Annotated in this window: 50 protein-coding genes and 23 tRNA genes; 20 read left to right on the forward strand and 53 right to left on the reverse strand. The window is 43.0% G+C overall.

The genetic code is table 11. The annotated features are described in order from the left end of the window. Positions 1–107: 107 nt before the first annotated feature. Positions 108–554: a Fur family transcriptional regulator gene (locus tag RMY63_RS09845; protein ID WP_322728541.1), complete on the reverse strand. Its 447-nt coding sequence runs from the start codon at positions 552–554 to the stop codon at positions 108–110. A gap of 684 nt (positions 555–1,238) precedes the next feature. Here RMY63_RS09845 and RMY63_RS09850 point away from each other — a divergent pair. Together RMY63_RS09850 and RMY63_RS09855 are read left to right on the forward strand one after the other, a co-directional pair. Then, the gene (locus RMY63_RS09850) at positions 1,239–1,709 is read left to right on the forward strand and encodes a CRR6 family NdhI maturation factor (protein ID WP_322728636.1); all 471 of its coding nucleotides are present in this window, start codon (positions 1,239–1,241) and stop codon (positions 1,707–1,709) included. Positions 1,710–2,529: 820 nt separating this feature from the next. Further along, on the forward strand, positions 2,530–3,258 hold the full coding sequence (locus RMY63_RS09855) for a class I SAM-dependent methyltransferase (protein ID WP_322728542.1): 729 nt from the start codon (positions 2,530–2,532) through the stop codon (positions 3,256–3,258). 190 nt (positions 3,259–3,448) lie between these two features. On the opposite strand, the gene RMY63_RS09860 is transcribed toward RMY63_RS09855, so the two are convergent. Further along, positions 3,449–4,408 carry a glycosyltransferase family 9 protein gene (locus tag RMY63_RS09860; protein WP_322728543.1) on the reverse strand — a complete coding sequence of 320 codons (960 nt, stop codon included), beginning with the start codon at positions 4,406–4,408 and terminating at the stop codon, positions 3,449–3,451. Between the two features lie 69 nt (positions 4,409–4,477). On the opposite strand from RMY63_RS09860, the gene ispD reads away from it, so the two are divergent. The 3 genes from ispD (at position 4,478) to RMY63_RS09875 (ending at position 6,458) form a co-directional block, all read left to right on the forward strand. After that, positions 4,478–5,161, forward strand: a complete 684-nt coding sequence (gene ispD / locus RMY63_RS09865) for a 2-C-methyl-D-erythritol 4-phosphate cytidylyltransferase (RefSeq protein WP_322728544.1) — start codon at positions 4,478–4,480, stop codon at positions 5,159–5,161. A 188-nt stretch (positions 5,162–5,349) separates the two neighbouring features. Beyond that, the gene (gene scpB, locus RMY63_RS09870; protein WP_322728545.1) at positions 5,350–5,892 is read left to right on the forward strand and encodes an SMC-Scp complex subunit ScpB; all 543 of its coding nucleotides are present in this window, start codon (positions 5,350–5,352) and stop codon (positions 5,890–5,892) included. Between the two features lie 218 nt (positions 5,893–6,110). Continuing rightward, positions 6,111–6,458, forward strand: a complete 348-nt coding sequence (locus tag RMY63_RS09875; protein WP_094347414.1) for a DUF760 domain-containing protein — start codon at positions 6,111–6,113, stop codon at positions 6,456–6,458. Between the two features lie 256 nt (positions 6,459–6,714). Here the strand turns inward: RMY63_RS09875 and RMY63_RS09880 are convergent, their stop codons facing one another. Further along, the gene (locus RMY63_RS09880; protein WP_322728546.1) at positions 6,715–7,923 is read right to left on the reverse strand and encodes an HhoA/HhoB/HtrA family serine endopeptidase; all 1,209 of its coding nucleotides are present in this window, start codon (positions 7,921–7,923) and stop codon (positions 6,715–6,717) included. Positions 7,924–8,221: 298 nt separating this feature from the next. On the opposite strand from RMY63_RS09880, the gene RMY63_RS09885 reads away from it, so the two are divergent. Continuing rightward, the gene (locus tag RMY63_RS09885; RefSeq protein WP_322728547.1) at positions 8,222–9,115 is read left to right on the forward strand and encodes a M23 family metallopeptidase; all 894 of its coding nucleotides are present in this window, start codon (positions 8,222–8,224) and stop codon (positions 9,113–9,115) included. Positions 9,116–9,202: 87 nt separating this feature from the next. Here RMY63_RS09885 and RMY63_RS09890 read toward each other — a convergent pair whose 3' ends face one another. The 3 genes from RMY63_RS09890 to RMY63_RS09900 form a co-directional block, all read right to left on the reverse strand. Next, positions 9,203–10,237: an isochorismatase gene (locus tag RMY63_RS09890; RefSeq protein ID WP_322728548.1), complete on the reverse strand. Its 1,035-nt coding sequence runs from the start codon at positions 10,235–10,237 to the stop codon at positions 9,203–9,205. 215 nt (positions 10,238–10,452) lie between these two features. After that, on the reverse strand, positions 10,453–10,614 hold the full coding sequence (locus RMY63_RS09895; protein ID WP_322728549.1) for a plasmid stabilization system protein: 162 nt from the start codon (positions 10,612–10,614) through the stop codon (positions 10,453–10,455). Continuing rightward, positions 10,614–10,832 (reverse strand): hypothetical protein, encoded by a 219-nt coding sequence (locus tag RMY63_RS09900; RefSeq protein ID WP_322728550.1) that lies wholly within the window; start codon positions 10,830–10,832, stop codon positions 10,614–10,616. Before RMY63_RS09900 ends, RMY63_RS09895 begins: the two co-directional genes overlap by 1 nt. On the opposite strand from RMY63_RS09900, the gene RMY63_RS09905 reads away from it, so the two are divergent. The 3 genes from RMY63_RS09905 (at position 10,831) to ctpC (ending at position 14,001) form a co-directional block, all read left to right on the forward strand. Continuing rightward, positions 10,831–11,001, forward strand: coding sequence for a hypothetical protein (locus RMY63_RS09905; protein ID WP_322728551.1), 171 nt, complete (start codon positions 10,831–10,833; stop codon positions 10,999–11,001). The two genes, RMY63_RS09900 and RMY63_RS09905, sit on opposite strands and share 2 nt — an antisense overlap. Positions 11,002–11,187: 186 nt before the next feature. Continuing rightward, positions 11,188–12,414, forward strand: a complete 1,227-nt coding sequence (gene ispG, locus RMY63_RS09910) for a (E)-4-hydroxy-3-methylbut-2-enyl-diphosphate synthase (RefSeq protein ID WP_322728552.1) — start codon at positions 11,188–11,190, stop codon at positions 12,412–12,414. A gap of 303 nt (positions 12,415–12,717) precedes the next feature. Further along, the gene (ctpC, locus tag RMY63_RS09915) at positions 12,718–14,001 is read left to right on the forward strand and encodes a carboxyl-terminal processing protease CtpC (RefSeq protein ID WP_322728553.1); all 1,284 of its coding nucleotides are present in this window, start codon (positions 12,718–12,720) and stop codon (positions 13,999–14,001) included. Between the two features lie 219 nt (positions 14,002–14,220). Here ctpC and RMY63_RS09920 read toward each other — a convergent pair whose 3' ends face one another. From RMY63_RS09920 to RMY63_RS09930, 3 genes are all read right to left on the reverse strand, one after another. Continuing rightward, positions 14,221–14,406 carry a DDE transposase family protein gene (locus RMY63_RS09920; protein WP_322728554.1) on the reverse strand — a complete coding sequence of 62 codons (186 nt, stop codon included), beginning with the start codon at positions 14,404–14,406 and terminating at the stop codon, positions 14,221–14,223. Between the two features lie 261 nt (positions 14,407–14,667). Beyond that, positions 14,668–14,877: a DUF6887 family protein gene (locus tag RMY63_RS09925; RefSeq protein WP_292698651.1), complete on the reverse strand. Its 210-nt coding sequence runs from the start codon at positions 14,875–14,877 to the stop codon at positions 14,668–14,670. Continuing rightward, a complete protein-coding gene (locus tag RMY63_RS09930; RefSeq protein ID WP_322728555.1) occupies positions 14,874–15,056 on the reverse strand; it encodes a DUF6888 family protein in 183 nt (60 codons plus the stop codon). The genes RMY63_RS09925 and RMY63_RS09930 overlap by 4 nt, the downstream gene beginning before the upstream one ends. Before the next feature lie 81 nt (positions 15,057–15,137). Between RMY63_RS09930 and RMY63_RS09935 the strand changes: the two genes are divergently transcribed. Then, entirely contained in the window at positions 15,138–15,749 is a 612-nt protein-coding gene (locus tag RMY63_RS09935) for a T4SS efffector SepA family protein (RefSeq protein ID WP_322728556.1), read from the forward strand. On the opposite strand, the gene RMY63_RS09940 is transcribed toward RMY63_RS09935, so the two are convergent. Beyond that, complete coding sequence (locus tag RMY63_RS09940) at positions 15,718–17,445, reverse strand: succinate dehydrogenase/fumarate reductase flavoprotein subunit (protein ID WP_322728557.1); 1,728 nt, start codon at positions 17,443–17,445, stop codon at positions 15,718–15,720. The two genes, RMY63_RS09935 and RMY63_RS09940, sit on opposite strands and share 32 nt — an antisense overlap. A gap of 334 nt (positions 17,446–17,779) precedes the next feature. Then, the gene (locus tag RMY63_RS09945; protein ID WP_322728558.1) at positions 17,780–18,097 is read right to left on the reverse strand and encodes a hypothetical protein; all 318 of its coding nucleotides are present in this window, start codon (positions 18,095–18,097) and stop codon (positions 17,780–17,782) included. A 545-nt stretch (positions 18,098–18,642) separates the two neighbouring features. Here RMY63_RS09945 and RMY63_RS09950 point away from each other — a divergent pair. Further along, positions 18,643–19,485 (forward strand): hypothetical protein, encoded by an 843-nt coding sequence (locus tag RMY63_RS09950; RefSeq protein WP_322728559.1) that lies wholly within the window; start codon positions 18,643–18,645, stop codon positions 19,483–19,485. Positions 19,486–19,717: 232 nt separating this feature from the next. On the opposite strand, the gene RMY63_RS09955 is transcribed toward RMY63_RS09950, so the two are convergent. From RMY63_RS09955 to pds, 4 genes are all read right to left on the reverse strand, one after another. Next, the gene (locus RMY63_RS09955; RefSeq protein WP_322728560.1) at positions 19,718–21,040 is read right to left on the reverse strand and encodes an ABC transporter substrate-binding protein; all 1,323 of its coding nucleotides are present in this window, start codon (positions 21,038–21,040) and stop codon (positions 19,718–19,720) included. Between the two features lie 192 nt (positions 21,041–21,232). Next, positions 21,233–21,324 (reverse strand) — tRNA-Ser (locus RMY63_RS09960). Positions 21,325–21,471: 147 nt separating this feature from the next. After that, positions 21,472–22,404: a 15-cis-phytoene synthase CrtB gene (crtB, locus tag RMY63_RS09965; protein WP_322728561.1), complete on the reverse strand. Its 933-nt coding sequence runs from the start codon at positions 22,402–22,404 to the stop codon at positions 21,472–21,474. Then, entirely contained in the window at positions 22,388–23,827 is a 1,440-nt protein-coding gene (gene pds / locus RMY63_RS09970) for a 15-cis-phytoene desaturase (protein WP_322728562.1), read from the reverse strand. Before pds ends, crtB begins: the two co-directional genes overlap by 17 nt. Positions 23,828–24,270: 443 nt before the next feature. On the opposite strand from pds, the gene RMY63_RS09975 reads away from it, so the two are divergent. Both RMY63_RS09975 and RMY63_RS09980 read left to right on the forward strand, forming a co-directional pair. Continuing rightward, a complete protein-coding gene (locus RMY63_RS09975; protein ID WP_322728563.1) occupies positions 24,271–25,359 on the forward strand; it encodes a glycoside hydrolase family 3 protein in 1,089 nt (362 codons plus the stop codon). 524 nt (positions 25,360–25,883) lie between these two features. Continuing rightward, complete coding sequence (locus RMY63_RS09980; RefSeq protein WP_322728564.1) at positions 25,884–27,200, forward strand: M64 family metallopeptidase; 1,317 nt, start codon at positions 25,884–25,886, stop codon at positions 27,198–27,200. 180 nt (positions 27,201–27,380) lie between these two features. On the opposite strand, the gene RMY63_RS09985 is transcribed toward RMY63_RS09980, so the two are convergent. The 23 genes from RMY63_RS09985 to RMY63_RS10095 all read right to left on the reverse strand — a co-directional run bounded on the left by RMY63_RS09985 (position 27,381) and on the right by RMY63_RS10095 (position 30,197). After that, on the reverse strand, positions 27,381–27,536 hold the full coding sequence (locus tag RMY63_RS09985; protein ID WP_322728565.1) for a hypothetical protein: 156 nt from the start codon (positions 27,534–27,536) through the stop codon (positions 27,381–27,383). Between the two features lie 132 nt (positions 27,537–27,668). Then, positions 27,669–27,742, reverse strand: a tRNA-His gene (locus RMY63_RS09990). 6 nt (positions 27,743–27,748) lie between these two features. Beyond that, positions 27,749–27,822 (reverse strand) — tRNA-Ala (locus RMY63_RS09995). Positions 27,823–27,906: 84 nt separating this feature from the next. Further along, positions 27,907–27,980 (reverse strand) — tRNA-Arg (locus RMY63_RS10000). A 190-nt stretch (positions 27,981–28,170) separates the two neighbouring features. Then, positions 28,171–28,241: transfer RNA gene (locus RMY63_RS10005), tRNA-Gly, on the reverse strand. Positions 28,242–28,245: 4 nt separating this feature from the next. Then, positions 28,246–28,318 (reverse strand) — tRNA-Thr (locus RMY63_RS10010). 96 nt (positions 28,319–28,414) lie between these two features. Further along, positions 28,415–28,487: transfer RNA gene (locus RMY63_RS10015), tRNA-Leu, on the reverse strand. A 3-nt stretch (positions 28,488–28,490) separates the two neighbouring features. Continuing rightward, positions 28,491–28,563 (reverse strand) — tRNA-Pro (locus RMY63_RS10020). A gap of 1 nt (position 28,564) precedes the next feature. Next, positions 28,565–28,642 (reverse strand) — tRNA-Leu (locus tag RMY63_RS10025). A 6-nt stretch (positions 28,643–28,648) separates the two neighbouring features. Next, positions 28,649–28,724: transfer RNA gene (locus RMY63_RS10030), tRNA-Leu, on the reverse strand. A gap of 6 nt (positions 28,725–28,730) precedes the next feature. After that, positions 28,731–28,806, reverse strand: a tRNA-Gln gene (locus tag RMY63_RS10035). Between the two features lie 3 nt (positions 28,807–28,809). Then, positions 28,810–28,882, reverse strand: a tRNA-Gln gene (locus tag RMY63_RS10040). Between the two features lie 36 nt (positions 28,883–28,918). Further along, positions 28,919–28,993 (reverse strand) — tRNA-Asn (locus RMY63_RS10045). Between the two features lie 6 nt (positions 28,994–28,999). Next, positions 29,000–29,074 (reverse strand) — tRNA-Phe (locus RMY63_RS10050). Between the two features lie 21 nt (positions 29,075–29,095). Further along, a tRNA-Arg gene (locus RMY63_RS10055) sits at positions 29,096–29,170 on the reverse strand. Positions 29,171–29,174: 4 nt separating this feature from the next. Further along, positions 29,175–29,264: transfer RNA gene (locus RMY63_RS10060), tRNA-Ser, on the reverse strand. A gap of 4 nt (positions 29,265–29,268) precedes the next feature. Next, a tRNA-Tyr gene (locus RMY63_RS10065) sits at positions 29,269–29,370 on the reverse strand. Positions 29,371–29,377: 7 nt separating this feature from the next. Then, a tRNA-Glu gene (locus tag RMY63_RS10070) sits at positions 29,378–29,448 on the reverse strand. 56 nt (positions 29,449–29,504) lie between these two features. Continuing rightward, positions 29,505–29,576 (reverse strand) — tRNA-Trp (locus tag RMY63_RS10075). A 6-nt stretch (positions 29,577–29,582) separates the two neighbouring features. Continuing rightward, a tRNA-Met gene (locus tag RMY63_RS10080) sits at positions 29,583–29,655 on the reverse strand. 10 nt (positions 29,656–29,665) lie between these two features. Next, positions 29,666–29,738 (reverse strand) — tRNA-Cys (locus RMY63_RS10085). A 72-nt stretch (positions 29,739–29,810) separates the two neighbouring features. Next, positions 29,811–29,884, reverse strand: a tRNA-Asp gene (locus tag RMY63_RS10090). 118 nt (positions 29,885–30,002) lie between these two features. Next, on the reverse strand, positions 30,003–30,197 hold the full coding sequence (locus RMY63_RS10095) for a hypothetical protein (RefSeq protein ID WP_322728566.1): 195 nt from the start codon (positions 30,195–30,197) through the stop codon (positions 30,003–30,005). A 194-nt stretch (positions 30,198–30,391) separates the two neighbouring features. On the opposite strand from RMY63_RS10095, the gene RMY63_RS10100 reads away from it, so the two are divergent. Continuing rightward, positions 30,392–31,237, forward strand: a complete 846-nt coding sequence (locus RMY63_RS10100) for a polysaccharide deacetylase family protein (RefSeq protein WP_322728567.1) — start codon at positions 30,392–30,394, stop codon at positions 31,235–31,237. A 168-nt stretch (positions 31,238–31,405) separates the two neighbouring features. Here RMY63_RS10100 and RMY63_RS10105 read toward each other — a convergent pair whose 3' ends face one another. The 3 genes from RMY63_RS10105 to RMY63_RS10115 all read right to left on the reverse strand — a co-directional run bounded on the left by RMY63_RS10105 (position 31,406) and on the right by RMY63_RS10115 (position 32,675). Continuing rightward, positions 31,406–31,798, reverse strand: a complete 393-nt coding sequence (locus tag RMY63_RS10105; RefSeq protein WP_322728568.1) for an alr0857 family protein — start codon at positions 31,796–31,798, stop codon at positions 31,406–31,408. Positions 31,799–31,814: 16 nt separating this feature from the next. Then, complete coding sequence (locus RMY63_RS10110) at positions 31,815–32,321, reverse strand: HNH endonuclease (RefSeq protein WP_322728637.1); 507 nt, start codon at positions 32,319–32,321, stop codon at positions 31,815–31,817. A gap of 114 nt (positions 32,322–32,435) precedes the next feature. Beyond that, entirely contained in the window at positions 32,436–32,675 is a 240-nt protein-coding gene (locus RMY63_RS10115) for a hypothetical protein (protein WP_416212501.1), read from the reverse strand. An 83-nt stretch (positions 32,676–32,758) separates the two neighbouring features. Here RMY63_RS10115 and RMY63_RS10120 point away from each other — a divergent pair, with 83 nt between their 5' ends. From RMY63_RS10120 to RMY63_RS10130, 3 genes are all read left to right on the forward strand, one after another. After that, the gene (locus RMY63_RS10120) at positions 32,759–33,094 is read left to right on the forward strand and encodes a hypothetical protein (RefSeq protein WP_094347436.1); all 336 of its coding nucleotides are present in this window, start codon (positions 32,759–32,761) and stop codon (positions 33,092–33,094) included. A gap of 960 nt (positions 33,095–34,054) precedes the next feature. Next, a complete protein-coding gene (locus tag RMY63_RS10125; protein WP_322728570.1) occupies positions 34,055–36,073 on the forward strand; it encodes a GAF domain-containing sensor histidine kinase in 2,019 nt (672 codons plus the stop codon). A 44-nt stretch (positions 36,074–36,117) separates the two neighbouring features. Continuing rightward, positions 36,118–36,669 carry an SRPBCC family protein gene (locus RMY63_RS10130; RefSeq protein ID WP_416212503.1) on the forward strand — a complete coding sequence of 184 codons (552 nt, stop codon included), beginning with the start codon at positions 36,118–36,120 and terminating at the stop codon, positions 36,667–36,669. 95 nt (positions 36,670–36,764) lie between these two features. Here RMY63_RS10130 and RMY63_RS10135 read toward each other — a convergent pair. Beyond that, positions 36,765–36,837: transfer RNA gene (locus RMY63_RS10135), tRNA-Glu, on the reverse strand. 326 nt (positions 36,838–37,163) lie between these two features. On the opposite strand from RMY63_RS10135, the gene RMY63_RS10140 reads away from it, so the two are divergent. Continuing rightward, on the forward strand, positions 37,164–39,068 hold the full coding sequence (locus RMY63_RS10140; protein WP_322728572.1) for a cation:proton antiporter: 1,905 nt from the start codon (positions 37,164–37,166) through the stop codon (positions 39,066–39,068). 87 nt (positions 39,069–39,155) lie between these two features. On the opposite strand, the gene RMY63_RS10145 is transcribed toward RMY63_RS10140, so the two are convergent. Continuing rightward, positions 39,156–39,773 carry a cytochrome b N-terminal domain-containing protein gene (locus RMY63_RS10145; RefSeq protein ID WP_322728573.1) on the reverse strand — a complete coding sequence of 206 codons (618 nt, stop codon included), beginning with the start codon at positions 39,771–39,773 and terminating at the stop codon, positions 39,156–39,158. Positions 39,774–39,863: 90 nt separating this feature from the next. Further along, positions 39,864–40,559, reverse strand: a complete 696-nt coding sequence (locus RMY63_RS10150; RefSeq protein WP_322728638.1) for a lipase — start codon at positions 40,557–40,559, stop codon at positions 39,864–39,866. Between the two features lie 620 nt (positions 40,560–41,179). On the opposite strand from RMY63_RS10150, the gene RMY63_RS10155 reads away from it, so the two are divergent. Further along, on the forward strand, positions 41,180–42,697 hold the full coding sequence (locus RMY63_RS10155) for a hypothetical protein (RefSeq protein WP_322728574.1): 1,518 nt from the start codon (positions 41,180–41,182) through the stop codon (positions 42,695–42,697). 455 nt (positions 42,698–43,152) lie between these two features. Here the strand turns inward: RMY63_RS10155 and petJ are convergent, their stop codons facing one another. The 4 genes from petJ to RMY63_RS10175 all read right to left on the reverse strand — a co-directional run bounded on the left by petJ (position 43,153) and on the right by RMY63_RS10175 (position 45,259). Beyond that, complete coding sequence (gene petJ, locus RMY63_RS10160; RefSeq protein ID WP_292873459.1) at positions 43,153–43,497, reverse strand: cytochrome c6 PetJ; 345 nt, start codon at positions 43,495–43,497, stop codon at positions 43,153–43,155. A 247-nt stretch (positions 43,498–43,744) separates the two neighbouring features. Next, on the reverse strand, positions 43,745–44,161 hold the full coding sequence (gene petE, locus RMY63_RS10165; RefSeq protein WP_322728575.1) for a plastocyanin: 417 nt from the start codon (positions 44,159–44,161) through the stop codon (positions 43,745–43,747). Between the two features lie 257 nt (positions 44,162–44,418). Next, entirely contained in the window at positions 44,419–44,910 is a 492-nt protein-coding gene (psbV, locus tag RMY63_RS10170; RefSeq protein WP_292873457.1) for a photosystem II cytochrome c-550, read from the reverse strand. Positions 44,911–45,043: 133 nt separating this feature from the next. Continuing rightward, positions 45,044–45,259 carry a hypothetical protein gene (locus tag RMY63_RS10175; protein WP_099100724.1) on the reverse strand — a complete coding sequence of 72 codons (216 nt, stop codon included), beginning with the start codon at positions 45,257–45,259 and terminating at the stop codon, positions 45,044–45,046. Positions 45,260–45,285: 26 nt separating this feature from the next. Between RMY63_RS10175 and RMY63_RS10180 the strand changes: the two genes are divergently transcribed. Then, complete coding sequence (locus RMY63_RS10180) at positions 45,286–45,435, forward strand: hypothetical protein (protein WP_322728576.1); 150 nt, start codon at positions 45,286–45,288, stop codon at positions 45,433–45,435. A 13-nt stretch (positions 45,436–45,448) separates the two neighbouring features. On the opposite strand, the gene RMY63_RS10185 is transcribed toward RMY63_RS10180, so the two are convergent. The 5 genes from RMY63_RS10185 to RMY63_RS10205 form a co-directional block, all read right to left on the reverse strand. After that, entirely contained in the window at positions 45,449–46,285 is an 837-nt protein-coding gene (locus RMY63_RS10185) for a carbohydrate ABC transporter permease (protein ID WP_322728577.1), read from the reverse strand. Continuing rightward, on the reverse strand, positions 46,282–47,190 hold the full coding sequence (locus RMY63_RS10190; RefSeq protein WP_322728578.1) for a sugar ABC transporter permease: 909 nt from the start codon (positions 47,188–47,190) through the stop codon (positions 46,282–46,284). The genes RMY63_RS10185 and RMY63_RS10190 overlap by 4 nt, the downstream gene beginning before the upstream one ends. Positions 47,191–47,559: 369 nt before the next feature. Beyond that, positions 47,560–49,359, reverse strand: coding sequence for a P-loop NTPase fold protein (locus RMY63_RS10195; protein ID WP_322728579.1), 1,800 nt, complete (start codon positions 49,357–49,359; stop codon positions 47,560–47,562). Positions 49,360–49,814: 455 nt separating this feature from the next. Continuing rightward, entirely contained in the window at positions 49,815–50,705 is an 891-nt protein-coding gene (locus tag RMY63_RS10200; protein ID WP_322728580.1) for a proline iminopeptidase-family hydrolase, read from the reverse strand. 33 nt (positions 50,706–50,738) lie between these two features. Next, on the reverse strand, positions 50,739–56,495 hold the full coding sequence (locus RMY63_RS10205; RefSeq protein ID WP_322728581.1) for a translocation/assembly module TamB domain-containing protein: 5,757 nt from the start codon (positions 56,493–56,495) through the stop codon (positions 50,739–50,741). Between the last annotated feature and the right edge of the window lie 192 nt (positions 56,496–56,687).

Consider the following 56,687-nt stretch of genomic DNA (forward strand, 5'->3'; position numbering starts at 1 on the left):
GGCATTGGGCATTGGGCATTGGGCATTGGGCATTGGGCATTGGGCATTGGTTATTTTCCCAGTCCCCAGTCCCCAGTCCCCAGTCCCCAGTCCCCAATCCCCAATCCCTAACCCTCCTGCGGATTGCGGTAGCCAAAAAAGTTAATACTATAATCAGTAATCCGCACTCCGGTTTCTTCTTCAATTTTGCGGATCAAATCTTCTGGTAGTTCTACATGAACATCAAGAATTTGATTTGTATCCACACAGTTTATATGACTGTGAGAGTCACTGATGTTGCCGTATAAACGCCCATCACAGCGTTCAATACACTCAATGATGCCTTGACTGGATAATGCTTCTAAATTTTGATAAACAGAGGTATGACCGATCTCTTTGCCTTGTTGGTTTAAGCGATCGTAAATCTCTCTTGCAGCAAGATGTTCATTTGCTTGCCAAAGTAATTCTAGAATAAAGCGACGCTGACGACTGACGCGCATACCCAAGATTTGACAGCGCTCAAGTGCATCTTCTAAGGAACGAATTGGTTTTGTAGTAATTGTTTGTTTTTGCATATTACAGCTTGTTAACTGTTGGGGGAATTTTCCCATCTAAACGTTTATTGGTTATTTAATATATGCAATGATATTGCACACCGCTGTCTCACCTGTACTTATGTTTTGGCTTTTGATGCTGTGAAAGTGACCCAAGAAAAAAAGGATACAAGCCCCTGAATTTATTTATGGAAAAGAAAAAATGCAAAGCAACATTAATTCAAGCCCCCGGATTTATCCTGGTCGTGCTTCAATTTTGACTTTTGACTTTTGACTTTTGACTTCCCCGCAGGGGTTGACAGGTGGCGATAATGATTTTTTTTGCTTGTTGACGGCTACTTTGTTAGACCTTAATCTAAAACAAACTCATTACAACTTTAACTTAAAATCGCTGTAAATGTCCACTTTGGGGCAGGCATTACTTTACCCAAGTAGGCTATAGCAATCCTATCTGATTTGTGAAAATTCTCGGTGTCCAGATCCCCGACTTCGTAAAAGTTGTCGGGGATCTAACTTTTCACGAATGATTTAGGATTGCTATGTATGGGTTGACGAAATTATCAGTAAAAAAGTATCAGTAAATACTAATTAATTTATGAAGAAGACTTTGTGCTATCAAAAATCAATGTAGCGTCAGTCCCTGAAAGCTGCTACTGTATATTCTCGATCCTACAGTTGAGCATCAAGAAAGTGGCTGCTAAATCAATGACAATTGCGATCGCACTCAATAATGACTTCATTAACAATCTGGATCTGTCCCCTGCATCAACAGTGATTGAAAAACTGCTGCCAGATGAGGTTGCATCCCATGAACAGCAGCTACGCTTTGATGTCAATTACGATCTCCAGCCTGACGACCCACGGGAACTCTCAGAAATTCCAGAGGTGCGGCTGTGGTTTGTGCGTCTAGATGCCAAATATCCCTGGTTGCCATTTTTACTAGATTGGAAAGCTGGAGAATTTGCTCGTTATGCCGCCATGCTTGTACCACATCAGTTTAGTTCCCAAGAAGGTATCCAGTATAATCCTGAAGCCTTAGAAATATTTTTGATGCATAAAATCTTTACTTTAGGTGACTGGCTCAAACAACAGGACATCCCCAGTCTCTCGCGGCTAAAGTCTATGGCGCAAATTCTAGGTTATGAATTAGATGATGCTTTTTTTGAAATATTTTAAATAGCTAATAGGTGATGGAAGAGTTTTGAGAAAATTTTCTTCTTTTGAGTGGACTGTGTGAGACAATTTTTGATTTTGGATGCAAGGATTTTAGATTCACCCCATGCACGCCACTTGACGGCAGTTGCTCCACTTGGGGAGACCCCAGACGCTCGATGACTCGCTTGCCGCCGGCGCTATCGCCCTTGGCGTCTCCCCTTGGGAGAAGACCGCACTGCCTCCTCTACTTGGGGAGACCCCTTCTCTACGAGACGCATTCGCGTTGGCGCTAGCCTCTCCCTTTGGGAGAAGACCGCAGTGGTTTATGAATGCAGGGGCTTCAATTAAAAATTTTCGATTTTGGATTTTGGATTTATTCTTGCGTTTAAATTCGGGGGCTTCAAACCAATTTAAATTCTAAATTTTGAATTTAAAATTTAAAATTTAAAATCTAAAATTCGGTGAGGTTATTCTTCTTATATTGCAATATCGCTCAGTTAAGCCCTAAATCCTCTGTAGAGAAGCATGAGTGCATCGACACAAAGTATAATTTCGCGCCTCTATTTGCCGAAATCAATACCAAAAACTTAACTAAATCATATTTATCTATAGTATACTTTGCGATATTTCAAACATCCTTTAAGGATGAAATTTTATCTATCTAAAAAGATATTTTTTAAATTAACTATAGCAAATATGCTAATAATAGAAACCTGTTTCTTTCTTAGACAAGAATCAGGTTAGATTTTATACTTTTTTGCTAAAACGCTTTCAGTAGTTTGCAAGATTCTGAAAGAGCAATTTTGTAATCAAACAAGCTTGACAAAATGAGGGTTTTGAAATGAAAAATTTAGTACCTGAACGTGCAACATCTGAAGAAGAACGTTTCCAAGATGACTATTATTCTTACTTTGAATCCCCGGAAAATGTCACACGATATACACCTACAGGTGGTTTTTTAAGTAACGCTTTTCCAGAAAACTCATTCTCTTTATTGGATTTAGGATGCGGTAATGGCGCTTTAAGCAAATATCTTCCGGCTCGATGTGACTATTTAGGAGTCGATCACAGTGAATTAGCTATTGAACAATGTTTAAAACTCTACCCAAATAGAAAGTTTGTTACCAAAGATTTATCGCTTTTCCTGTCTGAACTTGTTGAAGAGAATAAAAAATTTGATGCAGTCGTGCTAGCGGGTTTGTTATTTCACAGCATTAACAAAGAGACCGAAGAAAAAAAAGACGATCAAGAAATTATTCAATTTTGTCTGAATAAAATACTAAACAACAAAGGATATCTTGTTCTCATTGTACCTTTTTGCTACGGCGATCATCCATCTCACAGTTTGTTTGTTCGAGCAGAGTGGCTACAAAAGTCAATAGAAAAAATGCTAGAAATTGCTAATGCAAAAATTGTTCACGAGAATATATCTCTACAAATTGGTTTGGAAAAGAGGGTTCGACAGCAGAAAGCGACTCCTGACTGGTTTGTTTCCGATAGTAGTGCTGATTATCCCAGTATATTTGTGGGAACATATATGGCAAGCTGGACATTTATTGCTTCCCTCTAAACTTAAGCCAAAACCCTTTTAAAATCTCGTTTTAAAACTGAAAGCCGTTGCCAATTTGTGACAACGGCTGAGTGATAAATTATAGAGCTTTTCATTTGTATGTAATATACATTTACCTCTCTCCTGTAAAGAGAGAGGTTTTGAGGCTTACTCTCTGTTCTAGGTATCTAAGTTTGGGAAAACTACTGGTTTAGCCACCCCAAATTTTCTCTAAAACTGTGTTTGGTGAAATATCCGCCGTTTTTCCCGTGAGGGATTCAATAGCCAGGAATTTATCGTTTTTCGGCAACAACTTAGCTGGAACGCTGGGGCCAAATATGGCAATGGTATACGTTTGGACTGCAACACTCAGCTGTAGTGCGGCGCTATCAGTAGATAACATCAAATTTGCCCCAGCAATTATGGCAGTTAACTTACCAATATCATCTGGGGCTGTCACCTTGATATCTGGAGAAGACTCCAGAAGCGATCGCACAAACAGCTCATCGTCAGTTCCCTTAATGACCACTACAGGTAGATCGGGCTGCTTTTGTTGGAAAGCTTGAATAATTTGTTGCCAATTCTCGACAGGATAGATTTTATCCAGTTCTTTAGCCTGTAATAACTGGCCAGAACCGCCATGAATCAAGATATAGCCTGTTTCATGAACCCCTAAACGTTTTTGTTCCTTTTGTGCCCACTCAATATCTGGTTTGGGCACATTTACTGCTAATTCTGGGACAGGGCTATTTATTTCCAACGGTTGCAGCAAGTCGTGATATACTGCTGCCGCATATTGGGATGGTTTGAACGGCACAGCATGGGTAAGAAAACCCGATCCTTTGCCTTGGTAGCCAATACGTATAGGAATTCCCGTCAACCAGAGTAAAAGACCTACCAACCAATTTTGCTTAACAGCAATGGCAACATCGTATTCGCGATCGCGAATCGTCCCTACTAAATTACCCCAATCTGCCAGACTGTTACGGTCATTAAAATCAAAGTACAGCACCTCGTGAACTGACTTGCTCACTCGGTAGGCAGCCTTTGACCGGGGTTCAACAACGACATCTATCTGAGCGTTAGGGTAATGGCGCTTCAGGTCATCTAGAGTCGGAAAGAAGAGAATTTGGTCGCCAATTCCGCCAGGTACAAGGGCTACTACTCGCATAATATTTATTGACGCTTACTCGCTCCTTATTTTAGGGGAAAATATATAGCTTAAAGATTGAGGAATTCTGTGTATTTACTAATTCCAGCTGCGGGAATCGGAAAAAGAATGGGGAGTAACCGCAATAAACTCCTGCTCCTCGTGCGATCGCAACCAATTATTGCTTGGACTTTATTAGCCGCAGAAGCCGCCAGTACAATCAGTTGGATCGGGATTATTTCTCAGTCTACCGACTGGCCAGAGTTCAAAGCAATTATCGCCGATCTAAAGCTGACTAAACCAGTAGAATTGATTCAAGGCGGCTCCACCCGCCAAGAATCTGTTTACAATGGCTTGCAATCTCTGCCAATAGCCGCAGAACAAGTATTAATTCACGATGGCGCCAGATGCCTAGCCACACCAGATTTATTTAACTCGTGTGCCGAGGCCATTCGCCACTGTCCCGGTTTAATTGCTGGTGTACCCGTCAAAGACACCATCAAAGTTGTTGATGAACAAGGCATAATTCAAGAGACACCCGACAGACGACAACTATGGGCGGCACAAACTCCCCAAGGATTTGATGTCAAGTTGTTGAAACAGTGCCATGCTGAAGGAGTCCGTCAAGGTTGGGAAGTAACAGACGATGCTGCTTTATTTGAAAAGTGCGGCATCGAAGTCCGAATTGTCGAGGGAGAGGAAACAAATTTAAAAGTGACCACTCCACAAGATTTAGCGATCGCAGAATTTATTCTTACAAGTAGAGGCTTTTGAGGGAGTGAAGAAGGGAATAGGGTAAAGGTTATAGGGTACTTACCTTTCCCCTAATCCCAATGCCAAATTTGAAAGTTTTAAAAAATACTTTGACAATTTACGATATAATGCCACACACTTATTGATTGTTAGTTGTCATGTACTAATGACCAATGACTAATGACCAATGACTAATGACTAATGACTAAATGATTACAGCCACAGCGACGAAGATAGAAGCAATTCTCTATTTAAAGGGTAAGCCCTTGTCGCTCGGCGAAATCGCCGAGTATGCCGCGTGCGATCGCGCCACTGTCAAAGAAGGCATAATTGAACTTATGGACAACTATGCCCACCGAGATAGCGCCCTAGAGGTCATAGAAACCCCAGATGGTTACAGTTTGCAACTACGATCTGACTTTCACGATCTAGTGCAAACGATGATACCAGTAGAATTGGGAGTAGGTGCATTGCGAACTTTGGCAGCGATCGCCCTTAATAGTCCCATACTCCAAAGCGACTTGATTAACCTACGCGGTTCAGGAGTATATCAGCACGTTCCAGAACTCGTTGAACTTGGTTTCATCCGCAAGCGCCGAGACAGCGATTCTCGCTCCTACTCGCTCCAAGTAACACCGAAATTTCATCAGTATTTCCAAATCGAACAACTTCCGCAAATACTTTCTACCAGTCAAAAGGAAGAACAACTAGAACTAGAACTAGAACTAAAGGGAGTGGGGAGTGGGGAGTAGGGAATGGGGCAGGGGGAGCAGGGGGAGCAAGGGAGCAGGGGGAGCAGGGGGACAAGGGAGACACTAAGAATAACCAATCCCCATTCCCCATTCCCCATTCCCCATTCCCCATTCCTCATTCCCCAATGCCCTCCTCTAGACTTATACCCGTGGTGAATGCGCTACCCTTGTACTATGGTTTAGAGTAGAGTTAGCAATTAAGCTAAATAAAACTGCCAATGGTGTTTAATCCTGACTTTTTGAATGACAACTCCGAGGAACACCCGAATCAACTTCTTTCCGACCACTCTGAGGAATACCCTAATCAATTACTCAAATATCTACAGCATCAGTCTCCTGATGTTTTAGCTAGGGTTGCTCAGTCCGCCAGCCCCGAAATTAAACAAATCATCTCGCAAAATGTCCAAGGGCTAGTGGGAATGCTCCCGGCAGAAAATTTTAACGTGCAAATCACAACAGATCGGGAGAATTTAGCTGGACTTCTAGCGTCGGCCATGATGACGGGGTATTTTCTGCGCCAGATGGAACAAAGAATGCAGTTAGAGCATTTGTCTAATGGTCAATAATTAATAGTCAGTAGTCAAACATTCTAGGACTATTGACCAAATAATTACTAATTCGTAATTCGTAATTAAAAAAGGTATAGCAGCCGACACTGAATTAAAATGGAGTGGTCAACAAGACATTTATGGAAAGTTCAATCTTCCACTTATAGCACAGCGTTAGCGAGTTTGCGTACTCTGTAAGAGTTGCAAGCTACGCTTTTAGCGTCTCGTAGAGAGCATGTTGTAAGTACGAATTACGAATTACGAATTATTTTGACTACTTCCTTTCAGGATAAGCTCCTGATTGAACTTTAAAGATTTGAATTTTACCGCTGCGGTTGACTTCGATAGCTATTATGTCTCCAACTTTGCTCGACTCTACCAGCCTCTGAACTTGGGCTGAAGTTTTGACTGGTTTACCGTTAAATTTTTGAATCACGTCTCCAGGAAGCAGTCCTCCACGTTTAGCTGGGGAATCATCTGTGACTCCTTTAATTACAATTCCTGCATCCTGCTGAATGTTCAGCTGATTTTCTTGATTAATCTGGTGTTTTCTGATGGGAGAAAGGTCTGCCATTTCAATACCCAAGAAAGGATGTTCTACACGCCCTTTAGTAAAAAGTTCATTGGCGATGCGGGCGGCGGTTTCAATGGGGATGGCGAAACCAAGTCCTTGAGCGTCAGCGCGGATGGCTGTATTAATACCAATGACTTCACCTTGGGCGTTTAATAAGGGGCCACCAGAATTACCAGGGTTAATTGCAGCATCAGTTTGGATAAAGCTGACTCGCTTATCTGGGACACCAACTTGAGTGCTAGTGCGATCGGTAGCGCTGATGATACCGATAGTGACAGTATTATCTAAACCCAAAGGATTGCCAATAGCGATCGCCCATTGTCCTGGGATCAGATTTTGCGAATTGCCCAGTTTTACAGTCGGCAAATCATTCGCTTTTATTTTTACCACCGCCACATCTGTTACAGAATCAACTCCTACCACCTTACCCTCTAGACTCCGACCATCCTTGAGAGTAACTTGTACTGTATCTGTATCTGCCACTACATGAGCGTTGGTGAGTAATTCCCCATTTTCGCTCAAAATAAATCCCGATCCTGTACCGCGCTCAATGCGTTCTTGAGGAATTGGTTGGTCATCCTCACCAAAGAATCGCCGCAAGATGGGATTTTTCAAAGCGTCAGAGATGGGATTGGCTACTTTGCGAGTCGCATTAATTCGCACTACAGCCGGGCCAACTTTTTGCACTGCTGTCGCAATAAAATTCACGTTATCGCCACCAGTAGCCCCAATAGCTCCGTTAGGAGAATTCGGAACTACGGATTCTGGCGGCGAAGCCATTGTTACATTTTTTAGTTGTTGGAACGAGCGATTTTGTGGAATGAGATAGCGACTGCCAAACAAACCTGCACCACCGCCAATTACCAGTAAAAACACATAAACCGCCAATTGCTTTAAGGATAACTTCATAATTGTTTTGCTCAAGAACAGCAATGCAGTTGCTAATTTCTAAGTGTAGTCAAGCTAACGGCAAGTGGACAGATCAATTTACGAAGAATTAGGTATTGGGCATTGGGCATGGGGCATTGGGCATTGGGCATGGGGCATTGGGCACAAGAGGCAGAGGGGCAGAGGGGAAAGACTTACTGCTACTTCTCCTCTGCTCCCCTGCTCCCCCACTCCCCACTCCCCACTCCCCATTCCCCACTCCCCACTCCCCACTCTTCCCATCTAAAATCTAAAGTTAATGCGCTCTTGACCTGTATACATGACTTTACCCTTTCGTCAACTGTTTCTCTGTAGCTTACTTAGCGCCTTGGGCCTAGTAAGCATACTGCCATACTCAAACAGTGCTAAGGCTGCTGTGGGTGGTTGCTCAACTCCAGCCTTATCTCGCTTCCAACGCCATAAAGTTGTTCGTGGCGAAACTTTGGAGAGCATAGCGCAGCGCTACAATCTCATTCCGACAACTATTATCGGCATGAATCCAGCTTTGCAGAATGGTGCAGCTGCCGCCGTTGGTAGTGTGCTTCAGATTCCTCCTTACAATGGGATTGTAGTCGAAGTGCCTCGCAATCAAACTTGGCGACAAGTGGCGACACAATACAAAGTTCGTGCTGATAGCCTGTTTGAGGTGAATGGCTGCCAACAAAACCCCAGAATCGTGTTTGTTCCGGGGGTAAATTGGTCGCCTAATGGTGTTGTAACTAAGTCGCCTTTACCTACTGATGCAGGCGCACCAAACCGTGCATCTTTGTCTGGATATCCCTTAGCACAAGTGGCAACTGTAGGATTAGCTTATGGCTGGCAAATTAATCCTGCGACAGGTGAAGTTTTCTTCCACAGTGGTGTTGACTTATTAGCACCAGTTGGTACTAATGTGCAAGCGATCGCACCTGGAACTGTAGCCTTTGCCAGCGATCAAGGTTCTTATGGCAAATTAGTCATTATTAACCACAGTGGCGGACTTCAAAGCCGCTACGCCCAGCTTGATAGTATCAAAGTTACTGTCGGTCAACAAGTGAAAAAAGGAGACTTACTAGGAACAGTAGGCACTAGTGGCAAACCAACATCCACTCAACCGCATCTCCATTTTGAAGTGCGTTCTAGCTCATCTCTTGGTTGGGTAGCGCAAGATCCCAAGGGTTATTTGAAGAAATGAAGAAATGGGGAGTAGGGAGTAGGGAGTAGGGAATAGCGAATAGGGGACAAGGGAAACTACTAAACCCAATGCCCCATGCCCCATGCCCTATGCCCAATTCCCAAATTCGCTAGATTTTACGATGTGCATTCCTGCTTCTGCAAACCTTGCAAATGCTGCATCTGCCTGTTCTGTGTAGTCCACAACACCGGGGACAACAACGGGAGAAGTGCAATCTTCTAGCAGATAGATTTTTTTCGTCAGGGTAGCATCTACCTGTTTAATTTCTGTTAATAAATCGTCAATTGTCCAAGCGACACAGTGACTTTTAGCTTGACCACCAATAATTACTGCATCATATTCTAAAAGTTGTTTAATCAGGCGCGTGTTCTTTTGAGCAAGTGGACGTTGTTCAAAATCTTCCAATACTTCTGGACGTAAGATGGAATAGTTTTCTGTTAAAGGATTTTCACCTTTAATTTCAAATTGCGTTTGACTCTGACGCGCCATGCCGTGGAAAAATATCGCTTCTTCCACTGATGAAACTAAAGCATGACCAATACCACCCAACATAGAATGATAAGGCCAAACAGTGAGAGGATATTTACCGTCTTGACTGAGTTGCTTAAGGTAATGGTAAGCGTGTTTTTCTAATAATTCATAATCCCCATTAGTAACAGTGTTAGCAACTGCTGGGTTGACTTTCCAAATACCTTGTTGGATATCTGCTGGTGTAATGCTAGTCGCTGCTGGGGTAGGATGTTCTCCCGCAGTGTTCACCCAAAAGATTGGATGGAAAATTTGCGTTGCTGTATGGGTATCCAGGGTGGGTACAATTTTTGTAATTACTCCCAAGTTTCGATAGATAAACTCACACAACCTGACGTTATCATCTACCGCCGCATTACCAGATTTTCCACCTACAAATAATTCAAAGCCGGGGATGCAGAAGGTGTTTTGGACATCAATTAACAGTAGGCAAATACGAGTTTTATCTAAAGATGCTGGTTTGATGTCGTGTTGTTTCGCCCAGATTTCAGCTTCAGCAGCACGTTCTTGGTAAGGTACGCGCCAGACTTTGCTCACTTCTTCAGGGTTGAAGTGTGGAGGAATTAGTAGTTGGGGTGTTATTTGGGTGTTCATAATTACAGCCGCTTTTATTCTGTAATAACATCTATGATTTCAATCCCCAAATATTTTTTAAGTCTAGCCTTACCTTAGTAAACATCATCATGAGAACCTAAGGTCAACAAAGAAATTACTAATTCCCCAGAAACGGGATGAGGAACAAACTCAAATAGAATCCGATTGTTGTAGTCTATGGGGAGCATCCCAGTTTTTTGCAAAGAAGGCGAAAATCAGTCAGGATAGGTAAAACGTTTATGAGTACGCAAGCTAGGGTAAAACGGATCTTCAGCAAGTTGTTGTAATCTTCGCTCAACTACAGAGCGTAATTCTGGATTTCGACGGGCTAAACGCTTAAAATCTCGAATAAATCTTGCACTCCATAGCAGTTGCATCAATCATCTAACTCCGCCATTAAATCAGCAACAGTTCCACTATGTACTTCCCCTTTAGCATAAGCTTCACGAGCTTCTGCTACCGCTTTTAATAAGTCATCCCGTCGCTGTTGTTTGAGGCGCTTTTGGATAATATCCACAAGAATAGCCTGAGCTTCTGGATCTAATGCTTCTACCGCTTCTATGACTTTCTGGAATGTAGATGTTTTTTCTAGCATGGGCGTTAAAGAATTTAGTGATAAGTCTAATTTAGCTGGTGGTAGGGCGATCGCTCCTCATCCTCTTTACTTAATAGTAAATTTGTATTATCAATACATAAATTTAGCGATCGCTTCCTTAAGCTTTCCTGTGAAACCTGCGCGATCGCTACTCAAGCTACTCACTTGAAAGAATTTTTCAGCAATATATCTTTATAAATGAGCAAAACCTTTGAATTGCTCTTTATTTCTTTGCCTGTCTCATTCTCCATTTTTTCTATCGAATCACCAAAAGAGCCACCACCTGTGGCAATCTGGGAAACAGAGATTTATCAAATCTGATATTTTAACGACAACAAATTTACCTAATCAGGTTATGCAAACTCTGCCCATAGTAGATGCTTCAAATACTACATCCAGCCAACCTACCTTTGATACAACTATCAAGCGGCGTAAAACCCGCCCCGTAAAGGTGGGAAATGTCACCATTGGCGGGGGCTACCCGGTTGTGGTGCAGTCAATGATTAACGAAGACACTCTTGATATTGATGGTTCCGTGGCTGCTATTCGTCGTCTGCACGAAATCGGCTGTGAAATTGTCCGCGTCACAGTGCCAAGTATGGCTCATGCTAAAGCTTTAGGGGAAATTAAACAAAAATTAATAAAAACTTACCAAAACGTGCCAATTGTGGCTGATGTCCATCACAACGGGCTAAAAATCGCTGTGGAAGTCGCCAAGCACATAGAGAAAGTACGGATTAATCCGGGGTTGTATGTGTTTGAAAAGCCAAACATCAATCGAACTGAATATACTAAAAGCGAATTTGACGAAATTGGCGATAAAATCCGCGAAACCTTAGAACCTCTGGTAGTTTCTTTGCGCGATCAAGGAAAATCGATGCGAATTGGGGTAAATCACGGTTCTCTTGCTGAAAGAATGCTATTTACTTACGGTGACACTCCCGAAGGAATGGTGGAATCTGCCATAGAATTCATCCGTATTTGTGAATCTTTGGATTTCCACAACTTGGTAATTTCCATGAAAGCCTCAAGAGTACCTGTGATGGTAGCCGCCTATCGCCTCATCGCCAAGCGCATGAATGAACTGGGTATGGATTACCCGTTACATTTAGGCGTTACCGAAGCCGGTGATGGCGAATACGGGCGAATTAAATCCACAGCTGGTATTGCCACGTTACTTGCTGATGGCATTGGCGATACAATTCGTGTCTCCCTTACAGAAGCACCAGAAAAAGAAATTCCCGTCTGTTATAGCATTCTCCAAGCTTTGGGATTGCGAAAAACGATGGTGGAATACGTCGCTTGTCCTTCCTGTGGACGCACTTTGTTTAATCTAGAGCAAGTGCTGCACAAAGTCCGCGAAGCCACTAAACACTTAACTGGGCTAGACATTGCAGTTATGGGTTGTATTGTCAACGGCCCCGGAGAAATGGCAGATGCCGACTATGGCTATGTTGGCAAAACACCTGGTTATATTTCTTTGTATCGTGGTCGAGAAGAGATTAAAAAAGTCCCAGAAGACAAAGGTGTAGAGGAATTAATTAACCTCATTAAGGCAGATGAGCGCTGGCTAGAACCGTAGAGGGGGATGAGGGGAGGGGGAGATGAGGGGGACAAGGAGAACAGGGAGGATAAGGGGAGAATTATTCAACAAGTCTCTCCCCTGTCTCCCCCCCTCTTCCTTGTCCCCACTATCTCTTATCGATTCCCAATTCCCAATTCCCCATTCCCCAATTCTTAAAAATTTTGTATCTTTTAACCACCAAGATCGCCTGATTGTCAAGTATCTTGTTTAAATTAAGAATACATACTTGGTCTGTAAGTGGTAGCCTGTGTTAGATTGAGCATACTGACTATAAATTTTCCCTCTGACGCAGCTGTCATTATGGTGATTACAAAAAATAGGCTTGTTTTGGGTGCTACGGTAGTGACACTCTCCACGATCGCTGTTACTAGCCTTGGCATTCACTCACGAGGTCAGGCTTTATTTAAAGCAAGTCCCAAAGAACTAGTAGATGAAGTTTGGCAAATTGTCCAGCGCCAATATGTAGACGGTACTTTTAATCAGGTAGATTGGCAGGCTGTTCGTAAGGAATACTTGAGCAAGTCCTACAGTAATCCGCAGGATGCGTATAAGTCCATTCGGGAAATGCTCAAAAAGCTGGATGATCCATACACCCGCTTTATGAACCCAGAGGAATTCAAGAATATGCAAGTGGATACCTCTGGAGAATTGACAGGTATTGGCATCACGATTAGTCAGGATGAAAAAACCAAGCAATTGGTTGTAATTGCGCCAATCGAGGATACACCAGCCTTTAAAGCTGGTGTTTTAGCAAAAGATATCATCCTCAAAATTGACGGCAAAGATACTAAGGGGATGGATACTAATCAGGCAGTATCCTTGATTAGGGGTGAGGCAGGATCGCAAGTCAGCTTGACAATTGGGCGCAATGGTAAGACAAAACAGTTTGACATTACACGGGCGCGAATTGAAATCCATCCAGTTAAGTTTTCTGAAAAGAAAACCCCAGCAGGAAATCTTGGTTACATCCGCTTGAATCAGTTCAGCGCTAATGCTGGTAAAGAAATGCAAACAGCCATCAAAAATTTAGAAAGCAAAAAGGTTGCTGGATATATTCTGGATCTGCGTGGTAATCCAGGCGGCTTACTCTTCTCCAGTGTGGATATTGCCCGGATGTGGATAGATAAAGGTAAGATTGTCTCCACCGTTGAACGCCAAGGAGAGGCAGAAAAAGAAGAGGCAAACGGAAAAGCCTTAACAACTAAACCATTGGTGGTGTTGATAGATAAAGGTTCAGCTAGTGCCAGTGAAATCCTCTCAGGGGCTTTACAGGATAATAAGCGTGCTACTTTGGTCGGGACTCAAACCTTTGGTAAGGGACTAGTGCAATCGGTGCGTCCTCTGGAAGATGGTTCAGGATTGGCGGTGACAATTGCTCATTACTATACCCCCAATGGTACAGATATCAATCACAAAGGCATTTCGCCAGATGTGAAGGTGGATTTGACCAAAAAGCAGATGGAGGATTTGTGGCTTCATGAACGTGACAAACTTGCTACTCTAGCAGACCCTCAATTTGCTAAAGCAGTGGAAGTCATAGGTAAAAAAATTGCTGTTAAGGGCACACCGACAGCAGAAAAATGAAGAGTTAGGAATAAAGTTAGGAGTCAATAGTGAGGAGTTAGGAATAAAAACTATCATTGTCAACTTATAACTTACGCCTGATGTGAATTAGAAAAGCCTTTTATCGCATAAGGGTTTCTAGACTCGCCCAAAATCGTAGTTTTGGGACTACCCACGAAATTACAAGGGTTTCTAGACTTAATTGACATTAGACGTAACTTCTAACTCCTAACTCCTAATTTAAACCGGTTGGCACTTCCCCGCCCTAATCAGTCCAACCCGCCGAGCGATCGCTTCTTCTTGCGAACTAAAAGGCCCCCACTGTTCTATAATTTCTAAATTATTGTCGCCAACTTGGTCGTTGGGGATAATTTCACAGTTTCCAGCAGAACGCTTGACAATATACCAAGTTTGTGAATCGTTCATATTTTAAATAAAAATTTTGTTTTTATAGTAAGAATTTTACGGCATACAGAAAATATATTCGCACTTACTGCTAAATCCTACATTCTGTAGGTGCGATCGCAAAACTCTGTAGCTTTTTTTGCTGACCAATTATATCTTGGATGCTTGAGGATAGTTCCTGTTGCTCACCCTACCCTCAAAAGTTTTTCTTTGTCAATTCGTTACGAACTTACGCAAAGCTTTACTAAGCCTGAATTTAAACTATGGACGATAGATAGGCAATCACTCAGTTCGATTGAGTTTCTCTAAGAGAAGAGCTTCTACCTCACTCTCAGGATTGTCAAGATCGAAAGGATAAGGGTGTTGTGTAGAGAAGTCAGAACGACTCATCAAAACTTGTAATGCAGCCCGAAACGCTTCTTCGTCATTTCTATGTTCTGAAATATATCGTTTTATTTCAGTATTGGTCATCTGGTTGAGGTTTTGCATCATAGAACAAATTTCCAATTCCCATCTTGATCAATTATGACTGAAATCTCATCGTTCAAACCAGCTTGAATATAAAGTGTTTTCAGCTTTTGGTCGTAGCGGAAAACCTGGATAGGCTGATACAGATTAGAAAGTAACTGACAAAGGAATATCGCTGTATCCGATTGTTTCTGTGTTGGCATGAGGTTATGTGGCGGCTGAGATTTTATATATAAATGTGTTACATTCATATAAATATAGTAAACATACAAGCATATATTACGATGCCAGTTATCAGAATACCTAATCCCATTTACAAGAGGCTTCAAGCCCTGGCTGTGCCTTTCGAGGATACACCCATCACTGTTATTGAGAAGTTATTGAATGAGTATGAGGCACGTTACCAGCCTCAGCAAGTTTCTGAAACCGAGAACTATAGAGTTCTTGAACCTGATGCTGCAAGCAATTTACACCATACTAGAGTGCTGCAAGCCGTAATTGGTGGTCAGGAAATTCATCAACCGAACTGGAACAAAATCGTTGATGCAGCGCATGAAATTGCTATTCAACAAGGATTTTCTGTAGAGAATCTGATCAAACTAACTCTATCTCATGTCGTTCAGGGTGAAAAAATTAGCTCTGGTTTTCATTACTTGCCAGAGGTAAACATTTCGATACAAGGTGTAGATTCAAATCTTGCTTGGCGTAACACTTTGCACTTAATGAAGAATTTGAAAATGCCAATCGAAATATACTTCGAGTGGCGCGACAAAGAGGGAGCAGTATATCCCGGTGAGAAAGGTAAGCTCATTTGGAATCCTGAATACAGCGATTCTTCCTTTGCAAAACTTGTAAAGTCGTTGGTTAATACTTCCGCTCTTTTGGCTCAAACATAGCAATCGCCACCGATCTATATTGAATATCAATTCCTGCTGGTGAATAGTAAGCCATTGTGTGTTTGAGAAAGTTAGCATCATCTCGCTGTGAATAATCTTCGCGGAAATGAGCGCCACGACTTTCTTGGCGATTTAGGGCTGATGCTAAAATGGTCTGCCCTACTACCATCAAACTTCGTAATTCTAAGGCTTCTACAAGTTCCGTATTCCAGCAACTACCTTTGTCATCTAAATAAATTTGCGGGTATTTGTGTTGTATTTCTTCTAGTTTCTGCAAACCTTCAGTCATTAATGCCTCAGTGCGGAAAACACCGCAGTACTCAGTCATACAATCCTGAAAAGCTTCACGGACTTGGTTAATACGGTACTGTCCTGGTTGTTCTAGCAAAGCTTGAATTTGTTGCTGGGCTTCTGTTACATACCGTTGCTCATCTATAGAGGGTAACTTACGTTTTTGCACAAATTTGGCGATCGCAGCCCCAGTTCTCTTGCCATAAACGACACATTCCAGCAGAGAATTACTGCCCAAGCGATTCGCCCCATGTACGGAAACACAAGCTGTTTCACCCGCAGCAAAGAAAGCGTCAACTAAACCATCGCCACTACTACGAACTTGCCCATCGATGTTAACTGGTATACCACCCATACAATAGTGAATTGTCGGACGGACTGGCATCGGTTGAGTTACTGCGTCAACACCTACTAAACGATGGGCTTCTTCCCAACAGAAGGGAACGCGACTCATAATTTTTTCTTTGCCTAAATGGCGTAGATCCAGATAGACAAAGGGGCCGCCAGCACTTCCATTGAGATGAATACCACGTCCGGCGCGAATTTCGTAAGCGATCGCTCGTGAGGTAATATCACGAGGAGCTAGTTCCATGCGACTGGGTGCATAATTCGCCATAAAGCGATCGCCTTCACTATTAATTAGATACGCCCCTTCTCCTCGCACTGCTTCTGAAATCAGTACCCCTACTGGATATAAACCAGTGGGATGAAACTGGACAAATTCCATATCTTCCAGGGGTAAACCTGCGATCGCAGTCATTGCCAAACCATCACCTGAAGAAGCGTAATCATTAGAGGTAGTATTATAAACGCGACCATAACCCCCAGTAGCAAACATCACCGCCTTAGCCCGCACCACTTCAATACGTCCATCCAAAAGATGGAACATTACCACACCCTTCGCCTCATTTTCTTCTAAAAGAAGACGCATCACGTACCACTCTTCGTAAACTTGCACCCCATAACGCCGCAAATTGTTAACCAATTCGTGCAAAATTGCGTGACCTGTTTTGTCAGCAGCGTAGCAAGTGCGGTTGTGGGAATGTCCGCCAAAAGCCCTTTGGGCAATGCGTCCATCGGGTAAGCGAGAGAACAAAACGCCGAGATGTTCCAAGTCAATCACCACATCTGGCGCTTCTTGGGCGAGAATCGCCACAGCATCTTGGTCTGCCAAGTAGTCAGAACCCTTGACAGTATCAAAAGCGTGTGCTTCCCAACTATCTTCGGAATCAACATTTTTCAGCGATGCAGCCATACCACCTTGAGCCGCAACCGAGTGAGAACGAATTGGGTGGGTTTTGGCAACCACAGCAATATTTAAACTAGGGTCAGTGCGGGCAATTTCTACAGCAGCGCGACATCCCGCCAATCCACCCCCGACAATAATCACATCGTGTTCCAGCATAATTAGCCCCCTGATTGCAAACCACTGCTGTTCTATTGTAGAGACGTGATTAATCAGCTAGTACAACGGGCGCGTAAATAAAACGCTTATGCTGTATATCTGTTTGACTTTTGACTTTTGACAGTCGCATCTCTACAAAAAAATCCCTGCCTATAGACAGGGACGTTATAAAAAATTTTGAAATTAGGAGTGAAAAGTTAAAAACAAAGAGTTATGGCACAGATAGAGTGACTTATAAGTGACATTTCCCGACGCTCATGCAACGCAATTGAGCGCGGGGCTGCTGCTGCAAAAGCTCATAACTCATAACTCATAACTCATAACTCCTAACTCTTTAGCTAGTTACTTGTACAGGTTGTTGCTGAGACACATTACCTGGTATAGGTTCCATTTTGGTTCCCGGCCCTACAGGACTGACTTCAATATGATTTAACAAGGTAGTGACAAACGCAAACAACAAGAAAGGTAGCGATAGCAGAACGACGAGACCCGCTGTTGCTAAAGCGTACACGGGCCGCTTGGCACCCATCAGCGCCAAAGCTGATGCCAAACTTAAGGTAATTGTAATCAACCAAACAATTATTTGACCGTAGATATCACCGAAAGTCAAGGTACAGACAAACCGATACTTTTGAATATTATTTTCGCTCATCACATTTGCCTCAAGTCTCTCCTAATAGGTTCTACGTTAGAGCTATGTTTGCCTTGTAGGCAATTTCTAAATATTTTTGCAAGCTTTGTAATATCACTTCACAATCTAGCTGCCTTTGGCGGCAAGGCAGCTATAATAAAAAACCTCTTACCTTCATGAGAGAGGTCGCAATTGCGTTGGCGCAGCCCGCCGTAGGCATCGCCTCCTTAACAAACACTATCTTAATTTTAGGCAAAGAGACTATTTGTCATCTGTCAAATTCAGGATATTCAAAATAAATATATAGCAATTCTATTTAATTTGTGAAAATTGCAACCCACAGATTCCCGACTTTGTAAAAGTTGTTGGGGATCTTGTTTCTCACGAATGATTCAAGATTGCTATAGTGTTTAATTTTTTACTAGTAAATATTAACTAGAGATGTCAAGTAAAGTCAGGATGCAAAAACCGATTTTTTGATGTTAAATTTTGAGTATTGCCCGAACTTGTTGACTAAATCAACAAAAACCTTTATTTTTCGTGGCAACATTGTTTTAGGAGTGAATGTGAATACTATTTTTCTTCGTAAAGGTGTTTTTTGGTTGCCAAGTTTAGCTGCTCTTGCATTCCTGAGTAGCGGTTTATCTGCAAGCGCCCAGACAGTAGACAAGGTGAGCAGTCAGCCATTAACTGAACCTTTCGTGACCGTAGCGTCTCCCAACGAGTTTAATCTAGAATTAGACACTGAAAGCCAAAATCTCTCTACAGAAACAACTAAGACTTTTACAGTCACAAATTTAACTAAGGTAGAGCAGTTGCCCAACACTGCAATGCAGGAAAACGCTAGTGTAACATCCACACCCGTTCCAGGCACAGTGGCGACTTCATCTGCAACGCTTACCTCTGAATTTGTACAACCGACTTCTCAAACTACTTCTCAACCATCTGCTACCAAGGTGGCGCAATCGGATATTGATTTAGGTAGAACTACAAGTGGTGGTAGTAGTTATCTTGGCATCGCTGCTAACATTGGTTTGAGTGGTGGTGACACGTCTTTGGGTGACGGTAACTTTGCAGTAGTTAGCAAAATCAGACTGACAAATTCTGTATCAGTGCGACCCTCAGCCGTATTTGGGGACAACACCACAGTTCTACTTCCGATCACCTACGATTTTACCTTCAAATCAGCAGATGCTTTTACTGAACCATTAGCGATCGCACCTTACGTCGGAGTAGGTGCAGCTTATAAAACTGGTGATGATTCGCAATTTGCCTTTTTAGCATCTGCTGGCATTGATGTGCCTCTAACTTCTCAATTTACGGCAACAGCTGCTATAAATGCCGGATTTTTCGATGAAACTGATGTAGGCTTGTTGTTAGGAGTTGGTTACAATTTCAGTGGGCTTTAAAAGTTAGGAGTTATGAGTTAGAAGTTAAGAGTTCGTAATGTTTCACTTATAACTTACGCCTGATGTGAATTAGAAAAGCCTCTTATCGCATAAGGGTTTCTAGACTCGCCCAAAATCGTAGTTTTGGGACTACCCACGAAATTACAAGGGTTTCTAGACTTAATTTACATTAGACGTAACTTATAACTCTTCACTCCTAACTCCTAATTCTTAACTCTTAACTCCTAACTTTTTACTTCGGGGTAACTTTGTCAATCACTTTGATTGTGCCATCGTCTCCTACTGTCCAAACATCGTATACACCGACGACATCGCCGTTAGCATCAACATCTACGTTGCCGCTGGCTCCTTGGTAGTTAATCTTTTTACCATCTTTAAGTAACTTCAGCCCCTCGCAGACATCAGTAACTTCTGTGCCAGGCCCGTCAGCAACTTCTCGAATTTTGCTGGCTATGCCAACCCCTGTATTTTCTTTAGCAGCTTGCGCCGCCAATGTCAATAAAGCAGCTGCATCCCAAGCTTGAGGAGCGTATTCCCCTGGCGCACCACCCTTTTTATCCTTCCACAGCTTGTTGAAAGCTTCTAATGCTTTACCATCGGAACCCGGTACTGTACCGATCGCTCCTGTTAAAATATATTTACCATCACTGCCTTTGCCAACTTGTTCGGGGAAAGTAGGTGATTTTACCCCATCTGTCAACAGAATCTGTACTCCCTTCGCCACACCTTGCTGATAGGCGGCTTTCAGGAACAGACTACCAGTTTCCGCATAGAGTACAGCCAGGACTGCATCTGGCTTACCAGCAAAAGCAGCAGTTGCTTCTGTATCAAATGTTTGGGCTTTTGGATCGTAGCGGACAGGCTTATCTTTATTAACTATAGTTCCACCCAATTTTTCAAAAGTTTGCACGAATGCTTTTTCAAACCCTACGCCATAGTCATTATTAATCACGACTGTGGAAACTAGCTTGAAACCTTTTTTTCTGGCAAGTTGGGCTAAAGCTAGTGCTTGGTATGTATCGGGGGGAGCTGTACGTGCCCAAAAGCCTTTATAGTCGCCTTTTTGAGCCTTTTCGGTAAATACGGGACTGGTACTACCAGGAGAAACCAGCATTACTTTATTCGGCGTGGCAATGGAGACTGCTGCACTAGAAACGCTACTGGCAAAGGAACCAACTACACCTGCTACTTTATCTAAAGTTGCTAGTTTGGTCATACCGGCAGCTCCAGCTTTCGGGTCGGTTTGGTCGTCTACTTGTACCAAGGTAACAGGTTCGCCATTTACCCCACCGCAAGCGTTGACCGTATCCACCAGTAAAGGGACGGAACCTAACATCTGCTGTCCTATAGAAGCCAAGTCGCCTGTTGTTGGTAGCAGGGAACCAATTTTTAGCCCTTTAGCACTGCTTGTTGTAGTAGAGTTTGCCGCTGGGGTAGCAGTACTTCCGTTGTTAGCAGTACCGTTGGGGGTACTGCTATCACCACAAGCCCCAACTAAAAACCCAGTTGCTAGGATAGTTATACTGAAGGCTAAGGCGGTACTAATTTTTTTCATAAATTACTCTTACTCCTCAAAATACTTAGGAGCTTAAAAATAAAATCCAAACTAGATTTGTAACTTAGCTGAATCTTATCAAGACTCCAAAAGATAAATCATATCATCCATCTTTGGGAGTAGGAGTATTTACCCGGCATTAATATTTAATTTTGCACACAGAATTACCTCCGTGTATCAAATACCTGGAAACGGAGAGGGAGGGATTCGAACCCTCGGTACGGAGTTGCCTGCCGTACAACAGATTAGCAATCTGCCGCTTTCGACCACTCAGCCACCTCTCCTGACTCACGAATAATAATGATAGCAGGTTTGTGGGTAAGAGTCAATAGTTATTTGTCATTTGTCATTTGTCATTGGTCATTTGTCATTGGTCACTGGTTATTTATAAAGTACTGAGGACTAAGGACTAGGGACAAATGACTAATTATTTAAAGAACTTGCGATCGCATCCAAGCTATGGGCAAGGTGCGTAACTTTTTCCACTGGGGAACGAAAGCCCGCTGACTGAATACATCGTAATCGTTGCGTTCAATCGCCTCCAAAATTTGACCGTACAGCATTGATGCTGCCCACACAGGCCAACGGGCATCGGATGCTAGATAAGTAATTCCCCGGTCGGATGTAGTGTAAAATTGGCGGGCCCTAGCAATTTGAAAGCGCATCAATGCCCGCCAACGCTCATCTACCACGCCTTTGAAGAAGTCTTGCTCGGTATAGTTGAATTTTGCCAAGTCTTCAAGGGGAATGTAGATCCGTCCCCGTTTGGCATCTTCTCCCACATCCCGCAAGATGTTGGTGAGTTGATTGGCAATTCCCAGAGCGATCGCTTCTTCTGTGGGAACATAAGGTTGGATGTCTTGCTGCCACGGTGCTGCATATATGGTGCTATCCACACCCATAACTGATGTTGACATTAAGCCAACAGTGCCTGCAACACGGTAACAGTAAAGGTATAACTCCTCAAAGGTTTCATAACGACTGCGATATAAGTCCATGCGCTGACCGGCAATCATATCCCGAAATGGCTGAATGTCCATCGGAAAGCGCTGGAGAGTATCAACTAAAGCTACATCGTAATTTTCTAATGGGTGTCCCGCAAAAATCGATTCCAGCTGCTGTTCCCATAGGTCTAGGGTTTCTGGCGTGGTAATAGCAGATGCGGGGCCATCCACCAATTCATCTGTACGGCGACACCAAGCGTAAATTGACCAAATAGATTGACGTTTTACCGGACTCATCAGCAAAGTACCCAGGTAAAAAGTCTTGGCATACTTTGCTGTGAGATGCCGACAAAGTTTGTAGGACTCGTCTACAGAGACCAGCGTTTTCATGCGCGGCGGGGAATCAGGCAGTTGCAGCATTCGTTGCGGGCGGTCGGGTGAGCGTTTGCAGGTTTGAGGAATTTGCTACCGGGAGAGCCTCAGAAATCGCCTGCGCTGTTAGCTTACCAGAAAGTACGGCACCTTCCATACTGCCTAAGTAGCGTTGCATAGTATAACTTCCGGCGAGATAGAAGTTGGCAATGGGCGTAACTTGTGCGGGACGGTACTGTTGACGACCAGGGGTCGCTTTGTAAACTGAACGCGGCGTTTTCACCACATGAGATTTCAGCAATGTTGCTGGATTGTCTCCCCCAAAGTGGTCGGGGAAAAGTTTTTCCAATTCAGCAAGCGTTGCAGCCACAATCTCCTCATCGGATTTGGCAATCCAATCTTTTGCCGGAGCTAGAACTAATTCCAGCATTGAGCGATTGGGGTTGGCGTATTCACGGCAGGTATTGCTCATATCAGCATAAACGCTTAGGAGGGGCGATCGCGAAAAAAGTAGGTGATCAATTTCTGTAAGTTTCCGGTCAAACCACAGATGCAGGTTAATCACTGGTACTCCTTCTAAACCTTCTAGCTTTTGAAAAAACTCCATCAGTTTCCAAGGTTTAGGTAACATGACTTTCAAAGGGTCAACTGAAATGGCAGATACATAGGCATCAGCCGTCACAACTTCATCTTCTGCGCCATTTAACCCTCGAATCAAGTATCCCTTCACCGTGCCATCGGCGTTGAGCAAAATTTCTTTCAAGGGGGCATTTAACTGCACTTCTCCACCGCGTTCTGTGATGTAATCTCCGATTGGCCTGCATAGCCGTTCTGTGGGAGAACCATCCAAAAATGCAATCTTGGAGCCATATCGTTCTTGCAAAAAGCGATTCAGTGCAGTTAAGAGAATCGTTGCCGAAACTTCATCAGGATTGATAAAGGTGAGGGCTTTACATGCGGCGATAAAAACGTCACTAGTTACCCGCTCGTCTACACCTTGCCTTTTCAACCACTCTAAGAAGCTGTATTTGTCCATGTCTTCAACATACTTTTGACCCCGAATCACTGCCGGAAGTAGGCCAATTGCAAATCGAATCTTCTGCTCCCAAGTCAACATGTCTTTGTTGCGAAGAATCGACGCAATTACGTTGAAAGGAGATGGAATATCTGGAACATCAAAACGTGATAGTGTCCCAGGCTTGTCTGGTTGATTGAAAATCAGCGTATGCTCTTTCCACTGGAGTCTGTCTTCAATGCCCAACTCCTTGAGCAATTGCAGCATATTCGGATATGCCCCAAAGAAGGCGTGTAACCCGGTTTCGTACCAGTCGCCGTCAGAGTCTTTCCACGCCGCAACCAGACCACCCAGTACGTCCCGGCTTTCCAAGACAATGGGAGTATGACCTGCGTCCGTGAGATATTTCGCGCAGGAAAGTCCTGCTAGACCAGCACCCGCGATCGCTACTCGCATTTAACCCTAATGCCCTTCAATATTTCTTAATGGTTTTATCGTTCTCATTATACGTTGCAATCCGTAACATTTGGCAGTTATTGTGCGATCGCTTCCCCAAAAAACTTTTGCTAAAGGGAATTTTACCTACGCGCACCTACCCAAACAAATTGCCAATAATGGTATTGGCAATAGCTTTGCGGCGCACACTTTATCTATATTTACATGCAAGTGATTTCGGGAAACAAAAGTATTTCCTTTGACTGAAAATAGCTAATTTTAAAAGTTATCTGAAAGTAGTTGATTTCTTTGCTAATTTGTGTATTGGATCTGAAAAAATATCTGGGGTATTGCTTAAAGACTACTTGGAAAACTTTCCACTTCTTATAAGGTGTAGGATAAAGGTCTATGTCCTCTAGGTTGAATAACCAGTTATTTCCCGCACAACTTATAGGTAAAAGATTATGGGTGTATCGCAAGAGTTAAAACGCTTTGGACATCACCTGATTCTAGGTATTTCCAGCACTACATTAAGCGATGACGATAAACGCGCACTCAATGAATTAAGTCCAATTGGGGTGATATTTTTTGCTAAGAACTTTTTGGATGGCACTCCATATCAGGTTTGGCTAGAAAGCTTCAAAGATTTAAACAGGCAGATACGAGAATACACTGAGCGTGATTCCATGTTCATCACTCTCGATCATGAAGGAGGTCGTGTAATTCGTACACCACCGCCAATTACCCGCTTTCCTCATGCCTTATTGCTGCGATCGCATGCTTATGAAGTAGCAAAAGCCACAGCGGTAGAACTAAAATCATTGGGAATTAATTTATCTTGGGCACCAGTAGCCGATATTTTTTCCCATCCTGACAACCCCGTGATTGGGCCTCGTGCCTTTGGTAACACTCCCGAAACTGCTACTCAAGGTGCGCGTGACTATTACCTTGGACTTCGAGATTCAGGAATTTTAGGATGCGCCAAACACTTTCCCGGACATGGAGACACCAGCAAGGACTCTCACATCGAGCTACCAATACTGAATTTAACTCTAGAAGACCTACGACTTCGAGAACTTATACCTTTCAGAGCTTTAATCGAAGTCCAGATTCCTTTGATTATGACTGTCCATATCTTATTTCCCAAGATAGATCCTGATGTGCCAGGAACGCTTTCCCAGGCTATCCTCAAAACCATACTTAGAGAGGAACTTGGCTTTGAGGGAGTGATTGTATCTGATGATTTGGATATGAAAGCTATCTCAGATATGTTTATGAAAGCTGGTACTGTGGCGCGGTCATTTAATGCAGGCTGCGATCTGTTTATTGTGTCGCGTAATATTAATTCATCATCTATTCAAAGAACTTATCAGATTGCTGAAGATTTTGCTGATTCTCTGAATAACGGTAGCTTGGATGAAACAGTGGTAGAAGCCGCTAGAGAAAGAATTGAGAAACTACTGGCAGTAACACTGCAACATCCCATACATACTTTGGATAAAGATGTATTATTGCAACATGCTCAACTAGCGATCGCGAGTTGCTATTCATAACCCAACGTGCATTCAAGTTGCATATTAGCGTTGCCAAAAGGCTAACTAAGATTGCATTTCTTAATGCGTGAATTTTGAATCCGTGAATTGTTTAGTGGGTGGTATAGGGGTCGAACCTATTTCTGCGGGTTAATGGGACTTAAACAAAACTAGAAATGAAAAAAGGGTATAATGTTGAACTAGCACAGCTTTCACGTTGAAAAAGTTTTTGGCGTACTGTACGCGGGCGCGCAGGCGCGTTGACTCAAACAGCGAATCAAAACTCATTAGCTTTGAAGTCTCTAAAAATCCGAAAAAGGGAAATTCAAGTTTGTAGATAAAGCAATATAGCGGTTATCAGTCTTCTGAAGTACGGTAGCAGCAGTGAGTAAACCAACCGAGTAAATTTTCTATCGTCACTTCTGCGAATGCCGCATCTAATGCCTGGAGTAAATCAGGGTACGACCAGTTATCAGTAGAATTGCTCTCTCCTAGTGTACTACACTAGACTGATAACTGCTATATACAAACTTAAAGGAACCAATATGAAAGGCTTAGACCGCAAGAGTCCGAAATCTGTTTGGGGGGTTTTGGCTACAGCTTGTGGAGCCGTTTCCATGTTAACAGCCACACTAGGAATACCGGCCTCGGCACTTGCTGCTACTCTAAACTATAGAGATGAAGCTGGACGTTCCCTTAATAATGACGGGAATATCTTAACAACAATCGTCAACAATGGTCCATCTTCCAATCGTGTAGATGTTGTTTTTTTGGGTGATGGCTACACTTCAGCGGACTTAGCAGCGGGAATCTACGACAATCAGATTAATAACTATCTTAACTACAAGTTTTCTAACTCGTTGAATTCCGACCCATTTTTTCGATACCGCAACTATTTCAATATACACAAGATCAACGTAGTGTCTAACGAATCAGGGGCTGATGTTCCGCCACTGGGCATTTTTCGTGACACAGCGCTTGATGGCACCTACTATTTTGATGGAGTGACTGAGCGGTTGCTTTATGTCAATACAAGCAAGTCCGACAGCGTGCGTGACCTGGCTCTTACTGGAGCGGAGTTCACTGCCGAGATGCAGTATGTGACGATCAATGACACTAAGTACGGAGGCGGAGGTGGAGATTACGCTGTTTACGCAGGGAGTAATGCTTCATCATTAGAAGTTGCCCTGCACGAAGTTGCTCACTCCTTTAGCAATTTGGCTGACGAATACGGCGGCTTTACCAATCCCTACACTGGAGCGGAACCGAGCGAAGTCAATGTTACTAATGACGCTACAGGTGACAAGTGGTCGCGTTGGAATGGATATAACCAACCGGGAATTGGGGTTATTGGTGCTTATGACGGTGGGCGCTATTACGATAGAGGAATTTACCGTCCGTCGAACAATTCTAAGATGCGTTCCTTGAACCAACCGTTCGATGTGGTTGGACGTGAGAAAATTATTCTTGATATCTATGATTTGGTTAATCCCTTGGATTCTTGGCTTGACAACAGCACGCCATTAATCAATCCTGATCAACTTTTTGTGAATGTCATCGACGACAGTGTTATTAACTTAGAGTGGTTTGTCGATGGTACTCTCATTCCGCTAGTTAGTGGAGAAACGTTTAACTTGAGCGATTTTGGTTACGGAGCTGGCGATTACGTCGTCTCTACTCGTGCCTTTGATCCGACCGGGTTTGATCCTGTTGATGGCTGGGTGCGGACGAATCAGAGTAACTTGGAACAGTTTGTCTCCTGGAATGTGACAATTACTTCTGTGCCTGAACCTTCTACTACTCTGGCATCTATAAGTCTTGGGTTAATTTGGTTAGCAAGTTCTCGGAGGAAGCTATGCTAGTTCAACATTATACTCTTTTTTCATTTCTAGTTTTGTTTAAGTCCCATTAAGAGCTATCTGCACAGCCGGTATGCCAACCACCCTAGTTGATTTAAGAAATGAGTTGGTGCGATCGTATTACATCGCAAATCTTGTAACACCAAACTTAGATATCAATCCACCAGGGAGGTACTGCCCCTCCTATTTCTGTGTTATCAGCACAGCGCCTCGCTTTTCGGCTTCAGGTGGATAAGTGGAAGATGGAGGAATCGTAGCAAGATCCCGTAGGGTACCCCTACAGTTGCCCATACCCTGGTTTTCAAGACCAGTTGCTGTCCATTCAGCAGCATCTTCCATTAACAATTCGTAATTTGTTATTACGTATAGATGAGGATTTAGACCCCAACCATAACTTTCAACGACCCGTAGAGATCGTGGACTCTAACCAGATTTTTAATTACGAATTACGAATTAGTAATTATGTTGAGGGGTGTCTGACGGGACTTGAACCCGCTATGACTGGTTCCACAAACCAGCGCCTCAACCACTTTGGCTTCAGACACCATCAGTGGAATCAATGGGACTTGAACCCATGACCTCCTGCTTGCAAGGCAGGCGCTCTAGCCAACTGAGCTATGACCCCATCAAACAAGTCAAAAGTCAAAAGAAAGAATTTAATTATTTTTCTTTTTTTTACTTTTTACTTTGCTCTTTTTACTTGTTTAGGCGGGAGTGGTAGGACTTGAACCCACAACTTTCGAGGTAGAAACTCGAAGCTCTATTCCATTGAGCTACACTCCCAATATTTGGTGGTTCTGGCAGGAATTGAACCCGCAACATTCTTCTTGTAAGGAAGACACTCTACCAATTGAGCTACAGGACTACGCAAGCGAGTGGAGGGACTTATTCGCGCAGCGTTCTCGAAGAGTACCCACGCACTGAGTATGGCGCACTCAGATGCTACCGATTACATCACACCCGCAAGTTTCAGAGCGGACGGCGAGATTTGAACTCGCACGAAGACGGTGGAAACGTCCCATGCTACCGTTACATCACACCCGCATCAAGCTGGTAACAGGAATTGAACCTGCAACCTACTGATTACAAGTCAGTTGCTCTGCCAATTGAGCTACACCAGCACTAATTTTGGTGACGGGGGCAGGGGTCGAACCTGCTGATGCTCAAGTTATGCAGACCAATGAGCCACCGTTGCTCTATCCCCGCATATTCACCAATACCCCTGACTGGACTCGAACCAGCAAACACAAGGTCTAAACTTGCGACGGTTTCCAATTGCGTCACAGGGGTATATCGGGATGGCAGGATTCGAACCTGCGACTCCATGCTCCCAAAGCATGGCTTCTGGCCACTGAATTACATCCCGTTGGTACTCCTGGTGGGAGTCGAACCCACAAACAAACAGATTTTAAGTCTGCTACCTCTTCCAATTGGGCTACAGGAGCAAGTTTTGGTACTCTTGGTGGGAATTGAACCCACAACATCCGTTTTTGAGACGGCAGCCTCTTCCAATTGGGCTACAAGAGCAAAGTTTGGCAGCCCCACCAGGACTCGAACCTGGAATCTTCGCCTTCAAAGGGCGTTATGTTGCCAATTACACCACAGGGCTTTATTGCCAGGGCAGGGTTTGAACCTGCAACCTCATCGTTCAGAGCAATGCGACTTACCAATTCGTCCACCCGGCATTAAACAATTCGTAGTTCGTAATTACGAATTATGATTGGCTGCCTCAGTAGGACTCGAACCTACAACCGCGCGGTTAACAGCCGCTTGCTCTACCATTGAGCTATGAGGCAACGAAGCCCCCCAAGTCGGAATCGAACCGACGACCTCCTGTTTTTCAAACAGGCGCTAACTACCAACTGAGCTACCGGGGGATAAAAGAAGAGATTATGTCACGAGAGCGGAGGGATTTGAACCCTCAAATCTTCAGTTTCGTAGACTGAGATGTTATCCAGTTACACCACACTCTCAAGGCAAAGAGAACAGGATTTGAACCTGCGACGGGTATTAACTACCCGCTTCCTCTTAGCAGGAGGACGCTTTGGGCCACTCAGCCATCTCTCCACAGTGGGTCGAGCAGGATTTGTAGCTTGCTTCCCGAAGGGTACCTGCGTGCAAAAAAGAACAGTTTTACAGACTGTCGCCTTCAGCCAGACTCGGCCACCGACCCATAATCATTCCCTCGACGAGAATTGAACTCGCATCTGTGCTTTGAAAGAGCACTGACTTAACCATTCGTCCACGAGGGCATAATTTACCGAATTTTAGATTTTAGATTAAATTTATTAATCTAAAATTGTCTGACACAGGGACTAGGATTTGAACCTAGAACATCGGATTTGGAGTCACGAGGTGTTACCGTTACACCATCCCTGCATTTGATGGCAGTGGCGGGATTTGCACCCGCATATACCAGGGTATGAACCTGGGGCTTCGCTAATTAAGCTACACTGCGATCGCACCAGAGGCTGAGGTGAGATTTGAACTCACGATATCGGTTTTGCAGACCGACGCCTTCGACCACTTGGCTACTCAGCCATTTGGGAGCCTCGACGGAAGTTGCACCTACTTGAGAGGTGCAGCGACTTATCTAGTCGTCACAAGGCTACACGGGAGCAACGAGAATCGAACTCGTAACCTATCGCTCGACAGGCGATCGCTCTAGCCACTTGAGCTATACCCCCATGTTTGATATCTGTGCCTAATATTTAGGTTTTTAGGCACAGATTTTATTGGTGAACTTGCCCATTTCTTATTTAGTTTTCAAGGTTCAGAAAATTTACTTTTTACTGTTAGAAACTGTTAGGAAAACAACCGAAACTCTAGGTAGCAAGCCTGTTGTGTATTACGGATGTATTCAGTGGTTTTGATCAGTGCAAATTTAGAACTTTTTTCGTTTATTGCCTCTACTGCCGATGGTTTGCAAGTAGGAGCAGCTTTGTTGACTGGGGACTCTGGTTTATCCCAGCGCCTCTGTTTTAGTTGTATGTAGAACATAACTTTGACTTTTGAGAGGCTTTGTCTTTCGCCTCACTACAATATACTACAAAATACTACAAGAGGTGTCAAGGGGTTTCAGAAAAATTTTTTGATATTGTCTAGAAAAGCTTCTGCACTTATATTTGAGCTTGCTAAACCCTTTGAAAAGTCAAACTACAGCTTATGATTGGGTGAATCTTTAAAAGTCTGACGTGACAAACAACTTTCTCAAGCGACAACAGATAATTAGTTTTGTCGCGATCGCCTCTAGTATTACAGCTTGTAGTATTACTCCAGGTATCTCCCCACAATCGGGGTTGAACCAGCCACTAAGCAAGATTCATACTGCACTTCAAGATCCAGCAAAGGGCCAAATTAATGCCCAGCTACCACCATCAGTCAAAGTAGAAAACCCTACCTTTACAGTCCCAGATAAATTTCAGGGAAAAACTGTTTATCAGGTGCAACCCAGCAACAATGAAAAGGTTATTGCTCTCAGCATTGATGATGGCCCCTGGCCAAAGACAACCCTAGAAATGCTGGATATCTTGAAGCAAAATGATGTTAAAGCCACATTCTTTTGGGTAGGACAAGCTTTACAAGCAAATCCAGACTTAGCCAAGCGTGAAGTAGCCGAGGGACACGCCATTGGCAACCATACTTGGCATCATTGGTATCGGCGAATGGATGAAGCCACAGCCAAAAGTGAAATCGATCGCACAGCCGATCTGATATACAAAACTACAGGAGTTAAAACTACTCTGTTTCGTCCTCCTGGAGGCTTTTTAAACAACGGACTAGCCGCTTACGCCAAAAGCCAGAAAGATGCTGTCATTATGTGGTCGCTAACTTCCGCTGATACCGATCCTCACGCCAAACCACAGGCATTTGTAAATAATGTCCTCAAAGGCGCGAAACCTGGTTTTATTGTTTTAATGCATGATGGTGGTGGCGATCGCCACAGAACTGTAGAAGCTTTGCCACAAATCATCAGCGGACTCAAACAGCAAGGCTACCGATTTGTGACAATTCCTGAACTGTTAAAAATGGCGCAATAAAGGGTGAGAAATATTACTCCCTGAATTTTAGATTTTAAATTTGGGATTTTGGATTGAATAGTCCAAAATCCCAAAAGGTCTGTTCTGGCAGTGTCTCCAAGAGTTGCCCCCGAATTTCAACGCCAGAACAAATCTAAAATCCAAAATTAAGTCACCTTACTATTTCGTTTATTCGCTCATCACAGAAGCATTGCTCTCTTGAGCTTCTTGCCAAAGTTTGTGCAAAAAGAACTCAGCGCGATCGCTCATAGTGGTGACAAACACACCGACAGCATCCTTAGAACTAACTGATAGCCAAGAACCCCGTAGGGTGACTTCCATATATTCGGCATCGCATGCACAGAGGGCAATAATTTCTCTGTCATCTCTTTTTACCTCAGCCCTCAATACTTCTACTCCTGGCAAATCAACAGGAAGCAAAAAGGAAGCGGTAGTGGGTTCAATGCACAAACCTTGCCCAACTCGCAGGGCGAAAATCACTCGTTGCGCTACCCATTCTTCTAGTGACAGAGTGACACATTCCAAATCAAAACTGCTTTCAGTGTAAGTTAATTTCAGCATTCCTTATGCTCTCCTGTTATTCCAGGTTTGCTTGCATATCTATCCAAAACTGTTCAGCAAAAGAAATCGCAGGGTGGATTGGCGCTTTTGGTTTGGTACACAGCTGCATACCAACTTCAAACAGAGTGCGATCGCCTTTACGGGAGTTACATCTTTCACAAGCTGCGACTACGTTATCCCAAGTGTGAGCACCGCCTTTAGAACGCGGCATCACATGATCTAGCGTTAGATGTTTGCTGCTGCCGCAATATTGGCAACTGTGATGGTCTCGTCGCAATACTTCCCGCCGATTCACTGGCGGAACTTTCCACATCCGCTCATTAGAAGTGATTGTCAAGCGAATATGTTTTGGCACATCAATTACCAAACTGGGTGAGTGAACTTGCCATCCGCCTTCTGTGGTAAAACCCAGCGGTTGCGCCTTGTTGGTTACTAACAGCACAATCGCCCGCTTGATATTGACCCGACATAGTGGCAAGTAATTTTGAGAAAACACCACCACAGATTGCTCTAACACTTGCATTGCGTTCGCGCCGCGCATGGAAGATATCGTCACAGCTTAACTCCTTATAAAAAAACCCCCGCTTCAAGTTTTCGGTGAAGCGGGGGTTAGAATTGACCGGAAAATTTTCTGGTCTCATATCGGTACAGGATTCCTTTGCCTGTACCCCCCGCTTTTTTGATTTAGTTGTGGTTTTGCAATTAGTGCACTAAAGCCTACATACTTATAATCATCATTACCCTCTGTGATTTGCCCATGATTTCGGCTACCATCGCCCATAAATAAATACTCCACTTCCATAGCAGCTGATTCCCAATTGGTTCGGCAATTGGTAGCGGACAAAATGGAAGTAGAGATGGGGTAAATGGATTTCACAGAAAATTTCACCTATTGAACATTCCTTTAAACATACTACACTTGTATTACTATCCTGTCTATACCTTTAAGGAGAAAAACTGATGCATACGATCGCTCGCACCCCAACCACTGATATGGAAGTTACCAGCATTCGCCTAGAGCGGGAACTCAAAGATAAGCTCAAAGAAATAGCTGGGAATCAGGGATATCAAGCTCTGATCCGAGATATCCTTTGGAATTATGTTCAGCAAAAATCAGGTGAGTGGAAGCCTCGATTTTCGCGATCCGATATTCGAGCTAGCATAGCTGCCACAGCTCAGCAAGAAGAACGCTGTGTACTTACAGGTCAACTAATTCAACCCCAAGAACCGATGTTGTTAGGACTAACGAGGAATGGCGATATGGTTCCTCTGAGTGTCGAGAGTTTGGCTGGATAAACTTCGTCCATTTTGAAACCTGAAGTAGGGCGGGTCGAAAAGCCCGCCACTACCAGCAGGGAGTAAAAGATACTCTTACTACTTTAAAAAATGGCGTTGCAGAACAGGGGGATGAATTTAGGCAAGCAGGGGGTGCAGGGGAAGCATGGGGAGAAATTTTATAACTTGCTAAATCATCCCTTAATTCAGCAACGCCTAAAAAATATAGTTCTCAAAATAGATGTGGTTTAGTTTTATATTCAGACGAATGCAGCCCAGTTATTTTTACTAATAACTGGGCTGCATTCAAAATTCGGCAAGAACTACCGCGACATCTGGTCAGCAAGAATTTAAGCTCTACTCCAAATCTCTATCACAAGTTGGAAACAAGACGCTTACGAACTCGCTACCATCGTTACACTATCAGTGTAGGTTTGAACACGAGTGTATCTCGTTGGCGCAGTCTCTCGTAGAGGAGAGAAGCCTACACTGCAAGAGCAACCTCCTCGCGCCTCCTTTACTTTTATTGATATTTTACTGAGAGTTACGGAGATCAAAGAGTAGCTTGTTAAACCTACTAGTTTTTTCAAAAATTGTAATAAAGCTTTATAAAGTAAGTTAGGTGATTTTACGTGATAAAGAAGGCAGTTTTCCTGTAATTCCAGAGAAATTACGGTTTATGTATACTTACAGACAGGATAAAGTTAGTGAATTATTTCAAGATAGAGCAGTTAAAAATAAGCTAACTTAAGCATCTATAGGATATCTTAAGTATTTTATTACTTATGTACTAATGTAGCAATTTGCTTGATGTAGTGGAAATTTGGCCATCTGAGATAGAAAAGGGCTATAACAGGTGAGAGAAAGTATTCACACAAAATTTGTTAATTATCAAGGTGTAGCAACACAACTAACGGTGAAGAATATGCCAAAAAGTTGGGTGCAAGAACAAAGGGGTTATTATCCGAGGGCGTGCCAGAAATGAAAAAGCCTTTATCATCGCCGCCACATTACGTAGATGACATAGATCGACTACAACCTTACCAAGTCAAGCTGATGCAGCATCAGGAAGAACCTGCCCGCGAGTTGGTACAAAAGATTAACCAAATCATTGCTAGTAGTTCGGCTACAGCTTTGATGCTGCAAGAGATTGCCCAATTGCTAGGAGTTGCTTTTCAAGTAGATTGCTGCTGCTTGGTTTCAGTGGCGGATGAAACATCAGACGAAGCAACTACTACTAATTGGTGTGCTGATGAGTATCTAGGGTTGCCACACCCAGAAGAAATGTTTTCGATGGAACAGTTGCTTATGCACTCGCCAGTGCTGCAATGTGCTGCCCAACCATTGACTATTGAAGACATTTCCATCATTCAAAATAGTCTGGTAGTTGGGTGTCAATATTTACCACTACCGATAAAGGCGGTTTTGGCAATTCCCACTCGGTTTGGTGGCAATAATAATGGAGTGATTAATCTGATTAAATTCCAGCCTTATGAATGGAGTGAATCAGAAAAACAATTGCTTAAAGAAGTAGAGTCGGCTTGCGCGATCGCTTTTTCTGGAGTGGCACAAGCTCAACAAATTACTCATCAAGAGCAATCCCTGCAAAAGAGCAAGCAGCATCAAAGCTTGATCAAGCAATTAACTATATTGAGTCGTAGCAACTTGGAGCTCAATCAAATGCTCCAGTTAGTCATCACCTCGAGTGCCGAATCTCTACAGGCAGATCGGGGTTTGCTCATATTACTGAAATATACAGATCCACTATTTAAGACTCAAGCTAAAAAACAAATCCCGAAAGCGAAAGCTACCGTGATTGCTCAATGGGCTAGAGAAACCCAAAATTCCGGCACTAGTCAACTAGATACCTTAGCTGAGTCTTTCTTGATTTCCGACTGTGGTTTATGCCAGCGTGCCTTCATGGATTCTGGGAAACCAGTAATCTTCGATGACTATACAGCTCAAAACGATACCTTGACAGCTGCCCTATTATTTGCAATAGAGAAATTGCCTGCGGTACTTTTAGTGCCATTGGAAAGTCAAGGTAAAATTTTAGGATTCTTGGTGCTACAGCAATCTGTGATTCGCAGTTGGCAACCAGCAGAATTAAATCTTGTGGAAATGGTTTGTGCTCAAGTAAGTAACGCCATAATTCAGTCACAGACATTGCGCCAAGTGCAAACTTTGGTAGATGAACGGACGGCGAAACTCCAGAGTAGTCTGGAACTCCAGGCAAAATTGCATGAAAGAACACGGCAATATGTCGAGCAGCTGCGAAAACTTAACGAACTCAAAGATGAATTTTTGAGTAACATGAGCGATCGCCTACGCTACCCCTTGACAAATATGCTGATGTCAATAAAAAACTTGCGTTTGCCAGGAATAGCACCAGAGCGTCAGTCTAGATATCTAGATATTCTTGAGCAGGAATGTTCAAAGGAAATCAACTTGATTAATGACTTGTTGACCCTCCAAAAGCTAGAGTCACCTCACGAAGCCCCGCAACTAGAATCTATAGATTTAAATACTAGAATTCAGGATATAGCAGCATCTTTTGAGAAAAAACTTGGCGAAAAGGGATTAAAAATTTCTGTAGATTTGCCGGAGGAATCGCTCAAACTGCAAACTGAACTGGAGAGCTTTGACCGCATCCTGCAAGAATTATTAACGAATGCCTGTAAATACTCAGAGTCTGATACAATAGTTCGCCTTGAAACGGCTCACCGAGTCGATCAACAAATCGATCAAGTTATCATGAAGGTGACGAATATAGGACGTGCCATCTCTGAAGAAGAAGCGACCTACATCTTTGATAAGTTCCGTCGTGGAAAAGGGCGTTGGACTCCAGGGACTGGCTTGGGACTTGCTTTAGTCAAGTCTTTAGTGCAGCATCTGAATGGAGCGATCGCTGTTGAAAGTCTGCCAATTTCGGATTCTGAACAGAGCGAAATTTGCTTCACCTTGACTTTGCCCCAATTTTCTGACGAAAGCAAACCATAATTCTGAAAGTGACTAAAAAACAGAACACCACAGAGAACCCTGATTTGCAGTCTTTTGCTGATGACACCAACCTGGAAGGGGATTTGCCTGCTAAGGTAGATGTTCAAATTGAGAAAATAGCAGAGCGACAGCGGCAAATCAGTGCTAAAATCCAAATTCCTCACCCAATAGAGCAAATCTGGAAGGTTCTGACAAATTATGAAGCCTTACCTGACTTCATCCCCAACCTCGCCAAGAGTTGTCTAATCGAGCATCCCAATGGTGGAATTCGACTGGAGCAAGTAGGCTCGCAACGCTTATTGAATTTGAACTTTTGTGCGCGGGTAATTCTAGATTTGGAAGAATGCTTCCCTAAAGCAATTAATTTCCGCATGGTAGAGGGAGATTTTAAAGGCTTTTCTGGTAGCTGGTGCTTAGAACCTTATTCTTTCGGTGAGTATCTAGGAACAAATCTGTCCTACACAATTCAAGTTTGGCCTAAACTCACTATGCCGGTGGGAATTATTGAAAATCGCCTGAGCAAGGATTTGCGATTAAATCTTTTGGCTATTCACCAACGTGTAGAAGAACTAGCCAGTAAAGAACCGTATCCATAAAAACAATCAAACCATCATTCAGGTGTATTTCTTGGATGATGGTTTTTATTGCTAGATTTCAAACAAAAAAGCTTTTGCTTTTTATTGCTTTTAAGTACCCCCAGGGGAATTCGAATCCCCGTTACCTCCGTGAAAGGGAGGTGTCCTAGGCCTCTAGACGATGGGGGCATTGGACTCAGACCTTTTATAAGCTAACCAATTTCCTTACCGTTGTCAACAGGTTTTGCCAAAAAAAGTTTCTGGCAGCTAAACTGGGTGGAAGCAAAAGCTCGAAGAGGATACAAAGATATGGAGACAGATAAAAAAGTTCGTAGATGCTTCTGCGGTCAGCCGCAGGGTGCGTCAGCATTGGGCGCTGGGAATTTTGGGGTATACACATATCTAAAAAACGCTGAAGACAGCAAGGAACAAAGAGTATGATGTTGTACCCTGTAGAGTTAATATCTACGGTTTTTTACAAGAGATTTTGAAATAAATCGCTCAAAATCTACAACATGGAAGCATCTTTTGAAATCACCATACAGATGGCGATTGCGGTCTTTGCAGGCATTAGCGCCCAAGTGCTGGCTGCATACCTTCGTGTACCCAGCATCGTCTTGTTATTGCTGTTGGGCATTTTGTTTGGCTCTGATGGCATAGGGCTATTGCATCCTCATTCGCTAGGCACTGGACTGGAAGTTATAGTCGCCCTCGCAACGGCAATCATTTTGTTTGAAGGCGGACTTAACTTGGATCTGCGTGAGTTAGGTAGAGTTTCAGTCAGCCTACAATTGCTCGTCACTCAAGGAACGCTAATCACCTTGCTTGGCGGGAGTATGGCTGCTCACTGGCTAGGTGAATTTCCCTGGAACATAGCTTTTCTCTATGCTTCCATAGTCGTAGTGACAGGCCCAACCGTCGTTGGCCCATTGCTCAAACAAATCAATGTAGATCGACAAGTGGCAACACTTTTGGAAGGAGAAGGGGTTTTAATTGACCCTGTAGGGGCTATCCTCGCCTTCGTTGTCCTCGATACGATTTTGAACGGCGATGCTGACCCGATCAATGCGATCGTCGGTTTACTTATACGTCTGGGTGTTGGAGCAGCAATTGGTGGTGCTGGCGGTTATCTGATGAGTTTGATTTTCAAACGCGCCAGTTTTCTGTCATTTGAGCTAAAAAACTTAATGGTGTTGGCGATACTTTGGAGCTTGTTTACCTTATCGCAGATGATCCGCAGTGAATCGGGAGTAATGACAACAGTAGTTGCAGGAGCAGTCTTTGCTAACTCCTCAGTCCCGGAAGAACGTCTGTTACGCAGCTTTAAAGGTCAGCTGACAATTCTCAGTGTCTCGGTGCTATTTATCTTATTAGCTGCTGACCTATCCATTGCCAGTGTGTTTGCTTTGGGTTGGGGTAGTTTATTCACCGTTTTGGTACTAATGTTCGTCGTTCGCCCGATTAATATCCTCTTGTGTACCTGGAACAGTGACCTAAACTGGCGACAGAAACTGTTTTTAAGCTGGGTTGCTCCGAGAGGAATTGTTGCTGCCTCTGTAGCTTCTTTTTTTGCGATTTCGTTGACACAGCGCGGCATTAATGGCGGTGATTCGATCAAGGCTCTAGTATTCTTGACAATTATCATGACTGTTGTCTGCCAAGGGCTAACAGCTGGCTGGGTTGCCAAATGGCTGCAAATCACCTCTAAGGATGTAACTGGAGCAGTGATTGTAGGTTGTAATCCTTTGAGTCTTTTGATTGCCCGCTTCTTTCAAGAACGGGGAGAAAATGTGGTGATGATTGATACTGACCCCGAATGTCTTGTGCAAGCCGAGGCGCAAAATCTCCGGGTGATTGCCAGCAGTGCGTTGGATGCTACTGTTTTGGAAGAGGCAGGACTTGCTTCTATAGGTACTTTTTTGGCGATGACAAGTAATGGTGAGGTGAATTTTGTTTTGGCTCAACGAGCAGCTGAGGAGTTTAAACCCCCGCGCGTCTTAGCAGTTTTTCCCCGCGATCCGCAAGCGAGTACCTCGGCAAGTAATAAAGTTAATCAAGCTTTTATCCCAGACTTAGCGATTAAAACTTGGAATGAATATTTGAATGATGGGCGAGTGAAGTTGGGGACAACTACGCTAGATGAGTTTGAGTTTTCGACTCAATACGATCGCATCCAAGAAAAGATTCGGACTGGGGTGTTGATACCGCTATTGGTAGAACGAGCAGAACGCTTACAGGTAATGCCAGCTAACCAAGATTGGGAAATTGGCGATCGCATTATTTATCTGCTGCATGACCCCAGACCTAGCCTTTTAAAACGTTTATCTGGTGCTACCCAATCTACTCCCCTTTCTCTAGAAAAGTTACCAGAGGTTGAAGACCTATCCCTCGCCCAATTATCTGAGGCTTCTGGGGGATGAGGGGGATGAGGGGGATGAGGGAGCAGGGGAAGAATAATTACTAACTCCTAACTCCTAACTCTTGTACAGACGCGATTAATCGCGTCTCTACTCCAAACTCCTAACTCCTAACTCAGCTTGATACATTTGCGATTCCTGCCACAATAAAGCCGATAAATGTACTATGGCCAGAATTAACGTCGTTACCGAAATCAGATAACTGTGGATTGTGTAAAGGTGTTCGACGGTAATTGTGTTAATGGCTCCACCACCAGTCAGGATGTCGCGCAGTTGCCCACCAATCAAAGGAATGGCTTCGATGGTTCCTAGCTCAATACTAAAACGCCAGTACCCTTCCTGAGTCCAATCTAAAATCATCGCTGTCCAATCCAGACCGATCGCACTTAGGGTTAAAAAAATCACACTAATCCAAGCAGCCAGCCAACTCTTGCGAAATTGCCGACCTAAAAACATCACTACAATTTGAATTAAGGCGATCGCAATTACCGCATTACCAGCAAGATCATGCGCTCTCCAAAACAACCACCCGTATGGCAGCTGTGTATTGATCATCTTCAATGAGTTATAAGCTCCGCCTGCTGTCGGTTCATAGTAAAAAGAAAGCATTACTCCGGTAGAGATATAAATTAAACACAGAGTCAAAATCACGACTGATAATATCGTCGCTATTCGTCGCAAAATCTGATCGAACTGGGTGCTTTGCATGGCTCACCCCTCCTGTTCTTAACTAAGTATTTATTCTTATTACGATTTTAGCTAATAAATTTTACTTTTCTTATATAAAAATAAAGTTTTTTAAATCAAATATTGCACCCAAGCTTTTAAGGGTTCTGGTGAGCCATACCAAATTCCAGGACTTCTGGGAGAATGCTTGACACCTTCAATTATCAGATTTTCTGCCCCCTCCAAATGAGCAGCTTCAATGGGCGTAATGCCATCTCCCCAAGTGCTACCCTTACCACAGGTTAATTGGTAACTACTGTAAGCTAACCAACTACCAGGCCGTCTTTTCCCAAAGATAGTTTTACCAGCCACACAAACGTAACGAACGTTTTTGTAAAAAGCTCCTGGGTAGTTATTGGTGACAAAATCCAGATTGGAGCGTGTCCAGCGTTCTTGGCTAATATGGGGTGTACCCAAGGTGATGAGAGTCGCAACCAAAGGATGCGCTTGCCAAAGAAATGGTTTGACATTACCGCGTACCAAATAGGGCTTTTCTCCCATGTAAATGCGGGATATCCAACCTCCGGCTGAGTGACCAATTAAGTTAATTTGAGTAGCATTGTGTTGCTCTAATATATGCTTGATCGTGTAATCGAGTTGTTGCAGAATCAGGGTTACAGGTCTTCCTCCCAAAGTGGGGAACCAGTCACGCCTTTGCAGTGGTACTGTAACTGTGGGAAAATCTAAGTTTTTTAGGGATTGTTCTAGTTGGCGATAAGCGATCGCACTTTCTAGATATCCAGGCAAAATAACTGTCGGTAAAGGCATTTGAAATTTTGGATGCAATGATTGAGGGTTTGAACTTTTTTTTTTGGCGAAGAAGTAGTCATATTCAGGAACTAGAATTGCGATCGTCTGACTCACTCCTTGGAGAAAAACCAATAGCTTTGGTGAAATTTAAGGCGAAAATGTCAATAAAATTGTACAACTTGCAACAGTTTGAGGGGCTGCCAATGTGGTAGTATTTTCAAATAGGGCTCAGTCTCAAAGAAACACGTGTGTCATCTGTTACAGAAGTGTAGTTGACTGAAAATACAGTTTAAAAAACAAGGCAACTTCGGCAGATGTTTTAATGTATTCAAACTTGTGCGTTTACTTAAACTTTATAAAACTCCCAGATATTAATTTTAATTGCGTGCGTCATCACAATAAAAAATCAAAAGTTAGTAATTTTTCAAATATCTCTTTAGCAAGCTCGAATTTTGAAGATATGATACAGCGTCATTAGATTAATTAGAAACTTGAATAAATGGCAATTTTGGCGTTTTGATTGCCAACTGAAAAAGTTATTATTTCCTTATGAGGAACGCATCTCTTGCAAGATATTGCAATGTCGTCAAGGGAAAATCGCTAGTAAACTGCAACTGAGTGAGTGAACGATAACAGCTATGTCTTACGTCTCCCTGCTGAAAAATATACCAGAAATTTTAAGCCAGCCAATTGGGATAGCAGCTATAGCCTCCCTTGGTATCCACGGTGCGATCGCCATGATCGTACCACTGATGCCGATGGAGTCTAACAACCCCAAAGAAACAGCATCATCCAAAACAGTCGGACTTTTGGAATTGAGCCAAGCCGACCAAAACCGTTTGCCGCAAACCACACCCCAAATTGGTTTACAACAATTACCTCCAGTTGCCCCACTTGCTGCTCCAAACTTTAGCGTCCAACCGGGATTAACCCCATTAGCGCCATCACCATCCGGTCAGCTGGTATTACCTCCGCTACCAGCATCATCAAATAACTATCGAGTCTCTTCCTTGCCTACAAGGCAGTCTTTGCGGATGATTCCTAGTGATAATTTGCGGTTTGATGCGTCTAAATTTGATAGTTCTAAATTTAATACCAGCGCCAGATTCTCTCGACCAGTTCCTCGCGTGAATGTGAATGAGAGCGTCGCCAAATACGAGCCACCTAAACCGCTAGCTGTAAATAGGTTGCCAGAATTGCAGTCGCAGCAAATACCTGCCGATATTCTGAGGAATGCCCAACCTCCAATCTTATCTGACAGTACACCCGTTGAAACAGCACAGGTAAATACGAATTCTGTGCCAATTCAGCCAATGACGCAACCAATTCCGAATGCGTCGTCTACAATTGCTCAAAACCCACTGATAAATTCTCTAAAACAAGCTCCAAGGAATGGGAATACATTAATTGGAACTAGGGCAAGCACGCTACAAACAGCAGATTTATCAGCGAAGGGAAATCAACAGGCAATTGCACAGCTAGACTCCTACGCCAACCTGAGAAAGGAAGTCCAGCAACAATACCCTAACGCTGAACAAAAACCAGTCATCCGCCAAACATTATCCACGGATAAATCAAATCTTGAAGGTGCTGTTTTGGGTGTATTAGTGGTAGATCCTGATGGTAAGGTGTTAGATATCAAATTTCAAGACAAGTTAATTTCCCCGGAATTGCAATTAAAAGCAAGGCAATACTTCAACAAGCAATCCCCCAAGGGAGATAGACAGATTAGTTCCTATCCATTTAACCTACGTTTCCAAAACAGCACGAGCAATTTTACTGGGACTACTCAAGAGCAAAAGCCTTCGTCATTATCTGCACCGAGAATCAATAACAATAAGGGTACTCCCTCACCAGCAGCTACTTTTAAACCATTACCTAATTTACAAATCAGAAATAACCCGCCTACATCCTCACCAACAGGTACTCTCAAACCATTAACTGCACCAGCAGCTACTCCCAAACCATTATCTGAACTGCAAATTCAAAATAACCAGCCTACGCCTTCATCGGCAGCTACTACTTCTGAACCGTTATTGTTGCCGAAAATCAATCAGGGTCAGCCTACATCTGCTGCTGAATCGGATGATAAAAAATTAGTAGAACGGTTGCGCGAAGTCAAGGAAAGCAGACAAAAGTCTAATCCAGAAAAATAATCACCCAGCGCCTGGGTTAAAAGTTATTAGACTTCTGGCATGAATCAATGAGCTTTCACCCTAAATTCCTTTCCCAAGCTTGGGAGAGGAACTTTGAAATTGTCTCCCCTTCTCCCAAAATTGGCAGAAGGGGTTGGGGGATGAGAGCTAGTTTTGTATTCATGTAAGAGATCTATTGGTGTAGATAATTGGTCTTTTAAGACGCGAGAAATCGCGTCTCTACATCAGGGTTTTGGGTTTAAAATATTGTTTTTAGTAGTTGACGAATAAGCGATCGCTAGTTCGTCATCCATAATATTTAACTTAGAGTTCGTTAAAAGGTTTCAAGAAGGAAATGCACTGAGGGGTTTCCAATAAATAAATACTCCAATGTTGTGGGGTGGGCGTCTAGCTCGCCAGTAATCAAAGATAGGCAATAACTGCTCACCCCACAACAACTAGACGGTATACAGCATTTACCAGCCTTGTTCTGCATTGTGAAAAACGTAAGCAGCTACCTCCAGAATCTCCTCAGAACTTAACTTGGCTTTAAAGGCAGGCATAGCATTTTTACCATTTTGCACTTGGTGGATAATCGCTTGGATTGAGTCTTGATTGTAATTTTCTAGGTACTTTGACAATGCTTCCTTTTTCAAGGTTTTCTGGTTGATAAGGATGTTACCGCCACCTATATGGCAAGAAGCGCAGTTAGCCTCGAAAATTTTAGCACCGTTGGATGTTTCGGCAGCTAGTGCTGGACTAATGAATGTGAATTTGAATAGGGCGATCGCCGACAGTAGAATTAATAAAAGTATTCTCAACAAAATTTCCTCGCAACAAGCCTCCAGCAAGAGTATAAACGCGATTAATCCCTGATTAAGTCAAATTTGATCAAAATTGGCGGTAACGAGTTCACTCCTTGATCGCTACAGATTGTTTAGCGTCTTAGGGAAGGATAGGACTCGTTACCGCCATTTCTGCATTTTGTGCGTCACTCTTGGAGTGTAGCGTGTGGCGATGAGCTAATGTCACTGAGTAATCTCTTGTGTCAAACGCTGGTGTTTCTAGCTATTGGACAGTGATTGTACCAATCATACCAGCACCACGATGAGGTTCACAGTAGAAGGTGTAGTCACCAGCAGGTGCGTCTGCTGCAAAGGTGGTTGTTTCCTTTTGACCGGGACTCATGAGCAACTTCTTATGAGACAGAGATTTAGCTAAATCGGCGCTCTTAGAGGGATTTTTGGCAGGATCAAACACAACATTATGGGGAGGAACTTTATTGTTCACCCATTCAATAGTGTCACCTGGTTTAATTGTCAACTTTTTCGGTTCAAATGCCAGCATTCCTTTATCGCTACCCAATTTCACCTTGTAGGTTTCAGCTGAAGCACTGGGAGTAAAAACAGCAAAGCTGCTAACAACTAAAAGGATTGTCAACACAGCTAAACTAAGGCGTCGCCAGCTTGCCGAAATTAATTTCATAGCTCTCTCCTAACAAACAATTTTTTTTCCCTTTCTCATTTTAAATAAAATCAACACCAAAGTATGACAATCTGTCATAGATATATTTTTTTTAAAGAATCGAGAGTAATTTATTGCAAAAAGCTGTCCAATCAGTAGTAAATGGGGAATCGGGAATCGGGAATGGGGAATGGGGAATAAGGAATGGGGACTAAATTCTTCCCAATGCCCTATTCCCAATGCCCAATGCCCTATTCCCAATGGCTCAGTTCCGGGATTTAGTAATAGATTTTTCCGCCTCCCCACTTAGTACCAACGATTTTGGGTTGTAAGAGAATATGACCGGCGATCGCCTCCAAGTCGTCATCCGTCAGATTTCGCACTGCTGTGAAAATATCTGCGCTTTTGAGACTGGGGTGTATTTCGGAAATCTCTTCTTCCCCGTCGTAAGTCGTGGGATTTTTCAGGTAATCTACTAAACCTTCAATGTTGTTACGGTTAGGTGTTGCTAGTGCCAAGTCCTCTGGAGTTAGTCCCACGTTTTGGTTTGTCTTGGTAACTCCCCCAGCATGACATTGGGCGCAAGCGTAATTAAATAAGCGTTTGCCTTCTTTGACTTGTTTAAGGCTGAGTACAACGGTATCACCTTGAGTATTTAATGGCACTGTTCGGGTAGCTTTGTCCAGTTCCACTGCTGTCGCGCTACCGACAAGCAACTGAAACGAGAGTAAAACAGTAGCCACAACAACGCCAATTAGTCTTATAAACATGTTTCCCCTTAAAGATTTTGACGCTCAACACAGCTAAGAACGCGATTCTCAATCTCCAAGCTGCTAATTGCTAATGACTCATTGTTTTTTGTCATTAGCTATCAGTTATTAGCCAAAGTTCTGAGATCACCCTTCAGGTGACTTCGTGATCACCCACCAAGTCGTTAGTACCATTGGGACGTATTTCAGACGATATTTGGGAAATAATTGCCTTTGCATCTTCTAACGCCAAACGGGTCTTTTGGTGTTTGTAGGCGATTCCCAGTTGGTTGCACAGAGAAAACACTTGTTCTACAGGAATGCTGTAGTCGGCTGCTATCTCTGCGATCGATAGGTCTGCAAAACCCATAATGCTTGTTTACTGATAAATAGAGATTGAGTCGCTGTAATACCAATATCACGTTAGGAGTGCAATTTGTTGCCCAAAATACTGTTTGGGGAATGGGGCATGGGGAAAAATGGCAGGGGGCAGGGGAAGCAGGGGAAGCAGGGGAAGCAGGAGAAGAATTTTTAACTTTTGACTAATGACTAATGCCTATTAACCTTTTCCTCCTGTAAAGGTGACGCTTTGAATAAAGTAACGATTAAAAAATGCGTAAATACCTAAAGCTGGTAGGGTGAAGACCATAGAAGCCGCCATAATGTAGTTCCAATAGCTGATGTATTGACCTTTGAAGGTGTTCAGCCCCAAAGGAAGGGTAAACATTTCTGGGTCAAATAGGATAACTATAGGCAGTAAAAAATTATTCCAACTCCCCATGAACACAAAAACTGCCTGTGCTGCTAGTGCTGGTTTTGCTAAAGGTAAGACAATGTGTCGAAAAATTCCAAAGGTATTTAAGCCATCCAGTTGCGCTGCTTCTTCTAGTTCTTTAGGAAAATTAACGAAAAACTGCCGCATCATGAAGATAAAAGTGGCATTAACCATGCTAGGTACAATCATGCCTTGATAAGAATTCAGCCAGCCGATCGCTTTTAAAATCAAAAATGTGGGAATCAGGGTGATTTGTGTCGGTACTGCCAGTACAGCCAAAATTAGGAAGAACCAAAAGCGCTTGCCCACAAAGTGCAGTCTTGCCAAAGCATAACCAGCCATTGAATTTAACAACAAGTTTAAAAGCGTAACACTGACGGCGATCGCTACACTGTTGAATAACCAGCGCCAAAATAACGGTTCTTGGAGAAAGATTTGCCTGTAGTTGTCAAGAGTAAAATTCTTGGGGAGAAAGTTGGGTTCACCACTGACAATCTCTGTTAGTGGCTTAAATGATGCTGAAAGTGCCCAGAGAAAGGGAATTAGGGTAATGATGGCATAGAGTGTCAGCAAGATGTACAACAGGGCTTTGAGCCAGGATAAGCCAGAGGTGTTAGTCAAATTCGTTCGCCTCCGAAAAGTCGTCGCTGAATCAAAGTGATGGCAATGATCACTGCTGTTAACAAAAATGCGATCGCAGCTGCATATCCCATTTGTAAATTCCGAAATACAGCTTGATAAATCAGCAGCACCACAGTTAAGGTAGCGTTGTTTGGCCCGCCAGTACCGCCAGAGAAGATGTAAGACTGGTCAAAAAGTTGAAAAGTGCCAATTACCCCCACTGTCGCCACAAAGAAGGTTACAGGCTTAAGCAAGGGAAGAGTAATGTGGATAAATTGCTGCCATCCATTTGCACCATCAAGTTCCGCCGCCTCGTAAAGTGTTTGGGGTATATCTTGCAACGCCGCCAGATAAATCACCATAAAAAACGGCGCGGTTGACCAAATGTTCATGATCATAATTCCTTTCAGCGCAACTGCTGGATCGCCCAACCAGTTATAAGTAGCTAGCCCCACAAAGGCGAGAAAATCGTTTAGTAGCCCATCAGTGTTATAAATCCACATAAAGATAAGTGTCAGCACAGCTGAAGAAGTGACTGTCGGCAAAAAATAGAGGATGCGCCACCAGTTTTTACCGCGAATCCCAGAATTCAGAGTTACTGCCAGAATTAAAGCCAGGATAGTTTGAGTTGGCACAACAATGGCTACATATTCAACTGTGTTTCTCAAAGCAATCCAAACTCTTTCATCTTCAGCTAATCGTGTGAAGTTGCGAAAACCGATGAACTCGTACTCAATACCGCCAAGAAGTTGGACTTTTTCCAAGGAGAGAAAAACGGCGTAGAGAATGGGTAAGACTACAAAAGTTCCCAAAACTAGAATGGTGGGCATCATGAACATATACCCAGCCAAGTCTTCGGTGATGTTCCACCTGGAGTTTCTGCGCCGCCTGTTGATTTCAAACACTACTGAACCTCCGCTTAATCCCGCACTAACCCGACTGTAGCGATGGGTCGTGCATGATTATTTATCCTACTCCTGTACAAAAATATTTAGCCTCATTCAATGAGTCTCTACCTTTGGAAAGCTTAGATCGAAGCAGCAAGTCAAAAGATATCGCTTGTGTGAGTTAGCTGGAATATGCAACTTGGGGAACTATATATTTAGTTTCCTTGGGGATGCTAATTAACCCGATTCAAGCAATAGGATATTAGCAATAGACTAAGAAAAATAGCGATCGCACCTTTTAGTAGTGTTGAAAAATAACTTTAGGAAGATATAATATTTTCATCCTCGAAAAATCCTGTTAAGGAGTATGGGAGTGGTAGCGATCGCCTATATTTCAACATCAGGACTCTCAAAAGATTTATCACCTCCTGAAAAAATAGAGTTTGATTGATGATGAGATGCAGCAGTTGAAATAAAATCACGCGGATCATAACCAATGTCACCAATAAAACAGAACGATCGCATGATATTAAATGTTTCCAATACCGACTGCTCTAGCGTTAGATTAACTGGTATTAATAGTGTATTCACATCATCCCGAAACCTTTTATATTCTTGCCTAAAGTAATTATCCTGATATAGGGGTAGATAGTTCTTAAAATATTTGTTAAAGAAATCTTTAAATGTATTATTTGCTGTTTCTTCCTTTTGTATTTCTAGTTCCTCTATATATATCTTGAGTTCGTCAAAAACACTACGCATTATATCTGGATACCTACCTGACATTGCAAGGAATGAGACAACCACAGTAATTAAATCTTGATTTTTCTCTACTTGAATCTGTTGATTAGAGCGAAACCAGATAATTTTGATCAGCTTGTAAACATTCACCATTCTTTTCAGAGTTCTGGGTGATAAGTCAATGTATTTACAACATTTAAGTACGATATCAAACTCTGTTTTAGAGAATTTAATTGCTTGTGGTGATAATGCTTCTGGTTCATCCTCTGGAATAGATGAGTTTATTTCATTTTGAGATTGGGAATTTGGTGCTCTTTTTTCTAGAGTTATTTCTACTTTTTCAATATTTTGTTGTTTACCATTTTCATCAGTAGCATTTAATTCTAAATGCAAGTATTTTTTCAGTTCAGCAAGAGATGTATTGATTAATTCTCGTTTAAGTTTATTTGTGATAGGTCTTAATACAACGTTTCGAGCTTCTTCAGCAATTTCTTCATTTACTTCATTTTCTAACTTTTTTTCTGTTTCTTTGAGACTAGCTTCCCTCTTTAAAAGTTCTTGTTGTGTTTCGTTTAATGCCTTTTGTTCCGCAGTTTTTAATATTTGTAAATTCTCCCATAGTGAGTTTGCTAATCCTTGAGTACATACTATCTTCTTCCAATTTTTAAATATATCAGGACTTAGTTTAGATTCAAGTAATGCTTCCCGTTTTTCATTACTCATATCATTGAGAACTGACCAAATTTGAGGCTCTTTCAGAGGGTCTATACCTGCTTCCTTTAACTGCTTTTCTAAAGTTAATTGGCGGTTTAACTCAAAGAAAATAGTTTCCATCAAACTTGCCCATAAGTTTGATTTAGCATAAGTCCAAGCATCGAACTTAATTTGGTAGATGTGTCCTACATAAGGAAATAGCTCACTACTATTAGAATTATTTTGTTTATCCCATGCTTTGTCTGCATTCACAGGTAAACTGCGAATCTCGTTCATTTTTTGCTGCATGAGATGCATGACAAATGATTTACCACTACCCCAGCCACCCAGAATACCAACAGCTAATGGTGGTTCCATCTCACGCATTAATAACACCTCGGCTAAAGCATGAACCTCAGTTTGAATGTTGAGGAGGTCTTGTCCTTCGGCTAAATCGTTGTATGCTCTTTGAGCTAGGTAATTATCTGGAAATAGGCGACGTGCGGCTTCGATAGGAGCGGCTTGCCTAGCTACTATGGTGATTGCTTGGATTTTCTGGCTATCAGGTTTTTTGGCTACCAGTGCTTTTTGTATAGCTCGCAGTAGAGCAACAGCAACCTCTGAAGCATCAAGGCCATTAACTCCAGCACCGATTAGGGGAATAACTAAACGAGTAAGTCCTTGCCTAGCAGCCATTTCAATAACTGCCTCCGCAGCGATAAAAGCATTATCAACGGTGCGTTCGGGTTCCACTGTTGCAAAGATAAGAAAACGCTTAGTTACACTATACGAATTTATACTTACTATACAGATATTTATACTCAGCTGTAGTGGTGTCGTGTTTAGCGATTTGTATTTTTAACTTCACCATTTCACATTACAATCTCAACTTTATAACCCACATTCCGCACCCTAAGGTGTCACACAGCATAATTACTTAATTTTTTCTAGGTTGTCAGCTAGAAATTATGCTAATAAAACTTTTTACCTCCGTTAAAACAAGGAAATTAAGTATATAACCCACATTCCGCACCTTAAGGTGTCACACAGCATAATTACTTAATTTTTTCTAGGTTGTCAGCTAGAAATTATGCTAATAAAACTTTTTACCTCCGTTAAAACAAGGAAATTAAGTATATAAACTAGCTCTCTCATGTTCTAAAAAACAGTAAAAACCGATTGTGACAGTTGAGGGTGCGGAATGTAGGTTATAAGGCTGTTTCGACACGATTTAAAAATTCGTCTAAGACTTGCAAAAATCTTTCTGTCTCTTCTAGATGAGGCATGTGTGAACTGTTTTCAAATAGTACCCACTCGGAGCCAGAAATACCCTGGTGAACTGTTTCAACACAAGTAGGCGTAACCTCATCGTAGCGACCCGAAAGCAGCAGTGTAGGCACGATAATTTCACCGAGGCGGTCTTGAATATTCCAGTCGATGATTTTGCCTGCACCCCGAAATTCTGTACCAACTTTGCTGTAGGCTCTAGTTAAGCTGCTGGGCCACGGGTCTAGTCGGCAAAGAAAAGAATGATTGAATACCTCCATTGCCTGTTTGTATTCGGGGTCTTGAGTAGTACCATCGGCTTCGTGTTTACGAATGACTTCTTGTACTTCGATTGGTAGCTCATTCATCAGGCTATAAGCTTCAGTAACAAATTGTTGAATGCTAGAAGGCGTGTTAGCTAGAACAAGACTGACTAACCCAGTAGGTTGAGAAAGGGCATGTTCCAGTGCTAAACAACCGCCCCATGATTGCCCAAAAAGATGAATTTGGTCTAAATTTAAGGCACTGCGGACGGCGAAGAGTTCTTCTTTGAACAAATCAATAGAATATAAGTTGGGGTCTGTGGGGCGATCGCTATTTCCACACCCTAATTGATCGTAAAAAATCACCCTGCGTCCGGTTGTGGCGATGCCTGCGGCGGGCAAAGCCAACGCTTCTAATGGTTCTAAGTAGTCGTGGGGTACTCCTGGGCCTCCGTGAAGACACAGTAGAGGGAGTTTGCCAGAATCTTCTCGATCTGGTTTGACAATCCTATACCATACCTGATGACCACGGAATGAAATAAAGTCTTCAATGACAGAAATTGTACTCATGGAGTTGATATTTTTACTTTTTAAGAGATTTCTTTAAAACCGTGTTTGATATTCCACTACTGCACGACTGTCATCAGTTAAGTTAGTGGAAGCACGCACACGAAATTCATTGTTTATCCGATAATTAATACCCCATTGGAAGGGATCGTTTGTTGTCAAAATTTTAATACTGGAAACGGATATTTTGGAAGAAATGTCAACCCCAGCCTCCGCTGCTAATTCTAAAGTTGAATTGCTTCTTCCAGCTTCAGGATTCTCAGAAATAACGGTAGGAAATATCCGCAGTTCACTTAAGCCAAAGGTACTTCCAATCTGGTTAAAAGCTGACTGAAAATTGTTAAACACAGCCGAACCTGCGATGTTAATCAGACCTAAAGTACTGTCTGCACGTCCTTGGGTGTCTACAAATCCACCTCCTAAAAGAGCAACAATTTCAGTTTGACTACGTGACGGACTACTTGTTAATTCTAGATTTTCATTTAGTTTGCTAGCTAAACCCTTGATAGTGGCTTCGACTCGAACACTCTCTAACGCTGATAAACCTGTAGAATTTACCCGGCTGAAGTCATTACTTTGAGTTACATCCAGTACTTTGGCAAATAGCCGAATATCTAAGTTGGGGTCGCGGGGTTGAGAAGGACTAAAAGTTGCAGTGTGTTTATAGCCACGAGCAAGGTTAAATTGGGTAGTAAATAAATTTACCCCTCCTTTTTCTAACTGGATGGTGCCATCGGGTATAGGCTGATTGATTGAGCCGTTAACTATGAGATTACCAGTGGCGCGGAAGTTGAGAATAGGGTCACGGGTAATTTGGACGTTTTTACCTAGTACCAAATCTAAATTATTAAATCTAGCGTTAGTATTTCCCGTCCCATTTCTAATTTCAGATTTGCTCTGCTTATTGGCTTTTGTGGGTGATACGCCAATACTACCATTTTCAAATGTCGTAGCATTGGTAGATTCTGCTAGCAATACCTTACCATCAAATAAATTTACTCTACCGCCAATTATGGGGTTAAGGGCAGAACCAGTAATCTGCAAATTGCCACTAGCGCCTCCCTGGTAAAGCCCTTTGAGATTCAATGCTAGCTGATCGAGATTAACAGTCAGAGGATTTTTGATAGTTACGTTCTCATTGTTGAAGATGGGAATTTCTCCAGCAGCTTCTACCTTCCCACGGCTAAATCTACCTTGAAGATTTTCTACTAAAATGCTGTCAAAATTAAACAGCACTCTACCTGTGACACGTCTCAGCTTACCTGGCAAAGCTTGGGCTGAAAAAGTAGCATTATTCACAGTAGCAATTCCATTTACTTCGGGTTTTTGTAGTGTTCCCCCCACCTTGAGGTCTACTTCTCCTTCACCTTTCTCAAATAACACTTGATTAGTCAATGCGTTTAACAGCCCCAATCCCTCGTTTTCCAACTTCATATCCAAACTGATTTGATCGCTGTCTGGTGCGACGGAAGCAAAAGGCAATTTATAAGGTATGCTGCCAGTAATATCAACAGGTTTTGGCCCAGCAACTGCTACAGTACTACCAAAGTTTAAGCGTCCATTGGCATAGCTGAAACTTGCGATCGCTGACTCTATTTTGTTCTGATTTAGTATTCCTTCTGTGATTTGCAATTCCCCTCTAGCTTGGGGATTAGCAATACTACCTGCTAAAGCTGCTGTACCGTTAAGATTACCTCTGATTCCAACTGGCAATTTGACTACATTATTCAATAGTTGTACTGGAAAATTATTCACCCGCAGCTGACCAGATTGTTCATCACCGCCAACGTTACCCGTAAACGCAATCAGCCTGTTTTGAGATTCGATTCGTAATGGTCGCAAACTTAAAACACCGTTCTCAAAGTTGCCTTCAGCAATCACTTTATCAGCAGTATAAAAACGATTTCGTTCTTCCTTTTTACCCCAAGCAAAGTTTTGTCCATTCAAATTAAAATCCACTGATAATCCATTGGCTGTAGCTGTATTTACAGCCACTTCCCCATTGAAAGTCCCCTTTAAGTCTGCCAAATCTGGTATTGGAGTGGAATTAAGTCGCTGTTCTTCCTGTTCTGCCACCAAAGCTTCAATTTCAGAAAACCGTTGGATTTGGGTTAATAAGGGTTCATTTGGCGTTCCTTGGGGGTTGGTAGTCAGATCCGCTGCTGTGCCATAGATTTCTGCTGAACCACCTGGCAAATTTTGTAAATCAAATACCTGTGCTACAGCTAGAACATCTTGGATTTCACCCTGATTGACGTTCAGTTTACCTTGTAATTGAGGGTCTTTAGCGCTTTGAGCAAAAGTACCGACAAGGGCATAGCGACTTTTCCCTTTGACAAATTCGCTACTAGTTAGTGTGGCTTTATCGTCAGCGTAGCGGAATTGAGCGGCTAAACGATCGCCTTTAATCCGGCCAATTTGGGGATTAGCGATCGCTAAATTCCCCGTTGTTGCCAATGTCTGCTGATTAAACAACAAATCCCCAGTTAACAATCCAGCTATCTTACTAGCGCCCAATCGAGTAATTGGTGGCGGAGTCAAATTCAATATTTGTAAGGGGAAATTTGCAACTTTCAGCGCCCAATCATTTCCTTGAATATTACCTGTGGCTGATGCTTGTTGCCATTTGACTAAGAAAGATTTCGGGCGATTATTGGCATCTAAATTGAAAGATAAGCGATCGCTATTTCCTGCCAAGTTCAAACTCAAACCGCCTCCCTGTGCAGAATCGATGTTTCCAGTTAACAACGGCTCAAAAGCAATATCTTGAACAACCAAGTCTCGTAAATTGATTTGTCCTACTACATTTGGCAAGGGCAGCTTACCTGTGATTTGTCCATTAAAATCTACTCTTCCCGCCACAGCAACCTGATTAGGAAGATTAATCGGTAACTGTTTTAAGTTGTAATTCTGCGCCTGGACGTTGAGATTTAGGGCAGTAATTTCCGGTATACCTGCCTTGGTTGCATTGGCTAATATGTTACCAGTGACACTTAAACCGGGAGCAGTTGCTCGTTCAATGGTCAGCCTTTCACCACTCCAAGCGATCGCAGCCGTCAGAGGTCGTTCAAGACCAGGAATACCTTGGGATAATTGCACCTGTCCAGCAGCACGCACATCAGCTAATTTGGACGATCCTAGCGTGCCAGCTAATTGCAACTGACCGCCAAACTGACCTCGCAATTGCTGATTTAACCGATTTAATGCTACACCGTCAGCATCAACTACAGCTTGATAGCGACCATTAGCCAATTGGATATTAGAAGCTGTAATATTTCCACCTGCAACATTTACCCGCGCCTGACCGTTGGCTTGAATAGTTTGCGGTTGGAAGGATTCAACAGAACCCGCTACGTTTGCTTGACCAGTTAACGTCCCTCCAAACTGTGGTGGTACTGCTGCTAACTGCTGTAACGGTACATTAGTTGCCTGAACTTGCGCCTGGTATACACCGTTACCCACTTGGATATTAGAGGCTGTAATAGTTCCACCCGCAACATTTACCTGCGCCTGACCGTTGGCTTGAATAGTTTGCAGCTTAAAAGAATCAACAGAACCCGCTACGTCGAACTTACCAGTTAACGCCCCTTGAAACTGCTTTGGTACTGTTGCCAACTGTTGCACAGGTACATTAGTTGCCTGAACTTGTGCCTGATATACACCATTAGCCACTTGAATATTAGAGGCTGTAACCGTTCCATCACCAATAGTAAGGCGACCTTCACCACTGCCACGGAAGGTTTTCAGGCTGAAATTATCTCTGTCACCTGCAATTTGGAACGTTCCCGCCAAAGGATTATTTAAAGCTGGGGGAGACTGTTTCAATATTTGTCCCAACCGTACACCATTAGCTACAAGTTGAGCCGAGAAGCTTTGGTCTTGCAGTTGGATATTAGAAACTGCAACTGTACCGCCACCAATTTGAACTCCTGCACCATCACTGCGAATTGTGGCAATTTCAAATGGTGCTGTGCTGCCTGAGAGGATCAGACGACCATTGAACTGTGCCCCAGCCAAAGAGACATTTTGTAGTTGACTTTTGTCTACAAAGGGTTCCAATTTTACCCCAGAGGCAACAGCCACAGCTTGCCAACGCTGATTGGCATAACTACCAGTTGCCCTGACAGTACCACCACTTATATTCAGAGCTACATTACGGAAAGAAACGGTGCGATTTGGAGCGATGCCTGCGGCAACCCCAGAGGGGAACGCAACTTCACCAGTTCCGGGGTAAGTTCCATTGGGAGCTTGGAACTGTACCACAGTTTGGACATTGGTGGGAGCGCCAGTTAGTTGAGCTGTACCTGAGACATTGCCGATTTGAAAAGCGGGTGTTATTTTATAAACTTTGGCGATCGCATTTCCTGGAAGATTCTTGGCAGCGAAATTTAAATCCAGTTGCGGGTTTTTACCGAGTTGAATTGTACCAGCGCCCGTAATCTCACCACCAACTTTAGCGAACCCTTGAATATCTTTTAGGGTAATTAAAGAGGAACTAGTAACAAGCTCAAACTTACTACTGATACTATTAAAATCAACTTTATCAATCCGGGCAGTTTGGATCGTGGCAACTGAGCCAGAGAGAATTGGCTCTTTTGTCGATCCAGTAATTTGCAAAGAAGCTTGTACTTGTCCAGCGATCGGTACAGGTAATTTTACCTTGAGAGTCTCTTGGGCATTCGCCAAACTCACCGCATTTACACGCGCTGCCAACTTCAAGCCTGCTTTCGTGTCGACGATTCCCTTAGCCACTAAAGGAATTTTGCCGTAGTTGCTAGTAACATTATTTAACTGCAACTCGGTTCCTTGAAAGTGGAGGTTTCCTTGGCTATTGCTCAACAGTTGCGGGACTTTGGGTATTTGAAGCGTTACCCCTTGCACAGTAGCGTTGCCAAACAATAAAGTTTGCTGTCCTGGTGTCAACCGAACCAACAAGTCGCCGTCGGCTCGACCCGCCTGTAAGTTCACTGGTAACTTAATCAACCGAGTAATATTCTCAGCCAGAAAATCTTGTGCTTGCACGTGGAAGTTCCCTGCTAGCACCCTAGAACGTGTCTCTCCCTGAATGGAAATATTGCCACCACTGTCTGCTTGACCCCCGACTTCAAACTGTATCAACTGGTTGTTTGCTAAAAGTTGAGCAGATCCATTGAGTTGAGAAAATGTTACAGGGGATGAGGAGGATCTTGCTCCCTTATCTCCCCCTGCTCCCCCTGCTCCCCTGCTCCCCTGCCCCCCTGCTCCCCCTGCTCCCTCATCTCCCCCTACTCTCTTCTGCGGCATCAATGCCAGCTTGGCATTGCGAAACCGGAGGTTTTCCAAATCGGTTTTAATGGCGCCGCCTTCACCTGACGACGCTATGGTAGTGGAAACCCAGCGTCCTTGGTCATCCTGTTCAATATAAATATCTGGGTTTACTAAGGTGACATCTAGCTTTAGATGGCGGTTAAAGACTAGTTGCAACAGATCAAAACTCACCTCTACAGATTCGACTGTGGCCCGGTCTGGATCTGTGGGTGTGGTTGGGATAGCTGAAGCCCCAAACTGCACTCCCGTCAACGAAAATTGTGTAACTCTTCCCAGGTTTACCGGACGGTTGAGTGTAGTTGTGAGACTTTGTTGTGCTAAGGGTGTTAACTCTGTTTGAACAAAAGTCCACAACCGCCAAATACCGACAATAACTCCTAACAGTAAAAGTCCGCCCAAGGCAATGCTACCCCGACTCAACACCAGCAACCACATACGCTTGCGGTTAGGGAGGTAGTAAGAATCTTGATCGGGATATTTAGTCATTTGCTTTCACTGTATTAATTGCCGGATGTCGCTGGCACACACAAGCATTAACTGGCACATTGATTCAGTATGCCACTTCCAGGATACGTCAACTGAACCCAAGACCCCATTGGTTGAGTTACGGTATTTGCTCGATCCAATACTTATGCTTAATAATATTGGCGTTTTCAGGAAAATCTGAATAGAGTGAAA

The sequence above is a fragment of the Nostoc sp. ChiQUE01b genome, assembly GCF_034531255.1.
GTDB lineage: Bacteria > Cyanobacteriota > Cyanobacteriia > Cyanobacteriales > Nostocaceae > Nostoc.

What these genes read in the sequence shown, in the direction of transcription:
- RMY63_RS09845 (WP_322728541.1), bottom strand. Translation starts at nt 554, where the DNA reads ATGCAAAAACAAACAATTACTACAAAACCAATTCGTTCCTTAGAAGAT.
- RMY63_RS09850 (WP_322728636.1), top strand. Translation starts at nt 1,239, where the DNA reads ATGACAATTGCGATCGCACTCAATAATGACTTCATTAACAATCTGGAT.
- RMY63_RS09855 (WP_322728542.1), top strand. Translation starts at nt 2,530, where the DNA reads ATGAAAAATTTAGTACCTGAACGTGCAACATCTGAAGAAGAACGTTTC.
- RMY63_RS09860 (WP_322728543.1), bottom strand. Translation starts at nt 4,408, where the DNA reads ATGCGAGTAGTAGCCCTTGTACCTGGCGGAATTGGCGACCAAATTCTC.
- scpB (WP_322728545.1), top strand. Translation starts at nt 5,350, where the DNA reads ATGATTACAGCCACAGCGACGAAGATAGAAGCAATTCTCTATTTAAAG.
- RMY63_RS09875 (WP_094347414.1), top strand. Translation starts at nt 6,111, where the DNA reads ATGGTGTTTAATCCTGACTTTTTGAATGACAACTCCGAGGAACACCCG.
- RMY63_RS09880 (WP_322728546.1), bottom strand. Translation starts at nt 7,923, where the DNA reads ATGAAGTTATCCTTAAAGCAATTGGCGGTTTATGTGTTTTTACTGGTA.
- RMY63_RS09885 (WP_322728547.1), top strand. Translation starts at nt 8,222, where the DNA reads ATGACTTTACCCTTTCGTCAACTGTTTCTCTGTAGCTTACTTAGCGCC.
- RMY63_RS09890 (WP_322728548.1), bottom strand. Translation starts at nt 10,237, where the DNA reads ATGAACACCCAAATAACACCCCAACTACTAATTCCTCCACACTTCAAC.
- RMY63_RS09895 (WP_322728549.1), bottom strand. Translation starts at nt 10,614, where the DNA reads ATGCAACTGCTATGGAGTGCAAGATTTATTCGAGATTTTAAGCGTTTA.
- RMY63_RS09905 (WP_322728551.1), top strand. Translation starts at nt 10,831, where the DNA reads ATGGGCGTTAAAGAATTTAGTGATAAGTCTAATTTAGCTGGTGGTAGG.
- RMY63_RS09900 (WP_322728550.1), bottom strand. Translation starts at nt 10,832, where the DNA reads ATGCTAGAAAAAACATCTACATTCCAGAAAGTCATAGAAGCGGTAGAA.
- ispG (WP_322728552.1), top strand. Translation starts at nt 11,188, where the DNA reads ATGCAAACTCTGCCCATAGTAGATGCTTCAAATACTACATCCAGCCAA.
- ctpC (WP_322728553.1), top strand. Translation starts at nt 12,718, where the DNA reads ATGGTGATTACAAAAAATAGGCTTGTTTTGGGTGCTACGGTAGTGACA.
- RMY63_RS09920 (WP_322728554.1), bottom strand. Translation starts at nt 14,406, where the DNA reads ATGAACGATTCACAAACTTGGTATATTGTCAAGCGTTCTGCTGGAAAC.
- RMY63_RS09925 (WP_292698651.1), bottom strand. Translation starts at nt 14,877, where the DNA reads ATGATGCAAAACCTCAACCAGATGACCAATACTGAAATAAAACGATAT.
- RMY63_RS09930 (WP_322728555.1), bottom strand. Translation starts at nt 15,056, where the DNA reads ATGCCAACACAGAAACAATCGGATACAGCGATATTCCTTTGTCAGTTA.
- RMY63_RS09935 (WP_322728556.1), top strand. Translation starts at nt 15,138, where the DNA reads ATGCCAGTTATCAGAATACCTAATCCCATTTACAAGAGGCTTCAAGCC.
- RMY63_RS09940 (WP_322728557.1), bottom strand. Translation starts at nt 17,445, where the DNA reads ATGCTGGAACACGATGTGATTATTGTCGGGGGTGGATTGGCGGGATGT.
- RMY63_RS09945 (WP_322728558.1), bottom strand. Translation starts at nt 18,097, where the DNA reads ATGAGCGAAAATAATATTCAAAAGTATCGGTTTGTCTGTACCTTGACT.
- RMY63_RS09955 (WP_322728560.1), bottom strand. Translation starts at nt 21,040, where the DNA reads ATGAAAAAAATTAGTACCGCCTTAGCCTTCAGTATAACTATCCTAGCA.
- crtB (WP_322728561.1), bottom strand. Translation starts at nt 22,404, where the DNA reads ATGCTGCAACTGCCTGATTCCCCGCCGCGCATGAAAACGCTGGTCTCT.
- pds (WP_322728562.1), bottom strand. Translation starts at nt 23,827, where the DNA reads ATGCGAGTAGCGATCGCGGGTGCTGGTCTAGCAGGACTTTCCTGCGCG.
- RMY63_RS09975 (WP_322728563.1), top strand. Translation starts at nt 24,271, where the DNA reads ATGGGTGTATCGCAAGAGTTAAAACGCTTTGGACATCACCTGATTCTA.
- RMY63_RS09980 (WP_322728564.1), top strand. Translation starts at nt 25,884, where the DNA reads ATGAAAGGCTTAGACCGCAAGAGTCCGAAATCTGTTTGGGGGGTTTTG.
- RMY63_RS09985 (WP_322728565.1), bottom strand. Translation starts at nt 27,536, where the DNA reads ATGGAAGATGCTGCTGAATGGACAGCAACTGGTCTTGAAAACCAGGGT.
- RMY63_RS10095 (WP_322728566.1), bottom strand. Translation starts at nt 30,197, where the DNA reads ATGTTCTACATACAACTAAAACAGAGGCGCTGGGATAAACCAGAGTCC.
- RMY63_RS10105 (WP_322728568.1), bottom strand. Translation starts at nt 31,798, where the DNA reads ATGCTGAAATTAACTTACACTGAAAGCAGTTTTGATTTGGAATGTGTC.
- RMY63_RS10110 (WP_322728637.1), bottom strand. Translation starts at nt 32,321, where the DNA reads ATGCAAGTGTTAGAGCAATCTGTGGTGGTGTTTTCTCAAAATTACTTG.
- RMY63_RS10120 (WP_094347436.1), top strand. Translation starts at nt 32,759, where the DNA reads ATGCATACGATCGCTCGCACCCCAACCACTGATATGGAAGTTACCAGC.
- RMY63_RS10125 (WP_322728570.1), top strand. Translation starts at nt 34,055, where the DNA reads ATGAAAAAGCCTTTATCATCGCCGCCACATTACGTAGATGACATAGAT.
- RMY63_RS10140 (WP_322728572.1), top strand. Translation starts at nt 37,164, where the DNA reads ATGGAAGCATCTTTTGAAATCACCATACAGATGGCGATTGCGGTCTTT.
- RMY63_RS10145 (WP_322728573.1), bottom strand. Translation starts at nt 39,773, where the DNA reads ATGCAAAGCACCCAGTTCGATCAGATTTTGCGACGAATAGCGACGATA.
- RMY63_RS10150 (WP_322728638.1), bottom strand. Translation starts at nt 40,559, where the DNA reads ATGCCTTTACCGACAGTTATTTTGCCTGGATATCTAGAAAGTGCGATC.
- RMY63_RS10155 (WP_322728574.1), top strand. Translation starts at nt 41,180, where the DNA reads ATGTCTTACGTCTCCCTGCTGAAAAATATACCAGAAATTTTAAGCCAG.
- petE (WP_322728575.1), bottom strand. Translation starts at nt 44,161, where the DNA reads ATGAAATTAATTTCGGCAAGCTGGCGACGCCTTAGTTTAGCTGTGTTG.
- psbV (WP_292873457.1), bottom strand. Translation starts at nt 44,910, where the DNA reads ATGTTTATAAGACTAATTGGCGTTGTTGTGGCTACTGTTTTACTCTCG.
- RMY63_RS10175 (WP_099100724.1), bottom strand. Translation starts at nt 45,259, where the DNA reads ATGGGTTTTGCAGACCTATCGATCGCAGAGATAGCAGCCGACTACAGC.
- RMY63_RS10200 (WP_322728580.1), bottom strand. Translation starts at nt 50,705, where the DNA reads ATGAGTACAATTTCTGTCATTGAAGACTTTATTTCATTCCGTGGTCAT.
- RMY63_RS10205 (WP_322728581.1), bottom strand. Translation starts at nt 56,495, where the DNA reads ATGACTAAATATCCCGATCAAGATTCTTACTACCTCCCTAACCGCAAG.